We start from the raw sequence: 48887 nt of genomic DNA on the forward strand, positions 1-48887 counted from the left end.
CGCTGGCCGTTCACCGTCAGCGACACCTTCGCCAGAACGGGCTTGTCGGCGCCAGCGGGTGCGGCGCCCGCCGTAGAGGGAACGGCCGCCAGGGCCGCCGTGGCGGATGCTCCCACCATCAAGTCTCTCCGATTCACTTCGAGGGCTCCAACTGGTCCCGTTGCGGCGCCGCCCCGTCGCCGGCGAACGGCCGGGCGAGGTCCGGCGCGCCGGACGGGGTGCCGAGGGGAAACACGATCACCTTGGATAAGCTCCAAAGTGACGTGCGGATCCGCGACGGCCGGCGGGCAAAATCACGCATGGTCTCCTGATCCGCCTCGCGAGGCAGGGCCGTCGCGCACGGGCGATGGATTTGCCGATCGCGGTCCGCGTGCTTATGACCGAACGCCGCGATCATGCCGGCGCAGTCAGGGGGAGCGGGGCGAATGCGGGGAAACAGGCACGAACACGCGCGCCGTTTTCTACTCCCCTTCGGCGTGTGCGCCGCGCTCGCGCAGCAACCTGCACGTGCGCAGGAGACGGCGCAGCCGTTCACGCTGGCCTGCGTCAACACCGGTGGCAAGACGATCTACTTCAGCATCGATCTTCCCGCCCGGCGCTGGGCGCTGATGAAGGCGAACGGTGCGCTCGATTCGAAGCCGCAGGCCGTCGCCGCCGAATCCAGCGACATCATCAAGCTGAAGAACCCCGGGGGGTACTTCAACATCGACCGCAAGACCGGAGCCATGGAACTCATCAAGGGCGAGACCCGCCGGGTCGACCGGATTCCCTGCGCCAAGCACGAAACCCACCTGCCGATCCCGGCGGACGTGCCGGCGGCGAACAAGTTCTGATCGCGTCGCGTCCCGTCGGGGGGCTCCCCCTTTCGAAGCGAACGCCCGACGGCGATCGGCAGCGGCCCGGCGATGGGCCGGAGCCGCGTGCGGGCACCGGCATCCCCGAGAAACCGGTGTCCACCTTTCGGGCCGATGACCTGAGGAGGCCAGCATCTCCGATACGAAGACCCCGCGCGCGCCGTCGCGCCTGAATGCCCTCGCCCGCCTCGTGGCGGCGACCGTCCTGCTGCCCCTGGGCATCCTGCTCCTCGGCCTGTGGGAGCAGGAGCGGGCCGGCGCCGATTGGGCCGATCTCGCCGCCGAGCGGGAGCACCTGACCCGGATCGTCGCGGATCTGGAGGCGCGGGCGCCGCCGGACGGGCGCCCCGATTTCCGGATGCAGTTCCGCCGCAACGGCAAGGGTTACGGCGGTCCCCTCGCCCTGGTTCAGGCTCGGGCGGCCCGGGACGAGGCCGCGACCCTGACGACGATCATGGACTGGCGCCGCCTGCTCCCGCCCGTGGTCGTCGCGGCCGGGGGGGGCGCCGCCCTCCTGTCGGTCCTCGTGCTCCTGGCCGGCGCCGCCCTCGGGCGACTGGGGCGGGCCTCGCGCGACGCGCTGGTGGCCGGCTTCTCGTGGATGCGCCGCCTGCTGCCGCCGGTGCTCGCCCTCCAGGTGCTCCTCACCACGGCGGGCTTCGTCGCCGCCGTGGTCTTCGAGGCCGGGCTGCTGGCGCGGCCCGGGCTGGGCGGCGGCGAGATCAAGATGCTGTTCCTGGCCGCCGTCGCCGTCGGGGCGGTCCTGATCGCGGCGGGCGCCACGGTTCTGGGCCTGCGCCGGGCGCTGTCCGCCTTCGAGCCCGACCCCCTGTCGATCTTCGGCCGGGTCGTCTCGCCCGCCGAGGCGCCCGGCCTGTGGCGGCTCACCGAGGGGCTGGCCGACCGGCTCGGGGCGTTGAAGCCCGAGGCCGTGGTGGTCGGCCTCACGGGGGGCTTCTTCGTCAGCGCCGGCCCGGCCGTGGTCGAGCCCGGCGGCGCGCCGCTGACGGGCCGGATCCTCTACCTGCCGCTGCCCTACCTCGCCCTGCTGCGGGGCGACGAGGTGGCGGCGATCATCGGCCACGAACTCGCCCACTACGCCGGGGGCGACACCGTCTACAGCCAGCGCTTCCTGCCGATCTATGCCGGCGTCGGCCGCTCCCTCGACGCGGTGGCGGAGGGGCATGCCGGGTCCTTCGGGCTCCTCGGCCCGTCCTTGCGCCTCGGTGTCTTCGTCATGGAGAACTTCCACCTCGCCGTGCGCCACTGGAGCCGGACCCGCGAGTTCGCGGCCGATGCGGCGGGCGCCGGCCCGGCCTCCGTGGACGCCGCCGCGCGGGCGCTCCTGCGCACGGGGGCGGTGGCCCCCCGCATCGCCGAGACCTTGGACGCCGCCGCCGAGGCGCCCGGGTCCGCCCCGGCCGACCTCGTGGCGGCGAGCCTCGACCACGCCATCGCGCGCGGCCTCGACGATCCGGCGACGCATCTCGAGGCGGAGCAGGCCCACCCCACCGACACCCATCCGCCGACCCGCGAGCGCGTGGCGGCCCTCGGCCGGACCCTCGACGCCGAACTCCTGGCCGCCGCCGCCGCCGTTCCGCCCCCGCACGCGCTCGGCCAGCTCGCGGCCTACTTCGCCGATCCCGCCGGCCTCTGCCGCGCGGCGACGCACGATTTCCTCGACGCGGTGCGGGCCCACGATGCGGCCTTCCGCGCTCATCTCGAAGCGACGGCGGCGGAGATCGGCACCGAGGCGCGGGAGCTGCGCGAAAGCACCCGCCCGGGGGCCATCGCCCTCCTGGTGGCGGGCGGCTTCTTCATCGGGGTCGCCCTCCTGTGGCTCGCCGCCGGCCTGCCCGGCCTGTCCGCCAGCCAGGCGGGGGCCGTGGTGGGGGTAGCGCTGGCGTGCGGGGCGGTCCTGGGCGGCTTCGGCGGATTTCGGCTGTGGCGGGGCGAGCGCACGACGATGATCCTGACCCCCGAGGCCCTGGCAGTGCCCGGCCTCGACCGACCGATCCCCTGGGACAGCATTGCCGACCTCGACATGACGACCCGGCAGAACGGCGTCGTCACCCGCCTGCTGCTGCCGCCGGAGGCGCCGTTCCCGCAGGCGGTGCCGGGCGGCCGCAAGGTGAAGCTCGACGCAGGGCGCGGCATCGTCACCGTCACGGCCGGCCTGCCGTACCGGATGTCGGTACAGGACTTCGCCGACCTCATCGGCCGCTACCGGCAGGCGGCGCAGGCGCGCCGTGTCCTGGCCGAGACTGCGGCGCAGGCGCGCCGTGTCCTGGCCGAGACCGCGGCGGCTTCCGAATCCTCCCAGACCCCCGTGATCCCGTGAGGTTCCGACCATGAACACCGCCGCCAACCGCCCCGAGCCCTCGCGTACCGAATCCTTGCGCCTGCCGCCGCCCCGCCAGGGCTGGGGCAACATCTTCTGGACCCTGTTCGGCCTCGTGGCGCTGGGTGCCCTCCTCGTCGCCTGCGCCGTCTACACGGCCCCGCCGGTGGTGACGGATTGGCAGATCCGCGACACGGCGCGTCCCGTCGCCGCCGCGCGGGTGAGCGACGGCAAGTGCAGCACCAAGATCGTGCTCCACCTCTGCGACATGACCCTCACCCTGCCCACCCCGTCGGGCCCGGTGGTCCGCCGGATCAACACCGTGTTCACGGGCGTGCATGCGGGCGATTACAGCGTCCGGGTGATGGCCGATCCGGCCCGGCCCGACCTCGTCACCACCGATCTCGCCCTCGACCGCCTGTGGAACCGCACCGTCACGCTTCTGGTCATTGCGGGAGCGCTGGCGGCCATCATCGTCGCGGCCCTCGCCGCGATGGTGCGCAACCGGCGGGCCGGCGCGGGGGCCATGGGTTGATGCGATCTCGGCTTCGGCGGGACGGATCGCTCCACACACCGCGCGAGGGGGGCGCCGCATGATCGTGTTCTGGACCGGGCGGGGCTACTGGGTCGTCTTCTTCGTGGCGCTGGCGATGTTCCTGCCCCTGATCGTCCTGCGGCAGGTCGACGGGCCGGAAGTGGACCGGGCGGTCTGCCTCACCATGAGTCTCGCGGCGCTCGCCGTCCTCGGCCTCGGCCTGCGCTGGAACCGCGGCACGACCTTCGGGCCGGCCGGGCGCGACCACGCCTTCTGGGGGTTGCCGATGCAGGTCTGGGCCGTGCCGATGCTCGTGTTCGCGGCCCTGCTCGGGACCGGCACCATCACCACGGCGGAGGCTCCGCGCGCCCGCACTTCCTTCCAGGAATCCGGCTTCCAGGAATCCGGCTTCCAGAAATCCGGCGGCGTCGTCCGGTGAATCTCAGCCCCGCGTCACGAAGAACCAGTTCGGCGCGAGGCGGCGGTCGCTCTCGGCCCCGGAGCCGGCCGGAAACGCATCGTCCGGCCGGTACACGAACGACGTGCCCCAGGGCGTGCCCCCCGGGATCGGTTCGTCCAGGGCGATCTCGCCGCCGGGACCGCGGGTGAACCCCGCGAGCCCGAGGCGTTCGAGGGCGCCGCAGAGGGCGCGGTAGCGGGCGTAGGGAACCCCGAGGTCCCGCAGGACGTCGATCTCCCGCAGGCTGTCCGTGTCGCGCGCGCCTTGCGGACGGTACGGGGTGACGCGCCGGCCGTTGACGAGGCGGGTGCTCTCCCACCACGCCGTTCGCTCCGCCTCCGCCGGAGGATCGTCCCGCCCGCGTTCGAAGGACACCAGGGTGGGCATGGCCGCGATCTCGGCTACCACGGCGTCGAGCCGCGATCGGTTCAGGACGAAGTAGCCCGTCGTCGTTCCGAACGCCGCCCAGGTCATGCCGCCGCCGATGGCCGCCAGGGCGAGGAAGACCGCGACCCGGTGCGTCGCCGCGCGGGCGAACGCCGGCACCGCGGCGACGGCCGCGGCGATCCCCGGGACCGGCGCGTAGGCGACGAGGGCCCAGCCGAACACGACGACACCGCAGCCGCCGACGACGAGGGCCGCCCTTCGCGTCCCGTCGGACCGAGGGGCAATCATGGCGGGACGATCATCGCCGACAATCCCGGACCAGAATCCCCGACCGGCGCCGTCATCGAACGGCGGCCTGGCCGATGCGGGCGCGTCGCGCCGGGAGGTGCCGGCCCAGGAGCGCGAGGCCGAGCCAAGCCAAAACCCAAGCCAAAACCCAGGCCGAAAGCCACGCAGCGAGCCAGATCTCGTACAGGTGGGCGTCGAGGGCGGCTTCCCCGTCGAGGCCGAGCCAGCGCGCGAGCCCGTGCGGGACCGGAAGGTCGGTCCAGAGGAGGACGCGCAGGACCGGGATCGAGAGCAGGCCGACGGCGAGGACGAGGCCGGCTGCCCGGTAGAGGGGCCGCGCCGCGCCCTCCACGGTGCCGACGAGGCCGCCGACGAGGGCCGTGCCGAGCCAGAGTTCGACGGGCCGCAGGGTCGGATCGGTTCCGGGCTCCGCGGGCAGGAGGGGAAACAGCAGGAAGACCGGGGCGAGGCCGAGTGCCAGCAGCAGCCCGAGGAGCGGAACGTGCAGCAGGCGCAGGACGCGGCGGCGGACCGGATCGCCGGCGTCGGGCCCCCGCTCAACCGTCCGCATCGCGCGCGCCGTCGAGGGCCTTCAGGACGGCGGGGTCGCCCCGGTGGCGCCGTCGCAGGGTCCGCCCGTCCGCCTCGGCGGCGTCGCAGCGCAGACGCTTCACGGCCGCCGCGATGGCCCGGCCGCGCGCCGCGTCCGTGGCCTCCTCCCCGCCCCAATGGTTGCAGTCCCGCAGCCGCGTCACGTACGCCGTCACGTCGCCCGGCAGAGCGGGCTCGGCCCGGACGGCGAGCGGTCCGAGGAGCGGCGCGGCGAGAAGCGTTGCGAGCGGCCCGGCAAAACCCTTGGCGACCTTGGCGAGAACGGTCCGCATGGCACTCCATCCTGCCTTTCCTCGGGGCTCCCGCGCCGTATACAGGGAACCCGCATGAGACGCAGCCTTCTCCCCGCCGCCCGCTTCGCGCTCCTCGCAGCGTGCCTCCCCGCCCCGTCAGTGGCGGCGGGATGGGAGGCGGCGCGGTTCGAGCCGCCCGCGAAGACCGAGACCGCGACGTCTGGAGAGGGCAAGATGTCGGGGGAGGGCAAGCAGATCACCTGCACCACCTACCGCGATCTCATGGTGCGCGAGAGCGACACCGACACGCCGGACCCCGAGGACGCGAGCCTCGTGCCGCTCGTGAACGGCGCCGCCCCCGCCTGCGCCGCCGCGCCGGGGCCGGGTGCGCGCATCCTGGCGACCGCCGGCCAGCGCTTCCTCGGCCGCACGGGCGGGTTCCTCGTCTTCGAGCAAGCGAGCACCAACGGCACCGTCCCGTTCGCGGTGCTCGACGCGGGCACGGGCCGCACCCTGATCCGGGACACGACCGCCGAGGCCGGCATCGACACCTTCGCGGTCGCGGACGGGACCCTGCGGCTCGGGTTCCTCCGCGGCGTGCAGGGGGCCTGCTCGATCCCGAAGCACGGCGCCGGGTGCTGGGCGCGGATCGCCCGCGACGGGCCGCTTCCACCCGCCGTCGCGGCCCTGCCGGCACCCGTGAAGGCCTGCGCCGGGAGCTATCGGGCCGGAAAGGCCCCGAATGACACGCCCAGCATCGTCTCGTTTCCCGTACGCCTCACGGGGACCGCCCCGCCCACCGTCGAGGCCGGCGGCCCGGTGCGCTGCGCCCCGACACCGTGAAGGCGATCTCCCCGTGAGGGCGGCTCTCACTTTGACAGCGTGCCCGCCCCGTCATCGAACCGTCACGCCAAGCCCGCATCCGGGGCCGTCCTACCGAGGAACCACCGCATGATCTCACGCCGCCACGCCCTCGCCGCCGCGCTCGCCCTGTCGGTCCTGTCCGCCCCCTCGGCCATGGCCGAGCCGACCATCGGCCTCGCCGAGCGCCGAGCGATCGCGGCCTACCGCCAGGACCGCTACCCCGCGCAGGAAAAGGCGATCCAGGAGGCGGCGGGCTTCGCCGTGCCGGTGGAGGTGGCGTGGGACGACCTCACGCTCCCGGGCGACGCCAAGTACTATTCCGACCCGGACTATTTCGAGAAGACGATCTTCGAGCCCCTCGCCGCCGGGCTGAAGGAGGTGGCCAAGGACAAGATGGGCCGCGACGCCCTGGCCGCGAAGCTCAAGACCATCCGCGTCCGCTTCGACGAGAACACCGCGCCCGCCTCGAACTACGCCAAGCGCCTCACGTTCGACGGCGGGGTCCTCGACGTGAACTGGCGGCCGTTCACCAACGTCGCCGACTCGAAGGACCGGGTCGAGGCCGTGGTGAAGCTGCTGGAGAAGGGCCTCTGACGGTGCGTAATACCGCCCTGGGCCTCGCCGCCCTGCTCGCCGCCTGCGGCGCGGCGGCGGCCGAGCCGGCCGCCCGGTCCGGCACCTACGACAGCCTGACCCTGGCGGTCTCCGGCGATGCGGTGGCGGGGGTCTTCGCCGAGCAACGGGGGGCGGCCGAAGCCGGGAGCCCGCAATTCGCCTGCGTGTTCCTCCTGCGCGGGACCCTCGCGGGCGACCGGGCCAAGGTCGAGACGTGGTTTCCCGACGAGCCGGAACGCATCCCGGGGGACCTCGCCTTCACCCCGGACGGCGCCGCCCTGACCCTCGCGGAGGATCACGGCGGGTGTTCGATGACCACGGGCACCATGGTGGGGACCCCCTACGCGCTCTCGCGGCGTGCGGCGTCGACCCCGGACGGATGGATCGGCGTCGGCCTCGTGACGGCCGAGCGCACGGCCTTCCGGCCGGAACCCGGCCCGGCTCCGGCCCGGGCGCCCTACCTCGTGCGGCTCGATCCCGTCGCGGTGCTGGAGCGGCGGGACGCCTGGGTGCGCGTGCGCTACCGGGGCGAGAAGGCCCCGGTCATCGGCTGGCTGCCTGCGGCCGACCTCGCCGTGGTGACGCCCTGATCCCCTCGCCGCCCGAACGGGCCGAAGGCCCGCCCCCGACCCCAGGACGATCCCATGCGCCGAACGCTGTCCCACACCCTCGTCCCGCTGATCCTCGTGGCCGGCCCGGCCGTCGCCCAGGCCCCCGCCGTGCCGCCGCGCCCGGCCACGACCTGGGTGCCGGTTGAGGAGCCCATGAGCGCGCTCCTCAACGGCGGCCACCGCATCGTCTCCGCCTCCGGTCCGAGCTTCACCCTCGAGCGGGGCGGCAAGTACGTGGTCTGCGAGGTGCGGCCGGCGGGCGGGATGCGCGGGGCTGCCGAGACCACCTCGACCTGCCACCGCGTGAACTGAGGCCGGCAGGATGGAAGCCACGGACGCGTCCCTTCGCGCGCGGTTCGACGCCCTGTGGGCGCGGACCGTCGGCACGCCCGGCGCGGCGGCGTGGCGGGCCCTCGATGCGGGCTACGGCGCGGCGGACCGGCACTATCACGGCTGGCCCCACGTCGCGGCGCTGCTCGCGGGGCACGATTCCGCGCGGGCGCATCCCGATTTCGCGGGCGTCGACGGCGACGCCGTCGACCTCGCCATCGCCTTCCACGACGCCGTCTACGACACCGCCCGCGCCGACAACGAGGCCCGCAGCGCCGACCTTCTGCGTGCCGAGGCGGGGCCGGCGTCCGAGGATGCGCGCGTCCGGGCCGCGATCGCGATGATCCACGCGACGGCGGCGCACGGCCCGAGCGCGGACCCGGCGACACGGCTCCTCCTCGACCTCGATCTCGCCGTGCTCGGTGCGCCGCGCGCCGTCTACGCGGCCTACGCGGCGGCGATCCGCCGGGAATACGCCGCCGTTCCCGAGGCGGCGTGGCGGCTCGGGCGCGCCCAGGTCCTCGACCGCTTCCTCGCCCGGCCGCGCCTCTACCAGACCGACCTCTTCCACGACCGCTTGGAGGCGGCCGCCCGCGCCAACCTCGCGGCGGAAGCGGCCGGGCTCCGCGCCGGGCCCACGGAATAGGCGGACCCACGAAATAGGCAGACTCACGGAATAGGAACGTCCCGCATGCGTCCCTCGCGTCGCGTCGCGCGCCTCGTCGCGCTCCTCGGCCTGCCCCTCGTGCTCGCGGCCTTCGCGGCGGAAGGCCGGTTCGGCATCACGCGGTACCGCCTCGCCGGGACCGCGTACGCCGTGCCGCACACCTACGAGTTTTCCCGAAATTTCCGCCTGCCCTGGCTCGACGCGCTCCCGGGGCTCGGCCGGGAACCGGCGGATTCGCTCTGGCTGATGCTGCCCGCCGCCGAGGTCGCGGCGGGCCTCCCCGGCTACAGCCCCCTCAGCCACGGCCATGCCGGCCCGTTCGCCACCGACCTCGTGGTCCACGTCGTCGGCGACCCGGACGGGCGCCGCTTCGCACCCCTCCATGCCCGGCAATGGGGCATTTTCGATGCGCGGCTCGCCCAGGGCGCGCCGTGGCGGCCCGACCCGTCCGGCGGCGAGCGCCTCGTCCATTCCGAGGGCGTCGACCACCGGCGCTTCTACCGCCTCCCGTCCCGGAACGCGGCGCGGCCGGCCGACCAGGCCCCGCCCGGCTGCCTCGCCTCGGACACTTCGGACAAGCGCGAGGTCTCCACCTGCACCTACCTCGTCCACCGCGACGGCCTCACCTACGATTTCTCCCTGCGCCCGGAGAATCTGGCCGTGGCCGACCGCGTGCCGGCCTACGTCCTGGCCCGCCTCGCGGCCTGGAAGCGTCCGGCGCCGGCCCGGGAGGAAGCCCCCTGATCCGCCGCGACCCGGCCTACTGGCAGCGCCTGCGCAAGGACCGTCCCTCGAACGTGGCGGCCGGGCTCGCCGTCGTGGCGGGCCTCGCCGCCACCGTCTCGGTCACCGCCTGCCTCGTGCCGGGACCGCACGGCGCCGCCCGGGCCCAACCCCTCTATTGGCTGTCGATGCTGCCCCTGGTCTGGTGGGCGAACGCCCTGGTGCGGTTCGAGCCGCGTGCGGTGCGGTGCTGGCGGGCCGCCCTGGCCCTGGCCTGCCTCGGCGCCGGCGCGGGCCTCGCGGCGGCCCTGTGGCGGGCGGAGGATTGGACGCTGCCCGCCCTCGGCTTCGCCGTCACCCTCGCGAGCGCCGGAGCGAGCCTCGCGGTCCACCGCGACAGTCTGGTCGCCCGCGAGGGGCCGGCGCGCTGAGCGCCACGGACCCGTCAGCGCTGGCGGATCGGCCGCAGGGGGCCGTGGAAGAAGCCGGGCTCCATCCCGATGGCGGCGGCGCGCTCACCGATCACGGCGAGGCCGCTCAGCAGCCCGGCGACAGGGGAATCCAGCAGGCCCGGATGGTTCAGGGCCTTGCCGATCTGGCGGCCCTCCCACCAGAATTCCGCGAACAGCAGGGCGAGGAGGCCGAGCAGCCCCCAGGTCTCCAGGCCCTGCCCGAGGAGATAGACGCCGTAGGGCGGCGACAGGATCGTGCTGAGCTTGGCCAGACCGATCACCCCGGCAAAGCCCAGGACGAGGATCAGGAGCAGGCGGACCAGCAGGCGCCGATACAGGCGCAGGGCCAGGTTGAGTTCCTCCACGGAGGAGTGGTCGAGCGTCAGGGACATCCGGGTTCCTCCCATGCGGTTCTTCCCGCCTGATACGGTCCGGGATGTGTGACCGACGGACGCCCGCCCCGCAACCGGCGCCGGGGCGGGTGACATCCCGGGGCCGGACGCCCATGCTCGCCCGTCGATGCGAGGAGCCCGAGCCGTGCTGGTGATCCTGGACCGCCTGTTCTCCCGATCCGGCGCGCAAGCACCCGCGACGGGCCGCCTCACGCCCGAGCGGGCGGCGGCAATCGCGGCGCGCGCCGCGGCGGGAACGGGCCTCGCCACCACCGGCACGGCCGTGCCGACCCGGACGGACACCGGCCTCGTCTGGGACGTCCGCGAGGTCGCCTACGGCAGCGGCTGGCGTGTGTGTGTCGACGACGCCACGGGCGCGCCCGGCCCGGTCGGGCGCTGGGGCCTCCGGTGAGCCGGGCGGTACGGGGACGAGCGCTCGCCGCGCTCGCCCTCCTGGGGCTCGCGGCCGGCCTCGCGCCGCAGGCCGTGCGGGCGCGCGACGGGGGCGCCTACCCGCTCGCCTGCCGCGACGTCCACGCGGATTTCGCCCGCACGGAGCACTGCGCCCGCCGCGCGGGGGACTTCGTCCGCATCGATCCCGCCCGCCTCGCGCGCATGCCGTTCCGGGGCGGGGTGACGGAGATCGTCGTCGACGAAATCGGCTGGCTCTGGGCGCGCCGCGACGGGCTGGCGCTGGCGGTGTTCCCCCTCGACAACGGGCCGGACCCCTTCGCGCAGGGGTTGGTGCGCGCGCGTCACGCCGGCAAGGTCGCGTTCCACGACCGGCGCCTGCGCCGGGTCCTGGCCACGGATTTCGACTGGTCGTTCCCGTTCAACGCCCGCGGGGAGGCCCTGGTCTGCCAAGGCTGCCGCTCGGATGGGCGCCAGCCGTCCGCCATGGTCGGGGGCCGTTGGGGGCTGATCGACCGGCACGGCCGGCTGACGCGGCCGCTGGCGGAAGGCGGAGGCGCCGCCACGCGTTACTTCGGCTGGCCCCGATGAACGCGCCCGCCGACGCGAAGGCCGGTTGAGGACGCCGTCACGCGGTTGTGATCGCGCGGGGCCGCATGGTACGCCGTGTGGACGGGCTCAGACGGGAGACGGTGCCATGGACGAATCGCCTACGGCAGCGCCGCGCCCCGGCTCGGGGATGCCGGCGTGACCTCGATCTCGGGGCTGCCCGCCTTCCTGCTCTACCTCGCCACCGCCGGGGGGCTCATCGGGACGTATCTCCTCGTCTACACCCTCGCCACCGCCCACAACGAGGTCGCCCTGATCCGCCAGGACGTGGCGGCGGCGGCGGTGGCCCTCGGCTTCAGCCTCGTCGGCTTCGCCCTGCCGCTCTCGGTGGCGATCTACAACGCGCAATCCCTCCTCGACTGCATCGTCTGGGGCCTCGTCGCCCTCGTGGTGCAGATCGCGATCTACTGGCTCGTGCGCCTCGCCGTGCCCGACCTCTCCCGGCGCATCGAGGCGGGCAGCATGGCCGCCGCGACGCTCCTCGGTGCCGCGTCCTTCGCGGGCGGCATCGTCAACGCCGCCTCGATGACCGCCTGAGATGGTGGCGCCGCCCCCGGGGACACCGGACGCCGCCGCCGAGGCGCGCCGCCGCAAGCGCTCCGTCGCCATCTCCCTCGTCCTCGTCGCCGGGGCGGGCACCGCCGCCCTGGTGCTGGCCGGGCTCGATCCCTCCCAGAAGGAGGAGGACGCCCTCGTGTACGAGAACCCCGCCGCCTGCGCCGCGCAGGGCCTGCGCAGCGCCGAGGCCTGCACGACCGACCACGCGGCGGCTCTGGCCGCCTACGCGTCGAGCGCGCCGCGCTACCGCACCCTGGACGAGTGCCGGGGGCATCACGGCCCGGACGGCTGCGTCGCGGGTGAGACCGTCGTGGCGGACGCGGCCGGGTTCTTCGTGCCCGTGATGGCGGCCTACCTCCTCGGCCGCACGGTGGAGCAGGCTCTGCCGCCCCAGCCCCTCTACCGGCACGCGGACGAGGCGACGGGCGGGGGCGGGGGCTACTGCACCGGCGCGGGCGGACGGGTTTTCGCCGCCCGCGGCGGCGGGGCGACCCATGTGGCGTCGCGGGTGGCGCGCGCGGCGCCATCGTCACCCCGCACGGTGACATCCGGCGGCTTCGGCGCCACCGGGCGGGCGTTCTCCTCCGCCTCGGGCAGCCGCTCGGGCGGGTTCGGGGGCGGCTGATGCGCCGGGTGACGCTGCCCGAGCGGCCGCACTGGCGCGCGCACGCGGCCCGGGCGGGCTTCACCTTCCATACCTTCGACGACGCGCCCTACTGGGACGAGGGCGCCTACTACGCTTTCACCCTGGCGGAGATCGAGGACGACCTCGAGGCGCCGACCCGCGAGATCCACGCCCTCTGCCTCGCCTTCGCCGAGCGGGCGGTGGCGGATGCGGCGATCCTCGCCTCCCTGGCGATCCCCGAACATGCCTGGGACGCCATTGCGGACAGCTTCCGGCGGCGCGACCCGTCCCTCTACGGGCGCCTCGACTTCCGCTACGGCGGGGCCGGCACGGGGCCGGCGAAGCTCCTCGAATACAACGCCGACACGCCGACGGCCCTCTACGAGAGCGCGGTGTTCCAGTGGCTCTGGCTGGAGGACGGCCTCGCGACGGGGCGCCTGCCCGCGGGGGCCGACCAGTTCAACGCGCTGCACGAGCGCCTCATCGCCCGGCTTGCCGGGATGGGGCTGCCGGGCCGGTTGGCGTTCACGTGTTTTCCCGACGCATTGGAGGACCGGGGCACGGTGGCCTACCTGCAGGATTGCGCGGTGCAGGCCGGGCTCACCGCCCCCTTCGTGCCCATCGAGGCCATCGGCCTCGCCGAGGACGGGCGTTTCGTCGAGGCCGGGGGCGGGCCCCTCGACGCCCTGTTCAAGCTCTACCCGTGGGAGTGGATGTTCGCCGACGCCTTCGGCGCCGCCATCGGCGCGTCGCCCACCCGCTTCCTCGAACCGCCCTGGAAGGCCGTGCTCTCGAACAAGGGGCTCCTCGCCCATCTCTGGGCCCTGGCGCCCGGCCACCCGAACCTGCTGCCGGCCTATTTCGAGTCCGACCCCGCCAAGGCGGCCCTCGGCACTTCGTTCGTGAAGAAGCCGCTCTACTCCCGCGAGGGCGCCAACATCCTCCTCGTGCGCGACGGCGTGCTGCTGGAGCGGGACGAGGGGCCCTACGGCGGCGAGGGCTACGTGCGCCAGGCGCTCGCCGAACTCCCGGTCTTCGACGGCCGCCACGCCTTGGTCGGCAGCTGGATCGTCGGCGACGAACCCGCCGGTCTGTGCCTGCGCGAGGGCGCGTCGCGCATCACCACCGACCGGGCCCGGTTCGTGCCGCACCTCATCGACGGGTGAGGCCTGGTCCGCGATGCTCCGCGACGGGGCGTCGTGCCATCGACCGTGACCGGCACGGGCACTTCGCGTCGCGGCCAAGGAACCCTCGGGCGTTCGCCGTCTTGATGGAGGTATGTGCGTGACGCACGGGGCGATCGCCTCGGGCCGTGCATCACGTGGCGGAGGAATGGGATTTCATTCCTCAAAACGCAAAGGATTGATCATGGCGAACACGAATTCCACCTCGGGCCAGCGGCTCCACGAGACCCAGAACGGCACGAAGTCCAACGCCAAGCAGGTCTCGACCGACGCCCTCAACGCCCGTCTGGCCGACGGCATCGACTTGGCGCTGGCGGTGAAGCAGGCGCACTGGAACCTGAAGGGTCCGCAGTTCATCGGCATCCACGAGATGCTGGATGGTTTCCGCGCCGAGCTCGACGATTACAACGACAAGGTCGCCGAGCGCGTCACCCAGCTCGGCGGGACCGCCCGGGGCACGGCGGCGGCCGTCGCGGGTTCGTCGCAGCTCGCCCCCTATCCCCTCGACGCCTACGCCATCGCCGACCACGTCGCGGCGCTGATCGACCGCTACGCCGTCTACGCCAACGCCGTGCGCCAGAACATCGACGACACCGACGAGGCCGGGGATGCCGGCACGGCGGATCTCTTCACCGAGGTGTCGCGCGGCGTCGACAAGCAACTCTGGTTCCTCGAGGCCCATGTCCAGGAGCCCACCGGCCAGCTGCGCGACGGCGACCACGCCGGCAAGCGCTGACAGGCGACGAGCGCCGAACCGTTTCGCCGGTTCGCTGAAACGAAAAAGGGCGCCGGTCTCCGGCGCCCTTTTTCGTGGAACTCCGCCCAGGGCGCGCGTCCCCTACAGGAACGGCGCCGGGTCCCGTTCCGGCTTGGGCGGCCGGACGTCGTTGCGGTTCCACCAGCCGCCGCCGAGCGCCTGGAACAGGGCCGCGGTGTCGGCGTACTGGTTGGCGCGGGCCCCCGCCGAGGTGACGATGGCCGACAGGTAGGATTGCTGGGCGATGAGCACCTGGGTGCTGTTGATGGCGCCTGCGGTGTACTGCTTGCGGATGAGGTCGAGGCTCTGGCTCGTCGCCTTCTCGGCCGCGGCCGCCGCCGCCACGGCCTGAGCGTCGGATTGCAGCGCCCGCAGGGCGTCGGCGACGTTCTGGAACGCGCCGATGACCACGGCGCGGTACTGGGCCTGGGCCTGGTCCAGGGTCTCCTCCGCGGCGCGCTGGCGGCGGAACAGGGTGCCGGCGTCGAAGATCGGCTGGGCCACGGTGCCGACGATGCCGTAGAAGCTCGCCGCCGAACTCGCGAGCTGCGCGATCCGCACGGCGCTCGACCCGCCATTGGCCGTGATGTTGAACTGCGGCAGGCGGTTGGCGACGGCGACCCCCACGAGCGCGCTCGCCTGCTGCACGTTGGCCTCCGCCGCCTTCACGTCGGGGCGCTGCTGCACGAGGTGCGAGGGCAGGCTGACGGGGAGCCGGGTCGGCAGGCGAAGCGACGCGAGGGTGAAGGTCTGGGTGACTTCCTCGCTGGGCAGGCGCCCGACGAGGGCGGTGAGCAGGTTGCGCTGGAGCGCGAGCTGCTTTTCCAGCGGCGGCAGCAGCTGCATCGACACCGAGAGGGCGGCCTGCTGCACCACCACGTCGGCCCCGGCGATCTGCCCGAGGGAAAGCTGCTTGTTGTAGAGGGTCAGCACCTCGGTCTGGGCCTGGATCACCCGCTTCGTCGCGTCGATCTGGGCGCGCAGGGACGCCTCCTGGATCGCCGCCAGCACCACGTTGGCGGTCAGCGACAGGTAGGCGGCCTCGAGCTGGAAGCGCTGGTTCTCGGCCTGGGCCTCCAGCGATTCGATCTGGCGCCGGTTGCCGCCGAACACGTCGGGGGTGAACGAGACCGTCACCTGCGGGGTATAGAGGCTGTAGAACAGCTGGCGCTGGTCGTTGAGCGGGCTCTGGAGTTCGCCGCCCGGCACCTTCTGGCGCGAGCCGAGGCCGTTGAACCCCACCTGCGGGAACAGGGTGCCGCGCTGGGCCTCGACGTTCTGCTGGGCGATGCGCAGGGCCGCCTGGGCGGCGTCGAGGTTGGGGTTGTTGGCGAGCGCCTCCTCCACGAGGCGGTTGAGCGCCTTGGAGTGGAACAGGGTCCACCACTGGCCCGGCACGTCGGCCCCGGCGATGAAGTTCTGGTCGGCCGAGCCGCCCTGGCGGGTCACCACCTTGTCGGTGGCCGTCGGGTTGCCGAGGGGCTCGCGGGTGTAACGGGTCACCGGCGGATCGGCGGGGGGCACGAAATCCGGGCCGACCATGCAGCCGCCGAGGCCCGCCGCCAAGACCGTCGCCAGGCCCGCCACGAGGGCGGCGGCGCGGGCCGTACGCAGGAGCGCCATCCCGGATCCGTTCGTGGTGCGTCGCATGATGTGGCCGATCCCGCCGGACGTCCGACGCCCGTAGAGGCGACGCAGACCCGCGCGAGTCAACGCGACGGTTCGTGCGGGATCGACGCTTTCACGCCCCTGTGTCGCGCGCATCACGCGTACGCCTCCCGGGCCGCCGCGTGCGCGGCCTCCGGCGGGCGCATTCCCGGGGCCGGCTTGCGCCGCGAGAACAGCCCGATGAGGATCGGCACGATCACCAGGATGAGGTTGGGCGCGAGCATGATGCCGCCCACCACCACCAGCGCCAGGGGCTTCTGCACCTGCGAGCCGATGCCCGTGGAGACCGCCGCCGGCAGGAGGCCGACGCAGGCGGCGACACAGGTCATCATCACCGGACGCATGCGGACGTTGGCGGCGTGCCACACGGCGGCGCCCCGCTCCCAGCCCTCGTCGAGGAGCTGGTTGTAATAGGAGAGCAGGATCACGCCCTCCATGGTCGAGATGCCGAACAGCGCGATGAAGCCGATGGCCGCCGAGATGGAGAACGGCGTCAGCGTCAGGGCCAGGGCGAAGATGCCGCCGATCATCGCCATGGGAATCACGCTGAGCGTCAGCAGCATGTCGGTGAGGGAGGCGAAGTTGACGTAGAGCAGGAGCGCGATGAGCGCGATGGTGATGGGCACCACGACACTGAGGCGCGCCACGGCGTCCTGCAGGTTGGTGAACTGGCCGACCCATTCGAGGTGGAAGCCCGCCGGCAGGGGCACCTCCTGGGCGATCCGGCTCTGGGCCTCCAGCACGGCGCCGCCGAGATCGCGCCCGCGCACGGAAAACTTCACCGGGATGTAGCGCTCCTGGTTCTCGCGGTAGATGAACGCCGCGCCCGAGGTCAGCTCCACGGTGGCGATCTCGGAGAGCGGCACGGGGATCACGCCGCCGGCGGGATTCGGCGCCCCGATGGTGATGTTGCGGATGGTGGCGAGGCTGCTTCGGTATTCGGATGCGAGGCGCACCCGCATGGGGAAATGCCGGTCCGAGCCGTACTCGTAGAGGTCGCCCGCCGTCTGGCCGCCGATGGCCGCCTGGACGGTGGTGTTCACGTCGCCGGGCGTCAGGCCGAAGCGGGCGGCTTTCCGCCGGTCGATGTCGATGCGCACCGTGGGTTGGCCGAGGGAGGCGAAGACCGAGAGGTCGGCGATGCCGGGAATCTTGGCGAGCGACGCCTTCACGGCCTCGGCGGTGCGGGTGAGTTCGGTGAGGTCGCTGCCGTAGATCTTGACGGAGTTCTCGCCCTTCACGCCCGAGGCCGCCTCCTGCACGTTGTCCTCGATGTACTGGGAGAAGTTGAACTCGATGCCGGGGAACGCGTCGTCGAGCTGCTTCGACAGGGTGCGCACCAGGGTCTCCTTGTCGAGGCCGGCGCGCCACTGGTCGATGGGCTTCAACGGCGCCAGGATCTCGACGTTGAAGAAGCCGGTGGCGTCGGTGCCGTCGTCGGGGCGGCCCTGGTGGGACAGGACGGTGACCACCTCCGGCACGTCGGACACCATCTTGCGCAGGCGCTCGACGTAGGCGTTGCCGGCCTCCAGCGAGATCGAGGCCGGCATGGTGCCGCGGATGTAGAGGTTGCCCTCCTCGAGCTTGGGCAGGAATTCGAGGCCGAGGGTTCTGGCCGCGATGGCGGAGGCCCCGAGCATGGCCGCCACCACGAGGAGCGACAGCACCTTGTTGCGCAGGCCGAAGCGCAGGATGATCACGTGGCCGAAGCGCAGAAGGCGCACCACCAGGGTGTCGCGCTCCTCCACGTGTTTCGGCAGGATCAGGGCCGAGAGGGCGGGCGAGACCGTGAAAGTGGCGAGCAGGCCGCCGATGAGCGCGTAGGCGTAGGTCTTGGCCATGGGGCCGAAGATGTGGCCCTCGACGCCCGTCAGGGTGAAGAGCGGCAGGAAGCCGACGATGATGATGGTGGCCGAGAAGAAGATCGCCCGGTTCACCTCCGCGCCCGCGATGGCGATGGTGCCGAGCCGCCCGGTGAGGCCGCCCGGCGCCTCCTGGCCCTCGCTGTGCTCGGGTTCGGCCACGTGCCGGAACACGTTCTCGACCATGATCACGGTGGCATCGACGATGAGGCCGAAATCGATGGCGCCCAGCGACAGGAGGTTGGCCGAATCGCCGCGCAGGACGAGGATGAGGATGGCGAACCCGAGGGCGAAGGGAATCGTCGCCGCCACGATGATGGCGCTGCGCAAACTGCCCAGGAACACCCACTGCACCACGAAGACCAGGATCACGCCGAAGACGAGGTTGTGCATCACCGTGTGGGTGGTGGTGTGGATGAGCCCGCTGCGGTCATAGATCCGCTCGACCTTCACGTCGGGGGGCAGCAGGCCGCTGGCGTTGATCTTGTCGATCTCGGCTTCCACCAGTTTCAGGGTCGGCAGGCTCTTGCCGCCCCGGCTCATGAGCACGATGCCCTCGACGATGTCGTTCTGGCCGTCATGGCCGACGATGCCGAGACGGGGCGCGTTGGAGACGCGGATGTCGGCGACATCGCGCACGAGGACCGGCACGCCGGCCACCTGCGTCAGCATGGTGTCGCGGATGTCGTCCATGTCGCGGATGAGGCCGATGCCCCGCACCACCGCCGATTGCTCGCCGACGTTGAGGGTCTGGCCGCCGACGTTGATGCTCGAATTGTTGAGCGCGGTGACGAGCTGGACCAGGGTCAGGCCCTGCGCCTGCAGGCGGTTGAGATCGACGGCGATCTCGTATTCCTTGGTCTTGCCGCCGAACGCCGTGACGTCGACCACGCCCGGAATCGCCTTGAACCGGCGCTGCAGCACCCAATCCTGCAGGGTCTTCAGCTCCGTGGACGAGTAGCCCGCCGGCCCCGTCACCTTGTAGCGCATGATCTCGCCCACGGGGGAGGTCGGCGAGATCTGCGGCTGGGCCCCGCCCGGCAGGGGCGGCAGCTGCGACAGGCGGTTGAGCACCCGCTGCAGGGCTTCCTGGTAGGTGAAGTTGTAGTTGAACTGCACCTTCACGTCGGACAGGCCGAACAGCGAGATGGTCCGCACCACCGTGGCGTTGGGAATGCCGGCGAGCTGCACCTCCAGGGGAATGGTGATGTAGCGCTCGATCTCGTCGGCCGATTGCCCGGGATTCTGCGTGATCACGTCGACGAGCGGCGGCACCGGATCGGGATAGGCCTCGATGTTCAGCTGCGTGTAGCTGGCGTAGCCCAGCCCCAGCATCGCGAGGAACATGAGGAACACCAGCACGCGCTGGCGCAGGGCGAAGACGATCAGGCTGTTCATCGCGCGCGGGTCATGGTCGGCCGATCGGGGCTGGGAATTTCTTGGGGGACGGTAAGGGTCGTGCGGTCCGGCTCAGGACGCCTTGTCGCCGCTGACGGCGCGATCCATGAACAGGGCGCCGCGGGTGACGATCTCCTCGCCCGCCTTGAGCCCCTCCACCACCTGCACCATGCCCTGGCCGGCGAGGCCGAGGGTGACGGCGCGGGCCTCGATGGCGCCGTCGGGCCGGGCGACCCAGACCTGGGCGCGGCGGCCCTCGTAGACGATGGCGGAGGGCGGGATCGCCGGCGCGGTCTGGCCGGGGCCGGTGAAGATCGTGAAGGCGGCGAACATCTCGGGCTTGAGCACCCGGTCGGGGTTCTCGACCTCGCTGCGCACGGCGAGGCGCCGGGTCGCCGGATCGAGGGAGGCCGCCATGTAGTCGACCTTGCCCTTGAAGGCCCGCTGGCCGAAGCCCGCCACCCGGGCCTCAATGTCCTGGCCGAGGCGGATCTTCGGGATCTCGCTCTCGCGCACGTTGGCGACGAGCCAGACCGTCGAGAGGTCGCCGATGACGAAGACCGGCTCGGCCGAGGTGCTGAGATACTGGCCGATGCCGACCTTGCGCTGGACGATGGTGCCGGCGATGGGCGCGCGCAGCTGCGTCTCGGCGCTCAGGGTGCCCTTCTTCTCGTAGGCGGCGATGTCGGCATCCGACTTGCCGAGGATGCGCAGGCGGTTCTTCACCGCCTCCAGGCTCGCCTCGGCGGTCTTGAGGTCGCTCTGGGCGCCGATCACGTCGTTCTGGGCCGACTGGTAGTCCTTCAGAGCCACGGCTTTGGCCTGGAACAGCTCCTGCTGGCGGGCCGCGATGGTCACGTCGAGCTTCAGCAGGGCGGTGGTCTTGGCGATGGTGTTCAGCGCCGCCTGGTAGTCGCTCTGGGCCTGGACCATGTCGGTGGCCTCCATGGTCAGGAGCACGTCGCCGGCCTTCACCTCGTCGCCCGCCCGCACCAGCACCTTGGTGACCCGGCCCGCATAGGGCGAGGTGACCGGCACGTTGTCGTCGTCGTTGAGGGCGATGCGCCCCTCGGCCGTGCCCTCGGGCCGGAACGTCACGGCCCGGACGGGGGCGATCTCCAGGGCGGTGCGCTGGGCCGGGTTCGGGCGGAACACCCGCGCGACGGTGTCGGCGCGGCCGCCGACGGTGTCGGCCGCCTCCTCGGACGGGCCGGAGATCTGGGCCATGCGCTCGCGCACCGTGGTGAGCACCCATCCGGCGAAGGCCGAGTCGCGCTCCGACCAAGCGACGGCGCCGAGACCGGCGCAGATCACCAGCCCGAGCAGGACGATGAGTTTGGAGATGCCCTTCCGGGGACCTGTGGACATGGCGGCACTTTCCGGCGGTCGGCGCGAAGGCGTTCTCGAGGGGGGCTCGTCCCGTTGTCGGGTCGTATCCCAAGGACGGGATTCATGACGGCGCAATGACGCCGGAATGGGGGCACGGACAAAAGCCCGTGATCGCCGGCGGCTAACCCATGTTAGCCTCCGGGCCGGCGCCGACCGTGTCTTCGGCCGTGTCTTGCCGGTTCCGGCCGGGCGTCGTGCGGGCCACGTCTAGAAATCCGCGTGCAGGCGGGTGCCGAAGAAGTGCGCCGGGCCGCGGTCCCGGTTGTAGGCGGGGTTCGCCACGAACTGGTAGTCGGCCGTCAGCACCAGGGCCTTGCCGAGGCTCAGCGCGTAGTAGGCCTCCACCGCCCGCTCGGGCGCGTAGGTGAGCCGCCCGTCGCCGATGAGCAGGCCCAGCCCCCCGTTGGCGAAGTAGTCGCGGTGGGACGGCGAGAGCTGGTTCATGGACGTGCCGAGGCCGACGGTGTCGCTCGGGCGGCCCCATTGGCTGCCCTTGAGGGAGACGCCGCCGGAAAAACTCCGGTCGATGTCGGTGAAGGACAGGTTCTCGTTGCGCCCGTCGGCGGCGCTGGCGCGGGCGAACACGCCGAGATCGTCGGTGACCGCCTGTTCGAGGTTGACGTAGACGCCGCTCTTGCGGCGCGGGCGCCGGGTCGCCGCCACGGCGTCGTTGATGTCGTCGAAGGTGCCCGCCTGGGCGAGGCCGACCACCTCGCGGTAGCGCGCGCTGTTGCCGACGTTGGAGAAGGCACCGAGGCGCAGCTTGCCCGGCCGGTCGAGGAACGGCAGCACGTGGCGCTCCTCCAACTCGATGGTGAAGCCGCCGCGCTCGAACACCCGCGGGTCGAGCACGTCGCTGGACGGCTCCTTCGGCACCTGGGTGTAGGCGGCCCGCAACGCGAATTCGGCACGGTTGTACTCGACCAGAATCCCCTGCGTGTAGCCGGGCAGGTTGGCGGGGAAGTCCCAGGCCGCCGAGCTCCACAGGCCCCAATTGGCGAAATCCACGCGCGGGTCGTGGGCGTAGCGGTTGCCGTCGAAATAGTCGCCCATGGCGAACTTGCCGGCGATGAATGTGATCCGCTCGACGTCGTAGGTGTTGGCGATCTGGTTTGGGCCGTCGGGCAGGGTCTCGGTCTCGCCACCGAGACCGAAGGTCTGGCGCACGAAGTAGCGGGCGGAGCGCAGCTTCGGGAACGGCGCCCCGGCCTTCTGCGCCTCGCCGTTGGTGAAGCCGGCGACCCCGAGGGTGCGGCTGAGGCCGAAGCCCTGGGAGAATTCCGGGTTGTAGTAGAGCTCGGTGCTGTCCGTGAGCTTCAGGCCGAGGAACAGCGTCGCCGTGGTCGTCGCCTGCGCCTGGTGCGGCACGAGGCTGTTGGGGCCGCTGTAGGGCGCACGGAACCCCGCCACGGCCTGGTTGAAGAACGTGGTCTGGCCGTGGAGCGAGAAGCGCTCGCCGAGCACCGGGCCGGATTCTTCCGCCTCGTCGGGCAGGCGCAGGCCGCCCGGATGCCAGCTCAGGCGCGCCATCACCTCGTTGGCGATGAAACCGGCCCGGGTCGAGACCGGGCCGCCCGCCGCCCCCGGCACCGTGCCGAGGTCGAACCGGCCGCTGCCGCCGAGATCGTTGTAGCGGTAGTCGATCCCGAGGCTGAAATGCTCGGAGACGGCGAACTGCACGCCGGCCCCGAGGGTGAAGCCGAGATAGGTGCGGTCGCGCCGCGCGGTGCCGACCGCGCCCGTCGCGGGGTCGGGATAGGTCGCGAGGAACCGCGCCTCGGCCCCCGTGAGCCCGAAGGTGGCGTAGATCAGCGACCGCTCGAAGGCGACGCCGAGGCGCCCGCGCACGGCACCCAGCACGTCGGACTTGACCCGAATGAGGCTGAAGGCCGGATCGACGGCCTCGGTGCCGAAGCCCGGCGCCGTCGAGGCCACGGGTCGCTTGAGGTTGCTCCCGAAGAGGTCGGCCTCCACGCCCGCGAGCCACGGGCCGGTCTGCCAGTTGTAGCCCGCGAAGGCGCCGCCGACGGCGGTGGTGGCCTCGCGGCTGCGGTCCGAGCGCCCCGTCGCGTCCCCGGTCCGGAAGGCCGGGACTGCCCGGCCCCCGACGGTGGTCCGGCCGAAATCGAAGGCGCCGAACGAGGCCCCGGCGCTGCCCTCGATCCCGAGATAGACGCCGCTCCAATCGACGAAGGCGGGCGCGACGCGGGGTGCGGCGGCCAGATCGGCGGCTCCGGCCGCCGGGGCGAAGCTCAGGCCGACCGCCAGCGTGGTCGCCCCCGGGAGCCTGCGGAACGAACGGGGAAGGAACGGCATCGGTGGCGTCTCGGACGGGCTGGATCGCAGGCCCCGCCGCATTACCCCGGCCGAATGACCCCCACATGTCGGGCGGGGACGCGGAATCGGACCGGTGTGGAAGGGTGTCGGGGAAGGGTGTCGGGATTGTATCGGCCGGCCACGCTTTTTCACATGTCTTAATCCCTCGCCCGGTCGAAGCCGCGTCGGTGGCGCCGGATTGTTGCCTTCGCGCCACGGTCGCGCCGGGAGGCCGCACCTGCGGCAGGACGCCATGCGGCGCGCGCGTTCGCCCGATGCCATGTCGCCAGATGCCATTTCGCCCGCGAGGGGCGCGGCTGCGGCGGACGATCGGGAGCACGATGGGACGAACGAGTGGGGTGAGGGCCGGGGCCATGGCGGCGCTCGCCCTGGGCGGTGCCGGCATGGCGGCGCCGGTGCAGGCCGGGTCGTCGGCGCAGCCGGGCCAGACCGTGGGCCTGCCGGCCGGCGCGCCGTTCGCGGTCGGCCTGTACTTCGTCAACACGTCGAGCTTCGGCATCCGCAGCACCGAGCCGCGCGGCACCGAACTCAACATCAACCTGCCGAGCTTCATCTGGGCGACGCCCTGGACCGTGGCGGGCGGGCGCCTGCAATTCGTCGTGCTCCAGCCCATCGCGGCCTCGAGCACCCGGGGCGCGGCCTACCAGAGCGGCTTCGGCCAGACCCTGCTGGCCGGCCAGATCGCCTGGACCCTCGGCGAACACGTCCATGCGAGCTACCTGCTCGGCGCCTACCTGCCGAGCGACACCCGGATCGTGATCCAGAACGCGGTGCTGCACCAGCGCTTCGCCGTGACCTACAACGGCGACGGCCTCAACCTCACGGCGCACGCCCTCTACGGCACCGTGCTGGAGACGGTCTCGCCGCTGGGCACCGCGTATTACCCCGACTTCCTCAACCTCGACCTCACGGCGACGAAGAAGTTCGGGAAGTGGGAGGTCGGCCCCGTCGCCTTCGGCTCGACGGATCTGCCGACGCGCAACCCCGCCTACAAGCGCCAGGGCCAGGTCGCCGTGGGCGGCCTCATTGGCTACGATTTCGGCCCCGTGAACCTCCAGGCCTATGTCACCCGCGACGTGGTCCAGAGCAATTACGGCGGCCGCGACACCCGCGGCTGGCTGCGCGCCATCGTGCCGATCTACAAGGACGCCGAGGCCGCCCCGTTGCGACCCGTCTTCGGGCGCTGATCCGCGTCTACGCCAGAAGACGTGCCCGTCGCCCGACCCACAGGGTGCCGGCCGCACCCGCAAATAGGGCGAGGCCGAACACCCAGCCGGAGACGGCGCCGGCCATGATCCCCGACAGCAGGGTGCCGACGCTGCAGCCGAGCCCGGTCATGGCGCCCCAGCCGAGGAGGAGCCCGCCGATGAGGCCGCGCCCGATCTGGCTCGGCGTCGGCATGGCCGGGCGGAACTGGCCCGCCGCGAGGGCCGCCGCGAGGGAGGCCAGCACGAGGCCGCCGATGAACAGGCCGTTGGGCGTCAGCACCGCGTCCCGCACGGCCGTGGCGCAGCCCCGGAACGTATCGAGCCCCTCCAGGCGCTCGGGCAGCAGCCCGAAGGCCCCCGCCGCCTGCCGGCTGCGTCCGCCGATCTCGGCCGTGACCCCGAGGGGGCCGACCCGCAGGTAGGCGAGGGTCGCCAGCGCCCCCACCGCCAACCCGCCGAGCCAGACCGGCCAGCGGACGACGAACACCGCGTGCCAGGGGCTCGTTGGCGGCAGGTGGCTCTGCGGCAGGTGGCTCTGCGGCAGGTGGCTCTGCGGCAGGTGGCTCTGCGACAGGTGGCTCTGCGACAGGTGGCCCGGCGGCGCCACGGCTTCGGGCGCCGGCAGGCGGCGCAGCAGGAGCAGGGCGAGGGCGCCGAGCACCGCCAGGGCGGCGACGAGGCTCCCGGCGTAGCCGAGGTGGCGCGGCAGCCACAGGACCGGCGCCTCTGAGACGCTGGCGAGGTAGAGCGGATTCCAGGTGGCGAACCCGAGGGCGAAGCCGAGGCCGGTGCCCAGCAGCGCGAACGGCGCCGTCGGCGAGCCTTCGCCCAGGCGGTAGAGATGCGCGCCGATGCAGGAGCCCGAGATCGCCATGCCGGCCCCGAACACCGCGCCGGCAAGCACGAGCACCGGTCCCACCGGGCCGATATGGGCGTCGGGCGGCAGGCGCGCGCCGGACGGGTCCGGCATCCAGGCGCCCAGCACCACGGTATAACCGGCGATTCCCGCCGCGAGGGCGGCCAGGATGCCGAGCATCCCGCGCGGATCGCCCGTGACGAGGAGGTCGCGCCACTGGCAGTAGAAGCAGAAGCGGCTGCGCTGGAGCACGAAGCCGAACAGGGCGCCGAAGGTCAGGGACAGGGCGAGCCGCCCGCCCCCCGGTTCGCCCGCGAGGGTGTGGGCCGCAAGGGCGAGGCCGCCCGCGATGGCGAGCGCCCCGGCGACCCGCAGGGGGGCGCCCCCGTCCGTCCGGACGGAGGCGTTCGATGGGGCGGGCGGCGCAAGGGGGCGCGCCGCGACGCCGTCGCTCACTTGCCGCCCCAGACGGTCCCGGCGAGGTTCACCACGGGCACGCCGACGGTGTTGCCGTACTCGGTCCACGAGCCGTCGTAGTTGCGGGTCGGGTAGCCGAGGATGCGGCTGAGGACGAACCATGAGTGGCTGGAGCGCTCGCCGATGCGGCAGGAGGTGATGATCGGCTTGGTGCCGTCGATGCCGGCCGCCGCGTAGAGGGCCTTGAGTTCCGCCGGAGACTTGATCGTCCCGTCGGCGTTCACCGCTTTGGCCCAGGGCACGTTCACCGAACCGGGGATGTGGCCGGCGCGGATGGCGAGTTCCTGCACCCCGGCCGGGGCGATCACCTTGCCGCTGAACTCGTCGGGCGAGCGGATGTCGAGGATCTGTTCGTTGCGCTCGCGTTTGGCCACCGCCAGCACGTCGGCGAGGCGGGCGCGCAGGGCCGGCGAAGCCGGCGTGACGGCGAAGGCCGAGGCCGCGACCTCGGGGTTGCGGGTGTCGAGGGGGCGCTTCTCGGCCTCCCACTTCTTGCGTCCGCCATCGAGCAGCTTGACGTTGTCGGTCAGGCCGTACTGGGCGAACACCCAGGCGCCCCAGGCGGCGAACCAGTTGTTGTTGTCGCCGTAGAGCACCACGGTGGTGTCGCGGTCGATGCCCAGCCGCCGCACCAGGGCGGCGAACTTGTCCGGCCCGGCGATGTCGCGGCTCACGGTCTCGACGAGGTCCGTGTGCCAGGCGACGTTCTGGGCGCCGGGGATGTGTCCGCGCTCGAACACGCCCGGATCGACGCTGACCTCGACGATGCGGAGCTTCTTCGCCTCGAGGTTCTTCTCCAGCCATTCCGTGGAGACCAGGGGGCTCGCCGTAGACTGTGCGGCGTTCGGTTGGGTCGCGGCCACGGGCTCCTGCGCGGCGACCCCGAACGCGGGTGTGAGCACGGTCAGGGCGAACGCGAACAGGCAGGCGGATTTTCGCAGCACGGGAGACACTCCGGGATCGCACACAGTCTCCCGAACCCCCCGGTGCGACCGGGAGATTCGAGACCTGCAAGGTCAGGATCGGCCTCGCCGCCGGACGCCTGATTTCGCGATGGAGGATCACTGATCGGACCAGCAGTGCGGCGGCGAACCATCGACAATGTCGCCTTGCCGCATGCATCAAGTCAAAGGAATGCTGTTCTGTATTACGTTCGGGTGCAGCAAGTCTATCGCCCCGAAACCCTTGGTTTCATGAAGGATTATCTTGGCGGCTCGAACGTGCGGCCGTTCGGGGAGCCAATCGCCCTCAGCGCTCGACCCGGAGGCTCCCGACGAAGCGCCGCGCGACCTCGCGCACGGCCTCGTCGTCGCGCTCGTCCGCCGGACCCTTGTCCCAGAGATGATCGAGGCTGCCTTCGAGATCGTCGAGCAGTTCGGGATGACGCTGGGCGAGGAACCGGATGGTTCCGAACAACAGGTGTTCGACGGCCATCTCGCGGCGTCGGGCGTCGATGATCTGCTGGGCGGGGTCGGTGCTGTGCTGGCTCATGGCGTTCCAACCGGCGGACCGCCCTCGGGTTCGACGGGCGGCCTCCCCCATGATGCCGCATGGCGTCCCGGGCGGTCAGGCCGTCATCTGGGGGGCCGGCTGGGATCGGCGTGAAGCCCCCCGTGGGAGCGCATCCCCGTGCGGGGGCACGAACGGCTGCACGAGGACGCGCCGGCCGCTGAGGTCGTGGACGCTGACGTACCAGGTGGACCAGTCCGTCTCCCCGTCGAGGCGGCCCATCAGGTCCTGCGCCACGCTTTCCGCCCAGCGGGTCACGCGGCCGGGTGCGCGGATGTCCTTGCCGACGGCGTCGAACACGAAGTCCGAGCCGTTCATCGCATGGAAGCGGTAGCGGGCCATGGAGGTCCCTCCCTGTCGTGATCGCGTCGGACAACGCACGAGTTCATGATATGTTCTTGTTATATGACGGGATTCGCCGCAGGCAAGCGGCGGCCTCCCGCAAAGCCGCGCGTTCCGGAAGAAAAGCCCGGGTCACGTCCAGTACAGCACCCGCGCCATGGGCAGGTGGCGCCCCAGCATCTCCGTAAGGGACGCGCGCAGGGTCCGCATGGTCTCGGCGGGGTAGACGTACTTGGTCGAGCTGAACTTCGTCAGCTTGCGGGTGCGCGCCGCCTCGTCGAGGTCGAGGTCGCTGCCCGGATACCAGTCGCGCAGGACGGTCTTCGAGCCGGGCGTGAACCGGTGGGTGATGAGTTCCGCCGTGAGATCGAGGTCGGGGATTCCGGCCAGCGCCGCGGCGATGCGGGCGAACAGATCGTCGTAGCCCGCCGGCCAGTCGGCGAAGGGCTGGATCGGCGCCACCGTGAGCCCGACGCGGTAGCCGTCGCGGGCGAGGCGCGCGAGCCCGTCGAGGCGGGCCTGGAGCGGGCTGGTGCCGCCCTCGAAGCGGATCAGCCCTTGGGCGTTCACCGACATGCGGACCCGCACCCGCCGTCCGTGCGGCAGGCCGATGAGGGGCGAGACGTCGCCGAACTTGCTGGTGAAGCGCAGCTGCACCGGCGCGTCCCAGCGCCCGAAGAACCGCACGGCCTCCGACAGGCTGCCGGTGAGGTGCTCGATGCCGAGGGGATCGGCGTAGCAGGAGCCCTCGAAGGTGGTGCCCTCGTGCGCGCGCTCGGACGACACGGAGGTGACGCCGCCGCTGCCGAGATGCGCCGGCAGCACGGCGAGGATCTCGTCGACGTTCGCGTAGACGCGGGTGATCGGCGGGCCGCTGAGCGAGCCGGCGAGGTAGCAGTACTGGCAATGGGCGTGGCAGCCCTCGGCGAGGTCGAAGCGCCAGTCGGCCGAGGGCGGGATCGGCTGCAGCCGGCGCTTGCTCGGGGGCGCCACCACCACCGCGAGGGTACCCTTGGCGGCGCGGTAGGCCGCGCGCGGGTCGTCGTGCTTCGGGGCGACCAGGCGATCGCCGGCGAGTTCGACCACCTCGGCGCCGAGGGCGGCGGCGCGCTCGGCGATGGCCCGGCCATGGGCGAACCCGCGGGCCGCGCGGGTGACGAGGACGCGCTGGGGCCGCCACAGGCGGGGCGGGGATGCGGCGGCGGGGGACGGCGAGGGGAGGGGCATGGTCGCGGCGCCTGCTGGGCGACCGCGCCCGCCCGCCGGCCGGGGCCGGCTCGGTCGAACGACGGTTCGTCCGGTACGGTGATGAGTCCCTTTAGGAAATAGGGATCGGCGACCGGATGGCGATGCCCCGCGCGTGCGACAGCTTGCGCAAGCGGGTCCGGGTCCGCATGACAGGCGAAGCCGCCCACCCCGGGCCCCCCGACCCCGGGCCCCCCAATCCAAGGACCACGCATGCACGGACCCGGACGGACAAGTAGCCGCGTGGCCCGAACCGTGGCGGGCGCGCTGGCGATCCTGGCCGGCTTCGCGGCCCGGCCTGCGGCGGCCATCACGCCGGTCGACGTCGTGGGCGTGGAGAGCTGCGACGCCTTCCTCGACGCGTATGCGCGATGCGCCGCGAGCCCGGGCGTGCCCGAGGCGGCCCGGCCCGGCATTCGCCAAGGCATCAACACCCTGCGGGAGAGCTTCCGGAGTGCCGTGGCGCGCGATGCGTCCGCCCGCCCGACGGTGGCGTATCAATGCGCCCAGGCCCACGAGGCCGTACGCCGGAGCCTGACCGAGGCGTTCCGGTGCGACTTCCCGGCCCTGGCCCCGGCCGCGCAGGCCCTGCTGCAGACCCCGAACGCGCCGCCCTCCGGACGGGCGCCGGCCCGTGCGCCCGCGCCCCCGAACCCTGAAGCTCAAGTCCTGGCCCAAGTCCTGGCCAAGGCCAATGCCTACACGGAGGTGCAGAACCACCTCGTCCGCTCCCACCCCCTGGAGCGGCAGCTCGCGGACTACCGCCGCGACAACGAGCGGGTCCTGAAGCTCGGGACCAAGCTCGGCACCAACGCCTGGTACCATTTCGGCATCGTCGATTTCGACGGGGTCCTGGACGAACTGGACACGGCGATCGCGCTGCCCGGGACCGTGCCGGAGATCGACGCCGAGGCCGCGCGCCTGCGCGACGCCCTGCGCGCCCTCAACCCGACCCTGAAGGCCCTGACCCGCTACCAGACCACCCGCGAGTTCAAGGAGGACGGCTACCGCTTCGCCCGCGAGCAGCATCCGATCCTCGTGCCCCGCGTCGAGGCCGCCGCCAAGGCCATGGACGCCTACGGCACCGCCCTGTTCGAGCGCGAGATCGCCCGGGACGAGGCGCGCCTCGCCGCGCTGCCCGAGGACGCGCCCGCCCGCCGGCTCCTGTCCACCAGCCTCGCCCTGCGCCGGGCGGTGCGGCGGTTCGAGGCCCTGGGGCCGAAGGCCGACGTGGGGCCCTTCCTCGCCGCCCTCGCGGCGGTGTCGACGGCCAACGCGCAGCTCGGCGCGACCCTCGACGCCCTGAGCCCGAAGGCGAATTCGTCCTGCACCGGCTACACCGACACCGTCGCCCGCGTGATCGGGCACGGCCGCGACGTCGCCCGCGACATCCGCGCCAAGGGCGATCCGAGCCAGCCGGCCCAGCTCTTCGGCGAGACCTACAACCGCTCGGTCCGCGACCTCGAATCCTGCCACCGCAACGAGGCGCGCGTCCGGCCGGGTTAGAAACCCGGCCGGACGCGCATCCCCCACCAAACCCGCGAGGTCTCCCCATGCGTTCCGGTCGTCGCTTGTCCGAACGGTGGTTCAATTTCGTGCTGTGGCTCGTGGCCCTCGCCTTCGCGGTGTTCCTCATCGGCCTCGGCGCCCTCGTGGTCGGCGACCTGCCGCAGGTCGAGCACCGCTTCACCCTCGAACAGTTCCTCGACCGGGAGCAGGCCCGAGCCTCGACGGACGCCCTCAAGGCGATCCGCCGCGCGCAGGACGACGCCCGGCGGCAGGCCGAGCAGGCGCAGCTCGCCCTCGACGCCGCGCGCTCGGCCTCGGAGGCCGCCCGCGAGACCTTCGCCAACTGGCTGAAGACCCGCGACGCCACCCGGCGCGTCGACCAGGACCCGGCCCTCATCGCCCGCACGGAGGGGCTCGACGCCCTGAAGGCGGCCGAGCGCGCCGTGGAGGAGCGCCTGGAGGCCCTGAACCGCACCGCCCTCGACCTCTCCGAGCGCGAATCCGCGCAGGACGCCGTCGAGGCCGAGCTGCGGGGCGCGGCCCAAACAAAGCTCGACGCGGCCGAGCACGGCCAGGAGCTGCGGGTGTTCGGCTACCGCCTCGCCCTCACCCTGCCCCTGCTGGCACTCGCCGGATGGCTGCTCGCCCGCCGCCGCCACACCCGCAACTGGCCCTACGTCTGGGGCTTCGCCCTCGCCGCCGCCTTCGCGTTCTTCGTGGAGCTGGTGCCCTACCTGCCGAGCTACGGCGGCTACGTGCATTACGGCGTCGGGGTGATCGTGACGTTCCTCGTCGGCCGCACGGCGATCAACGCGCTCCACGCCTACAACGAGCGCCAGAAGGCGGCGGAAGCCCGCCCCGACGCCGAGCGCCGCACGGAGATCGCCACCGACCAGGCCCAACTCCGCCTCGCCAAGAAGGTCTGCCCCGGCTGCGAACGGCCCATCGACCTCGCCAACCCGGCCGCCAATTTCTGCCCGCATTGCGGCATCGGCGTCTTCGAACGCTGCCCGGCCTGCGACCACCGCAAGAGCACCTTCGACCGGTTCTGTTATTCGTGTGGGACGGTGGGTACGCCTGGACCGGCGCCGGTGTGATGTTTGGGGTGGAGGCGGGGGATTGCTTTGGATCACCCGGCCGCGAGGGAGGCCGTCTCGGTCCAGCCTCGCGGCTTTATGCGGTATTGTGCAGCGAACTCACCCAAAAGCGTGGAGGTGAGGGCTTTGGTGCCTGCTCTCGACCGAGATCGGTGTGGACAAGTGCCCAGCGACACATCATGACGTCTTGTCGCAGGCGACAGGTCCTCTCTGTTAAGGAGTGTGGATAAAATTTATGTTCCGTATATGTTCTTTAGGCGCTAGGGTGACGTTTCGTTTCGTGTTCAGGGGAGATCGGTGAAAACGGCGGATCCAATTCCGACGCGCCTACTAAAGGCGAAAGTTCACTCCATTGCCGAGAATGCGGCCGCACGCCTTAAGTTTAAGCCCGGCGATGCTATGGAGCCCCTTGTTGTAAGGCTGGGGGGGCGGATTGAGTATAAAACTGCCGAGGTAACTGCTACCAAGTTACCCGAGTCCATTGTTGTTCGTTCGATGAATGATTTTACTATATTTTTACCTAGCGTAACCTCCGTAGTGCGCGATAGATTTACGATTGCGCACGAATTAGGTCATCTTTTCTTGCACTACCCGATAGTAGCCGCTGCGGGCGCAGGAGTAGTAATGACTGCAACTCGTTGGGTTAAAGAGGATAATGAGGCTCTGAAGCGCGCAGAATGGGAGGCTAATTGGTTTGCTGCTGCCTTTCTAATGCCTTCGGAAGAATTCTCTCGCATTTACCAGTCTATGGACCGGTCTAGCGACTTAACGGCGGCGCATTTTGGTGTAAGTCCTAAGGCAGCAGAGATACGCGCTCAGTCGCTACGGATCTAGTTAAATGGGTGAATGCCCCGAGTATCGTGTCCGTTTGTTTATGTCCGTGGATTTAGTCGGGTCGACAGCTTTTAAAGCAAAGCATGGCGATAGACGTGACCCTGGCGAGCCATATCCAGTTTGGCTAAACCGCACAAAAAGCTTTTATCGCCAATTCCCCAATTTGATGAATGGTCACTACAAAGACTATTTGCCAACTTATGATGGGAGCGAAAATTTTTCGGATAGAGTGCCAAAGGTTTGGAAGACGGTTGGGGATGAAATAATATTTTGCATTCGCATTGTGTGCCTTGAGCATCTTGCCTGCTGCGTCCGATCTTTCACCAAAGCTCTTTCGGAGTATGGTAGTCTAATCAATGAACAAGAACCCGAATTAGATGTGAAAGGTTGCACTTGGATAGCATCCTTTCCAGCGCCAAATGCAACTGTGACATCTGCAAGCCGTTTTTCTCTTGACCCCAAACAAGGCATCATTGGGGACCAATTGAATGAGGAAGACGAAAAAAATGCCGACATAAATCCCAGTGAGTACGATTTTCTGGGAAAGCAAATCGATACAGGATTTAGAGTATCAAAATTTGCACAAGCCCATGAGCTGGGGCTTTCGATTGATTTAGCGTGGCTCTTGACCATGCTAAGGCACATGGATTTAGTCGATTATCAGTTTACGTATAGGGGCAAGGAACAACTAAAGGGCGTTATTGGTGGGGCTCCGTATCCAGTAATCACCGTACAAACCGAACGGTCGCCTGAAAAACGAGAGCTTGATTCGCTCGAACGGTCCGTTTCTGGACTCTCTTTTGCTGAACCCATTAGTCTCAGAAACTATATACATCAATTTATGCACCAGCATAAAGTAGAAATTCCCATCATTCCCTCGGCTCGTGATAAATTTGACATTGAAAAGCTTCCCCAGTGCTACAAAGACCTAACCGCCGCGTGGGAAGTTGGAATTATCGAAGAAGGCAAGCGCACTCAATCAAACGAAGAGGCTGAGGCATTTGTGGAGCCAAGCCAATTTGTGCCTGCGCCGCCAGAGACGCCATCGAATATTGATGAGATAAATATGGCGATTGATAAGCTGGTTGAGGTATACTGGTCAAAAGGACAGACTTAGAATATTGCGGAAGGTTTATATGTGTATACCCTTGTGCTCACCAAAACTTTTAATCCGTCCTTGCACTGCTGCTTTGTAAGAGCCTGAATAAGGCGGTAGGCTATGGACGGGACTCGGTTGAGGACGGCGCCCGTGATGAGAGTGTATTGCTTCCTGCTGCTCACTCGGAGATGGCTCTCGCGCCAAGCCATTTCAGCAGCGTAGGCGTCGAGGTAGAGGGCGGCAACGAGGTGATGCACGTCTATCTCAGCGCCTGCGCAGGCGGGAGGGGACCCGCGCTATCCGCGAGATATGAGAATTCGATTTCTTAGTCGGCACGAGGGTGGGGCGAGCCGCATCAGGCTGAGCAGAATCATTCATCGGATAAGGCCCCCACCCTTGACCCCCGCCCCCCAATCCACAACAAGAGAACAAACACCGAACAGTTCGCCGCGCCCGAGACGCGAGGGCCGATGTCGCGCGAGACCGAAGCCACGACCGACGCCAGCACCGCGCTCACCCGGAAGATCATCCACATCGACATGGATGCGTTCTACGCCTCCGTGGAGCAGCGCGATGATCCGGCTCTGCGGGGGCGGCCCCTGGCGGTGGGCGGGTCGCGGGAGCGCGGCGTCGTCGCGGCGGCGAGCTACGAGGCGCGGGTGTTCGGCGTGCGCTCGGCGATGCCCTCGGTGACGGCCCGGCGGCTCTGCCCCGACCTCGTCTTCGTCAAGCCGCGCTTCGACGTCTACAAGGCGGTGTCGGCCGAGATCCAGGCGGTGTTCTCCGAGCACACGGCGATCATCGAGCCGGTCTCCCTCGACGAGGCCTATCTCGACGTGACCGAGAACCTCCGGGGGCTGCCCACCGCGACCGCGGTCGCCCGGGCCATCCGGGCCGAGATCCTGGCCCGCACCGGCCTCGTCGCCTCGGCGGGGGTCTCGTACAACAAGTTCCTGGCCAAGGTCGCGTCCGACTACCGCAAGCCCGACGCCCTGTTCGTCATCACCCCCGCCATGGGCCCGGCCTTCGTCGAGGCCCTGCCCATCGGGCGCTTCCACGGGGTCGGCCCGGTGACGGAGGCCAAGATGAAGCGCCTCGGCATCCTCACGGGCGGCGACCTCCGGGCGCGCTCGCTCGCCGAACTCCAGGCCGTGTTCGGCAGCGCGAGCGGGTATTACCACGGCGTCGCCCGGGGCATCGACGAGCGCCCCGTGCGGGCGCACCGCATCCGCAAGTCGGTGGGGGCCGAGACCACGTTTTCGGAGGACACCACCGCGTTCGACGTGCTGGCCGAGCGGCTTCAGCCGCTCCTCGACAAGGTCTGGACCACCTGCGCGGGCAAGGGCGTCGCCGGCCGCACCGTGACCCTGAAGCTGAAGTTCTCGGATTTCGAACAGATCACCCGGGCGCGCTCCCTCGGCGCGCCGGTCGCCAGCCGCGAGGCGATGGCGCAGGTCAGCCTCGGGCTCCTGCGCGATGTGTTCCCCCTGCGCCGCAGCGTGCGGCTGATCGGCGTGTCGCTCTCGGGCCTCGACACCGGCGCGGGCGAGGCCCCGCGCCAGCTCGGCCTCGCCGTATGAGGCCCCCCGCCTACCGGGCCGGCGGCTGCCAGGTGGCGAGGGCGGAGGCGTCGACGGGGCGGGGCAGCAGGCCCTCGGCCCGGAAGGCGTCGGCGATCTTTTGCTGCTCCCCCAGGGCCGCCCGGGTGACGGGTTCGACCCGGTAGCTGCGGCGGGCGTTGGCGCGCACGATCACGTCGGCGTCGATCTTCCACAGGGGCGCCAGGCGGGCGGCGGCGGCCTCCGGCTCGGCCTTCACGAAGGTGCCGGTCTCGGCGAGCTTGGCGAACAGGATGCCGAGGACGTCGCCGGATTTGGCCACATAATCGTCGGCCGCGAGGTAGTAGCGCGTGTAGAGCGACAGGCCGGCGCCGTCGCGCAGGACCCGCGCGCCCGATTGCTGGCGGGCCGCCGACAGGAACGGGTCCCACGCCACCCAGGCCTCGACGCCGCCGCTCGCCAGGGCCGCGCGGCCGTCGGCGGGGGTGAGGTAGGCGGGGGTGATGGCCTTGAACGAGAGGCCGGCTTCGGCGAGCGCCGCCAGCAGCAGGTAGTGGCTGCCCGAGCCCTTGGTCACGGCGACCCGCCGGCCCTTGAGGTCGGCCACGGATGTGAGCGGCGAATCTCCCGGCACCAGGATCGCCTGGGCCTCGGGCGAGGGCGCCTCCTGGGCGATGTAGGTGATCTTGGCCCCCGCCGCCTGGGCGAAGAGCGGCACCGTGTCGGCGACATCCGCCGAGACGTCGATCTGCCCGGCGTTGAGGGCCTCCATGATCGGCAGGCCGCTGGTGAACTCGTGCCAGGACACCGTGACGCCCGCCGGCTTGAGGGCGGTCTCCAGGCCGGCATCCTGGCGCAGCAGGGCGATGAGGGTCGAGGAGCGCTGGTAGCCGATGCGCAGGGTCCGGTCGGCGGCCTCGGCGGGCCCGAGGCCGAGGGAGGCGATGCCGAGGGAGAGGAGGGCGGCCCCGGTCATCACGGCGGCCCGCAGGGCGGATTTCAGGGAACGATGCATGGGTGCCTCGCAAGGGGGGGAAGGGGTGAGGAGGGTGGGGCTCAGCGCAGCGGGATGTCGCGCGGCGGGCGCAGGCCTTCGCCGCCCCGGTCCCGGCGCGGGCGCGGCCGGGCCGCCTCGGGCGGCCGCGAGGGGTAGTTCGACGCGAACGGGTTCGGCGGCACGGTGTCGGGGGCCGGCGCGTGCCCGCGGCCCTGCGCTCCGGCGGGTCCACTCGCGGGTCCGCACACCGAGCCGCAGGCCAGCCCTGCGAGGATCAGGGCACGAAAGGCGGACAGGCGCATGGGCGGACCTCGGGGGCGAACGGCGACGACGGCTTGGACCCCATACCCCGGCCGCCCATATGGGGCGAGGCCCCGCGGGACGTCGCACGCGCGACAGCGAGGATCCGGGACAGGAGACGCCGCATGGAGCCCCACACCTTCGAGCAGGACGGCGTGACCTACGAGGTCCGCTTCACCCGCGAGGCCGAGGCCTGGATCGCCCGGATCCGCCGGGCCGGCGAGGCGACGGCGCAGATCGTCGCCTTCCCGCACGGGCGCGGCTACGATTCCGACGACGTCCGCGCCTCCCTCATCGCCGGCTGCGAGGCGGCGGTGCCGAACCTCCCCTGGGCGGCCGTCACCCGGCATTAGGGGGCGGCGATGGGCTCAGGCCCGGTGGGCCAGCAGCCAGACCACCGCGACGGCCAGGGCCAGGGCGACGAGCTTCCAGAACAGGACGGGGTCGCGCTCCAGCAGGGCCGCCGGCCGCAGGCCCGGCAGGGCGGCGTTCGGGGCACGCAGGTCCGCCACGAAGGCCGAGGCGGCGTCGTAGCGCAGCGCCGGGTTCGGATGCACGGCCTTGCGCAGGGCGGCGTCGACGAAGGGCGGCAGCCCGGCGCGGGCGGCGGCGACGGAGACGTAGTTCAGCCGCCGCCCGCGCGCCTCCGTGACGGCCTGCGCCGCCTTGGCGCCGTAGGGCAGGCGCCCGGTGAGCATCTGGTAGGCGATGACGCCCACGGAGAACAGGTCCGAGGCCGGCGTCGCCGGGTGGCCCGCGAGGCACTCGGGCGCCGTGTACTGGATCGTGCCGAGGGCCGGTTCGCCCGCTTCCGAATCCTCGGCGATGCCAGCGACCCGCGTCGAGCCGAAATCGATGAGGCGCACGGTGCCGGCCGCGTCGAGGAGGATGTTGGCGGGGCGCAGGTCCCCGTGCACCATCTCGCGCCGGTGGAACGCCTGCACCCCGCGGGCGATCTGCTCGAGGAGGCCGCGCACGGTTTCGAGGCCCGGCGCGGGGTTGTCCCGCAGCCATTGGGCCAGTGTCTGGCCTTCGACGTAGTCCATCACCGTGTAGAGGTGGCTGCGGGGGCGGGTCTGCACGGGGGCCGTCAGCACGTGCGGGCTGTCGATGCGCCGGGCGATCCACTCTTCCATCACCATCCGGCGCAAACCCGCGGGATCGCCCTGCAGGTCCGTCGAGGGCATCTTGAGGGCGACCTGCGCGCCGGTCTCCCCGTCGAGGGCGAGGTAGACGTGGCTGCGGTGGCTCGCGTGCAGAGTACGCAGCACCTGGTAGCCGTCGAACAGGGCCGGCGGGTCGAGGAGCGGGGCCGGGGGCAGGTCCGCGCTCCGGCCGAGATGCTCGGCCGGAGCGCCGTCGGGCAGGGCGTCGATGCGCACGATCTGGACGGTGAGGTTGTCGCCGCTGCCGTTCTCGTAGGCACGCCTGACGATCGCTTGGGCGGCCCGGTCGAGATCGTCGCCGTGCCGGGCCACCTCCGCCGCCATGGCCTCGGGCCGCACGTGCTCGTGCACGCCGTCGGTGGTCAGGAGGAAGACGTCGCCGCGCTCGAGGCCGACCCGGCGATGGTCGATCTCCACGTGGGCGGCGGCGCCCAGCGCCCGGCCGAGATAGGATTCGGTGGCCGACAGGACCACGCGGTGGTCCTCGGTGAGGTCTTCGAGGGAGCGCCCCGACACCCGCGACACGCGGGCATCGCCGACGTGGAAGATGTGGGCCGTGCGCGACCGGAGCACGAGGGCGCTGAAGGTGGTGACGTAGCCCCGATCCCGGCCGCCCTCGGGGTCGTGCAGGTGGCGGTTGCGCCGGGTCTCGGCGTGGAGCCACGAATTGGTGGCCGCGATGACGCGCTGCGCCGAGGTCTTCACCGACCAGGTTTCGGGGGTGTCGTAATAGTCCGACAGGAAGCTCTTGACCGCCGTCTCGCTGGCGATGTGGCTGACGGGGCTGCTGCCGATCCCGTCCGCGATGGCGATGGCGGCGCCCTTGAGGGCGAGGGCGGGGCGCCCGGGGAGGGCGGCCCCGTGGAAATCCTGGTTGGTCTCCTTGCGGCCGCGTTCGCTGTGCTGGCCGAGGGAGAGCGTCAGGTCCTGGGGCATCGTCCGGGAATCATCGAGGAACGGTGGGCCGGGCCCCGCGCTGCGAGGCCCGGACGGTCGTGCCGGATTCGGTGTCTCTCACAAAACGCCCGCTGCACCGAAGGGCTCGGCGTGAGAACCGGTCGTGACCGGGAGTATTGTGAGGCACGCTCAGGCCGCGTGGCGGCGCTCGATCCCGACCACGTTCCGCTTCGGGGCGGTGCGGACGTGGGTGGTGTAGAGGGTGAGGCCCGTGAAGGCGAGGCCGCCGACGAGGTTGCCCAGGACCGTCGGGATCTCGTTCCAGACGAGGTAGTCCATGATCGAGAAGTGGCCGCCCATGAGCAGGCCGAACGGGAACAGGAACATGTTCACCACGGAATGCTCGAAGGTCATGTAGAAGAACAACATGATCGGCATCCACATGGCGATCACCTTGCCGCTGACCGTGGTCGAGATCATCGCGCCGACGACGCCCGTCGAGACCATCCAGTTGCACAGCATCCCGCGGATGAAGATCGTGAACCAGCCCCCCGTGCCGTGCGCGGCGTAGCCGACGGTGCGGCGCTCGCCGATGCCCGCGATGAAGGTGCCGACCTGATCGGGCGGCGCGGTGAAGCCGAAGGTGAACACGAAGCCCATCATCAGGGCGACGGTGAGCGCACCGAGGAAGTTGCCGACGAACACGAGGCCCCAGTTGCGCAGCACGCCGCGCCAAGTGACGCCCGGGCGGCGGTCCAGCAGGGCCAGGGGCGCGAGCACGAACACGCCCGTGAGCAGGTCGAAGCCGAGCAGGTAGAGCATGCAGAAGCCGACGGGGAACAGGGCCGCGCCGAGGATGGGGATGCCGGTCTGCTGGGTGATGGTGACGGCGAAGACGGCGGCCAGCGCCAGGATCGCCCCGGCCATGTAGGCGCGGATCACGGTGTCGCGGGTCGACATGAAGACTTTGGATTCGCCGGCGTCCACCATCTTGGTGACGAACTCCGCGGGCGCGAGATAGGCCATTGCTTGTCCTTCTTCTAGTTCGAGGCTCCTGCGGGGCCGCCGGATTCGTCGCGAACGATCCGGCCCGCCACCACGCGTCGTTGCGCGGCTCGCAGAGGGCACCGGGCGGTCCATGGGACGCGCCCGACGCCTGTCGAAATTCGACGAGGCAAGATTCGCGCCTTTTGAATACACGCTCCGATGGGGCAGCTTCGACGGCTCCGCCGGTGGGGTTGGGCTCCGTGACTCCGACGGAGTTCGCGAATCCGCCGTGTGAATCCGGCCACCCGGACGGCGAAGGCCCTCACCGAAACCCGAAGCGCCGGCTACCCGCCGGGAAAGGCCCGACCGGGAACCACCCGCGGCCCGCATCGGTTCGCCCCCGACAACACGAGGACCAACCCCATGACGGACGTCACCTATCGCATCGTCGAGCACGACGGCGGCTACGCCTACAAGGTCGGCGACGTGTTCTCCGAGACCTTCCCGAGCCACGACGAGGCGCTCCAGGCGGCCCAGGCCGCGGCGGCCGAGCAGCAGGTGCCGGGCTCGACCGAAGGCATCCGCTATCAGGACGGCGCGGGCGCCTGGCACGACGAGACGGCGCAGGGCAACGACCGCCCCGTCGCGAAGGTCGTCGAATAGGCCGCTCCTCGATCGGACTCTCCGCGGAGTCCTTGGACCAAAGGCCACGGGGCCGGGGTTTGCACCCGGCCCCCATCCGGTGCAAAGGCGAAACGGCGCTCCCCGCGCCCCGGAGTTTTGCCGTGAATCCGCGCCAGCCCGACCATGCCATCGATCCCCTGTTCACCGAGCGCTGGTCGCCGCGCGCCTTCACCGGCGAGGCGGTGCCGGAATCCGAATTGCTGCGGATGTTCGAGGCCGCGCGCTGGGCGCCGTCCTCCTACAATTCCCAGCCTTGGCGCTTCCTCTATGCCCTGCGCGACACGCCCCATTGGGCGCCGTTCCTCGACCTTCTCGTGCCGGGCAACCAGAAATGGGCGAAGGATGCGGGGGCGCTGGTCATCCTCGTGTCGAACACGCACATGAAGGTCGGCGATGTCCTGAAGCCCACGCCGAGCCATTCCCTGGACACCGGCGCGGCCTCGGCCAACTTCCAGCTCCAGGCCATCCGCCAGGGCTGGCACGTCCACGGCATGGGCGGGTTCGACAAGCCCCGCACCGCGACCCTGCTCGCCGTGCCGGAGGGCAACCACGTCGAGGCGGCCTACGCGGTCGGCCGCGCCAAGCCCCGCGAAGACCTCACCGAGGAGGAGCGCGAGAAGGAGGTGCCGAACGGGCGCCGCCCCATCGGCGACTTCATCCATGCGGGCGGCTTCCCCGGCCACAAGCTCTGAACCCAGCCATGCTGGCGCCCGCCTCCGACTATGCCGGCCTCGTCGCGGGCTTTTCCTGGGACATTCCCGCCCGGTACAACATGGGCGTGGAGGTCTGCGACGTCTGGGGGACGCGCGAGCCGGACCGGCCCGCCATCCTGGCGGTCACGGCGGCGGGCGTCGCCACCACCACGTTCGGCACCCTGAAGGCGGAGTCCGACCGCCTCGCCGCGGCCCTGCGCCGACGCGGCGTCGGGCCGGGCGACCGGGTGGCGGTGCTCCTGCCGCAATCGGCCGCCGTGGTGGTGGCGCATGCCGCCGCCTACAAGCTCGGCGCCATCGCGCTGCCGCTGGCTGGCCTGTTCGGCCCCGACGCGCTCGCCTACCGCCTCGCCGATTCCGGCGCCCGGGCGCTGATCACCGACGCGGCGGGCCTCGCCAAGGTCGCGCCCCTGCGCGCCGGATTGCCGGGCCTCGACCTCGTCCTCAGCCTCGACGGCGCCGGCGAGGGGGCGCTCGCCTATGCCGACCTGCTCGCCGACGCATCGGACGCGACATTCACCCCCGTGGACACCGGGCCCGACGATCCGGCCCTGATGATCTACACCTCCGGCACCACGGGGCAGGCCAAGGGCGCCCTCCACGGCCACCGGGTGCTGCTCGGCCACATGCCGGGCTTCCTGATGATGCACGACTTCCCGCCGCGCCCCGGCGACCGCCTGTGGACGCCGTCCGACTGGGCCTGGGCCGGCGGCCTCCTCAACGCCACCCTGCCGGCCCTGCGCCTCGGCGTGCCCGTGGTGGCGCAGCCGGCGGCGCGGTTCGAGCCCGAGGCGGCGCTGCGGCTCATCGCCGAGCACGCCGTCACCACCGCGTTCCTGCCGCCCACCGCCCTGAAGATGCTGCGCACGGTGCCGGACCCGCGCGGCCGCTTCGACCTGTCGAAGCTCCGCAACATCGCCTCGGCCGGCGAGGCGCTGGGCCCCGAGACCTACGCTTGGGCGCAAGCCGCCCTCGGCCTCACCATCGGCGAGGCCTACGGCCAGACCGAGTGCAACCTCGTGCTCGCCGCCTGCCCCTCGGCCGGCGTGGCGCGGCCCGGCTCCACCGGGCGGCCCGTGCCCGGCCACCGGGTGACGATCCGGCGCCCCGACGGCACCGAGTGCGACGCCGACGAGCCCGGCGAGATCTGCATCGCGCGGCCCGACCCGGTGATGTTCCTGCGGTACTGGAACCAGCCCGAGGCGACGGCGAGCAAGTTTCGCGGCGATTGGATGCTGACCGGCGACACGGCGCGGCGGGATGCAGACGGCTATGTCCACTTCGTCGGGCGCGAGGACGACCTCATCACGTCCGCCGCCTACCGCATCGGCCCGACCGAGATCGAGGATTGCCTGAGCCGCCACCCCGCCGTGGCGATGGCGGCGGCGGTGGGCCGGCCCGATCCCCTGCGCACGGAGATCGTGAAGGCCTACGTGGTGCTGCGCGAAGGCTTTTCCCCCTCCGAGGCCCTGGCGACCGAGATCCAGGCCTTCGTCCGCACCCGGCTCTCGGCCCACGAGTATCCGCGCCTGCTCGAATTCCGCGATCACCTGCCGATGACCACCACGGGCAAGATCATCCGCCGGCAGCTGCGCGACGAAGCGTAAGGCGGCCCACGCGAAGACGGCCGCGGGTTCTCCCACGGCCGTCCGGTCCTAGCGCTCTCGTCCTATCGCTCTCGTCCTATCGCTCTTGCGCGATCAAGCGGGGTCCGCGTACGGCAACCCGTTCATTCAGCAGGACGAGCCGCCCGCGGTCTGGCCGTACTGCATCACCGGGCGGGTCTGCTGGTTGGCGTTGCCGTCGGCGGCCGAGCTCACGGGGCAGCCGAGGAAGGTCGGGCCGCGCTCGTCGACGTACAGGGAGCCGGTGGTCTCGGGTGCGTAGGGCGAATACGACATGAAGCGCGACTGTCCGTCATGGGCCAGCGCCGGCGACATCGCGGCGGCACCCAGAGCAACGGCGGCGACGAGGGCGGAAAGACGCGTCTTCATTTGAGTTCCAGGCTCCCGGTCAAGAACAGACCCGATGTCCGTCTCGATTGTGCTTGCTCAACAAGCAGAGGGGTGCCCGGTTCCGGCAGCGTGTGCTGGACCGCACATGGACAAGACTGGCCTGCGGGACGCGCCCCGGAACTCCCGCCTCATACCAAATCCGGTTGATCGCTTCGCAATGCGGATTTGGGCTTCGCTCAGGCGCCGCGCGGGCTGCCTGATACTGTCCCCGAATGGATCATCCGGAGACAGTATCAGAAGTCCCGCTGCACCCGGGCCCGGACCTGGACGGCGTCGACGCTGGAGATGGTCGCGACGGGGTTGGCCGGGTTGTCGACGAAGGCGGCGTTCTGGGCCGGGAACCGGCTGAGGTCGAGGACGCGCCCGGATTGCATGCCGTAGCGGGTGTAGATCGCCTCGACGCCGATATCGAATTCCTTGACGGGGGACCAGATCAGGTTGGCGCCGACGACGAAGCGGTAGGAATCCCGCAGCACCTGGTTCAGCGCGAAGAACCGCGTGCCGGGCAGGCCCGGCCCGGTGCCGGTCACGCCCGAGGCGAGGCCTTGCGCGGCGCGCGCGCCCGGCGCGAACGTCATGGTGCCGTAGGAGCCGAAGGCCGCCGAGCGCACGGACGGCGTCCAGTAATGCAGCAGGGCCGCCGTCACCGAGACGCTCGTGGAGAGTTCGAGGCGATTGGTGAGCGGGTTTAGCACCGCGTCGTTGAGGAACTGGGTGAACGGCGCGCCCTGGATCGCCGTCGCCGATTGGGCGTAGGGGCCGACATAGGCCGGCAGGCCGGTGTAGAGGGCCGTGCCCTCGCCGTAGGCGGCCTGGAGATAGACCGTGTCGCCGGGGGCGAGTGCGGCCAGGTTGACCTTCACGCCGCCCTGCACGGCCCAGCCATAGGCCGAGGGCGCGCGGCCGGCGTCGCGGCTGTTGAGGGCGGTGGCGGGCGCGCCCAGATGGGTGCCGAGATAGGCGTCGCGGGCGAGCACGCCGGGGCTGACCTCGTGCAGGGCGGCGGAGCCCTGCAGCGTTCCCCAGGTGTCGTCGTAGCGCAGCACGCCGACGAGGTCGGGCACGCGGCTGCGCTGGGCCGACTCGACGAAGCCGATGCCCGTGGGCGTGCCGTCCGGGTTCGCCCCGACGAAGACCGGCGACACGGCCCGGGGCGCGAACCCGCCGTCGAGGCCCGGCACCAGGGGCCGGGCGTTCTGGGTCGAATAGACCGCCGTCTGGCGGAAATGCGGATCCTCCACCGACAGGGTGGTGGAGAAGCCCCGGCCGAGCTTCGCCGTGTAGGCCGCGAGGTTGGTCGACGGGATGTTCGAGCCCATGGACGCGACGATGAACTCGAAATCGTGGGCGTAGAAGTCGAAGAACGACGAGGCCCGCCCGGCGGTGAGGCCGGAGAACTGCACGAAGGCCTTGTCCAGGGCCACCTGCTGCTGGACCCGGCCGGCGGTGTCGACGCCGGTGGCCGGGAACGCGTTGCCGATCCGGTTGAACGCCCCGGCATGCATGGTGGCGAACCCGGTCCGGCTCCCGACATCGATGCGGGTGAAGCCGCGCAGGGCCCCGTAATCGGTCTGGGTCCGGGCGTCGAAGTTGATGCGGGCGCGGGCTTGGTAGCCGCTGATGTCGCCGGCCGAATTGCGGCTGTAGGCGTTCTGGAAGGCATACTCGAACCGCGCCCGGCCGGAGACCCGCAGGCAGGTGTCCGTGCCCGGAATGACGAAGAACCCCGTCCCGGGGGTCGGGCAGATCCGGACATGCGCGTCCGTGCCCGTCCTGCCCTCGTCCGTTTCCCGGCCCGGCCGCTCCGCCGCCGCCGCCGGGACCCCGATCATCCCCACCACGCCCGCGAGCAGGCTCGTTCGTACGCGTGTCATGCCCTGTCCCGTGCGGTCCAACCCAAGACGGTCTGCAACCCAAGACGGTCTGCAATCCAAGACGGGTCATAGGATCGTCGCGCGCCCCGGCCTCGTGAAGGCCGATTCCACGATCTGGCCATGCGACGGCAAAGGAGTTAGATGCGTTGCGAGGCTAAATCAATCCGATCGATGCCCTATCGATTTGCAAAGAATCGGCTTAATGGGGAAGAATATTTCTTATGATCGCGCTTCTGTCGTGCGGGATTAATTCGATGCGTGAGACGTGAACTATTGTAGCCTCGACGCAGTGTGGCTGTGCTTGTGGGGTGGTGTCGCGTACGGGGTCGCCTGGCCTCGGCTCCACCGGCCTCGGATCGATCGGAGACCTGCCGCGCGGCTGTCCCGGCGCGGGCGTGCGTGGCTTCGGGCCGGCCCGGGGCCGGTCCTCCCGGCGGGTTCGCGGGCTGCTTCTCCGGTCTCCGGCCCGGGAAGGATCGCCCCTGTGCAGGTGCGGATCGATTTTTATGATGCGGGGAAGATCACGATCCCCTAGTGATCAGCTTCCGCATGAATCTGGACTCAATTTATGATACATAAGTTCGATGACGCGCAACTTTCGCCGCGATGATGATTTAACGAGATCCGGTCCGATAGCGGCGAGCGATCCGTGTGTCCTTCGGTCGTGGGCCGGAGGAACGTCTTGTCCGTGCCGCAATCATCGGCCGGGCGTCCGCCAGTGGTTTGGGGGCGGTCGGTGCTATCGTCGGCTGGCCGCTCGATTGGATATCGTCCGCGCGGCGAAGGATTCTCAGCACCGTGTTCGGGAATTTTCCGGAATGACGTGTTGATGCGGACGGTGCTCACGACGGAAACCATCGCGCCGCATCTGAGGTTTCGGCTGTGGCAGGAGATGCTCCTCGACCGCATCGGTCCGGTCGAGCAGAAACAGATCGACGATCGGCCGTTCCAGGGACGGATCGAGACCGCCGATGTCGGGGACATTCGGATCACCCGGGTCGCCGAGAGCGGGCTGCGGACCGAGGTGACGCCGGCGACGCTGCGACGGCGGGACGACGCCGGGACGGTGTTCGTCCTGATCCAGCTCGCGGGCCGGTCGAAGAGTTCGCAGGATGGCCGCGACGCGGTGCAGGGGCCCGGCGACATCATGGTGCTCGGCGGGCGACCCAACGTCCACCTGTCGAGCCACACGGATCGGTCGCTCGTCCTGGAGTTGCCGCGGGAGCGCCTCGAAGACTTTCTCGGCCCGACGAAGGTCTACACGGCTTTTCCGGTCGGGCCGACATCGCCGGGCGCCCTGCTGGCTGCGAATTTCTTCCAAGGCCTGTCGGAGATGACCGACGATCTCGCCCCCGAGACGGCCGGTCGCCTCTCCAAGATCGGCGTCGATCTCATCGTGGCGAGCCTGGCCGAACGTCTCGCACAGGAATTGCCGCAGGATCTCTACGGCACCGTCATCATCCAGCGCGCCAAGGCCTACGTGGAGGAGAATCTCGCGGATCCGACCCTCGACCCCCGCCAGCTCGCCGCCGCGATGGGCCTCTCCCTGCGCCGGCTGCAGGAGCTGTTCCACAAGCAGGGGCAGCACATCTCGGACTGGATCTGGGAGCGCCGGCTCAGGGCCGCCGGACAGCGCCTGAGCGATTCCGCCTGCGGCCACCTCGCCATCGCGGTGATCGCGTATGGCTGCGGTTTCTCCAATTCCGCCCATTTCAGCCGTCGCTTCAAGGACCGCTTCGGCCTGACGCCGCGCGAGTATCGCTCCGCCGCCCTGGGGGGCCCGACCCCGTGAGGCCCCGGCGCGGCCCGCAAGGCCCGTCGCGTACTAGGACGGGGGCTGCCGTCGCGCCGCCGCGCGCCTGTACGCGCTCGGGGACAGGTCGTAGCGCTCTTTGAAGCGACGCGAGAAATGGGCCTGGTCCGCAAAACCGCAACCGTAGGCGATGGCCCCGATCGACACCGGAAGGCCGCCCGGATCGCTCAAGCGGGCCGCGGCCACCTCCAGGCGGCGTTGCCAGATCCAGTCGGAGATGTTGCGGCCGCGCTCGTGAAACAACTCCTGGAGTCGCCGGAGGGATACGCCCATGGCCAGCGCCAACTCCGCCGGCGTCAAGGTCTGCTCTCCGAGATGCGCCTCGACATACGCCTTCGCGCGTTGAACCAGGACCGTTCCGTAGAGGGGCTTCGGCGTTTCGAGGGCCATGCGTTCGGCGATGCTGGCCACCAGGAGATCGACACCGATGGAGGACATCCGCGCCGCCGTATCGGGCGTGAGCGTGTGTTGCAGGGTGATCAATTGCTTGAAGAAGCTGACCGCGAGGGTCGTGCTGGCCAAGCCGGCATCGATCCTGAGGGCGCTGTAGAGGATCGCGGGTCCGAGCAGGTTCTCGATGCGATCGCGATTGATCTCGACCACGAGCGACTGGGTCGGCGCTTTGAAATCCAGGCGAACCGGCTGCGATCGGTCGACGATGACGATGTCGCCCGGGTTGTGGATCAGGGACCGGTCGTTCTGCGCGCTCGCCGCTGTCCCGGACAAGCGTATCGTCGCCGAGAGGGTATGCTGCTTGCCGTGCCGCCTGATGTTCGTCGGCGTCACGTCCGTCGTCAGGGCTCCGAACGTCGATCGGGTGATGAGGACACCCCCCATGTCCGCCGCTTCGAGCGTGCCCTCGAACGGACCGTCCCCACTCTTCCGGGCCTCGCTCGGGATCAGGCGCTCGTAGGAAACGTCGCGCCAGAGGTCGAATTTGCGATGGAGCGGGACGTTCTTCGTCGTGACCAAGAGCTTCATGCCCGGGCTCCACAGCCGTTTTCCGATCCAAGACTATCCCGTGTCCCGCGCCGGGAAAACGCGGGTCGGTCGATGCTCGTGCGCCGACTGCGACGGCCTTGTTGAGCTACGAGATCGATTCGATGGAACGACGGCGGTCGGATGGATCCGCTCCCACCGTCGAGTCCCTCCGAGATCGGCAGGCTTTTTCGGGATCGGCAGGCTTTTTCGGGATCGGGATGCCCCTCGGGGATCGGAGCGGCTCCCGGCCGAGAGGAGCGCGCACGGAGGCTGGTCCACGCGCGTCCGGACGATGACCGTATGTCCGACCTCGCGCACCGGCAGCGTTGGTCCATCCGCTCGTGGACCGAACCGTCGGTTCTCGCCCCTGGCTGTGTCAAAACGCCGATGATGGTAGCTTTCTGCTGGTCGACCGGAGGCTGGCATGGGACGGTTTGTTGTCGGTGCCGAGCGCGATCAGACGACGCTGTTTCCGCCGTGTCTTGAAGACTGGATCGCCGAGAACAACCCTGTCCGCGTGGTCGATGCCTTCGTGGATGCGCTGGGTCTTGGTGCGCTCGGCTTCGCGGGCGTCGATGCGGCACGGACGGGACGACCGGGCTACCATCCCGCAGCCCTCCTGAAGCTCTATGTCTACGGCTATCTCAACCGGGTCCCGTCGAGCCGGCGTCCGGAGCGCGAAGCGGGCCGCAACGTCGAGGTCATGTGGCTGACGGGTCAGCTGTCGCCCGATCACAAGACCATTGCCGAGTGCCGCCGTCAGAACGGACCGGCCATCGGGCGTGCCTGTGCCCGTTTCGTCGCCTTGTGCCGCGAGATGGGCCTTCTGACGGGGACGCGCGTCGCGATCGACGGCTCGAAGTTCAAGGCGGTCAACAACCGCGACCGCAATTTCACACAAGGCAAGCTCGACCGGCGTCGCAGCAGATCGAGGAGAGCGTGTCGCGCTACCTCTCGCAGCTCGACACGGCCGATCGTCAGGATCCCACACCTGAACTGGCCGCCAAGGTGGTGCGGCTGAAGGAGAAGATCGCCCGCCTCGGGCAGGAGATGAAGCGGTTGGCCGGCCTGGAGGAGCAGGTGAAGGCGGCGCCCGACCGGCAGATCTCTCTGACCGATCCCGACGCGCGATCGATGGCAACCAGCGGGCGCGGGTCGGGCATGCCCACCGTTGCACCACGGTGGAGAAGGGTCTGACGCTGCATCGTCACTGGACGAATGCTTGCTCGGCCTGCCCGATGAAGACGGACTGTACGAATGGCAATGAGCGCCGGGTGACGCGCTGGGAGCACGAGGACGTGCTGGAGACGGTGCAGCGCCGCTTGGACGGCGACCCGCTGGCCATGCGGGTCCGGCGCGAGACGGTCGAGCATCCCTTCGGCGCGCTCAAAGCGCGAATGGGGGCCACGCACTTCCTGACCAAGACGCTGCCGCGCGTCTCGACCGAGATGGCGCTCTGAACCGCCCCGGGATTTCCGGAGGCTCCAACTCTTGAGAGACTGGAGCCATGACAAAGCATATCCCACCCTTCTCCCCTGAGGTCCGCGAGCGGGCGGTCAGGAT

The 48887-nt window shown here is 70.6% G+C and carries 49 protein-coding genes and 2 pseudogenes; 29 read left to right on the top strand and 22 right to left on the bottom strand.

Translation table 11 applies throughout. The features are described from left to right. Window positions 1-133 precede the first annotated feature (133 nt). On the bottom strand, window positions 134-397 hold the full coding sequence (locus ASF27_RS10125; protein ID WP_056264720.1) for a hypothetical protein: 264 nt from the start codon (window positions 395-397) through the stop codon (window positions 134-136). Here ASF27_RS10125 and ASF27_RS10130 point away from each other — a divergent pair. From ASF27_RS10130 to ASF27_RS10145, 4 genes are all read left to right on the top strand, one after another. Beyond that, window positions 396-833 (top strand): hypothetical protein, encoded by a 438-nt coding sequence (locus tag ASF27_RS10130; protein WP_156369077.1) that lies wholly within the window; start codon window positions 396-398, stop codon window positions 831-833. The genes ASF27_RS10125 and ASF27_RS10130 overlap by 2 nt on opposite strands. Before the next feature lie 211 nt (window positions 834-1044). Continuing rightward, a complete protein-coding gene (locus tag ASF27_RS10135) occupies window positions 1045-3195 on the top strand; it encodes a M48 family metalloprotease (protein ID WP_056359777.1) in 2151 nt (716 codons plus the stop codon). 10 nt (window positions 3196-3205) lie between these two features. After that, a complete protein-coding gene (locus ASF27_RS10140; protein WP_018042907.1) occupies window positions 3206-3730 on the top strand; it encodes a hypothetical protein in 525 nt (174 codons plus the stop codon). Window positions 3731-3788: 58 nt separating this feature from the next. Continuing rightward, window positions 3789-4169 (top strand): hypothetical protein, encoded by a 381-nt coding sequence (locus tag ASF27_RS10145; protein ID WP_056359780.1) that lies wholly within the window; start codon window positions 3789-3791, stop codon window positions 4167-4169. 3 nt (window positions 4170-4172) lie between these two features. Here ASF27_RS10145 and ASF27_RS10150 read toward each other — a convergent pair whose 3' ends face one another. From ASF27_RS10150 to ASF27_RS10160, 3 genes are read right to left on the bottom strand one after another with little or no spacing between them, the layout of a single operon-like run. Beyond that, window positions 4173-4865 carry a hypothetical protein gene (locus tag ASF27_RS10150; RefSeq protein WP_056359783.1) on the bottom strand — a complete coding sequence of 231 codons (693 nt, stop codon included), beginning with the start codon at window positions 4863-4865 and terminating at the stop codon, window positions 4173-4175. 52 nt (window positions 4866-4917) lie between these two features. Beyond that, window positions 4918-5436, bottom strand: a complete 519-nt coding sequence (locus ASF27_RS10155; RefSeq protein WP_056359786.1) for a hypothetical protein — start codon at window positions 5434-5436, stop codon at window positions 4918-4920. Then, window positions 5423-5749 (bottom strand): hypothetical protein, encoded by a 327-nt coding sequence (locus tag ASF27_RS10160; RefSeq protein ID WP_018042903.1) that lies wholly within the window; start codon window positions 5747-5749, stop codon window positions 5423-5425. Before ASF27_RS10160 ends, ASF27_RS10155 begins: the two co-directional genes overlap by 14 nt. 54 nt (window positions 5750-5803) lie before the next feature. Here ASF27_RS10160 and ASF27_RS10165 point away from each other — a divergent pair, with 54 nt between their 5' ends. From ASF27_RS10165 to ASF27_RS10195, 7 genes are all read left to right on the top strand, one after another. Continuing rightward, complete coding sequence (locus tag ASF27_RS10165; RefSeq protein ID WP_244480969.1) at window positions 5804-6553, top strand: hypothetical protein; 750 nt, start codon at window positions 5804-5806, stop codon at window positions 6551-6553. 108 nt (window positions 6554-6661) lie between these two features. Continuing rightward, a complete protein-coding gene (locus tag ASF27_RS10170) occupies window positions 6662-7168 on the top strand; it encodes a hypothetical protein (protein WP_056088179.1) in 507 nt (168 codons plus the stop codon). A 2-nt stretch (window positions 7169-7170) separates the two neighbouring features. Continuing rightward, entirely contained in the window at window positions 7171-7779 is a 609-nt protein-coding gene (locus ASF27_RS22700; RefSeq protein ID WP_200918781.1) for a hypothetical protein, read from the top strand. A gap of 54 nt (window positions 7780-7833) precedes the next feature. Next, entirely contained in the window at window positions 7834-8112 is a 279-nt protein-coding gene (locus tag ASF27_RS10180) for a hypothetical protein (protein WP_056088182.1), read from the top strand. 10 nt (window positions 8113-8122) lie between these two features. Next, window positions 8123-8776, top strand: a complete 654-nt coding sequence (locus tag ASF27_RS10185; RefSeq protein ID WP_056359788.1) for a hypothetical protein — start codon at window positions 8123-8125, stop codon at window positions 8774-8776. 45 nt (window positions 8777-8821) lie between these two features. Next, a complete protein-coding gene (locus ASF27_RS22180) occupies window positions 8822-9541 on the top strand; it encodes a hypothetical protein (protein WP_056359790.1) in 720 nt (239 codons plus the stop codon). A gap of 53 nt (window positions 9542-9594) precedes the next feature. Then, entirely contained in the window at window positions 9595-9951 is a 357-nt protein-coding gene (locus tag ASF27_RS10195) for a hypothetical protein (protein ID WP_056359793.1), read from the top strand. A 14-nt stretch (window positions 9952-9965) separates the two neighbouring features. Here ASF27_RS10195 and ASF27_RS10200 read toward each other — a convergent pair whose 3' ends face one another. Further along, window positions 9966-10364, bottom strand: a complete 399-nt coding sequence (locus ASF27_RS10200; protein WP_018042895.1) for a hypothetical protein — start codon at window positions 10362-10364, stop codon at window positions 9966-9968. A 145-nt stretch (window positions 10365-10509) separates the two neighbouring features. On the opposite strand from ASF27_RS10200, the gene ASF27_RS10205 reads away from it, so the two are divergent. The 6 genes from ASF27_RS10205 (at window position 10510) to dps (ending at window position 14487) form a co-directional block, all read left to right on the top strand. Beyond that, a complete protein-coding gene (locus ASF27_RS10205; RefSeq protein WP_018042894.1) occupies window positions 10510-10776 on the top strand; it encodes a hypothetical protein in 267 nt (88 codons plus the stop codon). Next, on the top strand, window positions 10773-11366 hold the full coding sequence (locus ASF27_RS10210) for a hypothetical protein (protein WP_056359796.1): 594 nt from the start codon (window positions 10773-10775) through the stop codon (window positions 11364-11366). The genes ASF27_RS10205 and ASF27_RS10210 overlap by 4 nt, the downstream gene beginning before the upstream one ends. Before the next feature lie 156 nt (window positions 11367-11522). Beyond that, a complete protein-coding gene (locus tag ASF27_RS10215) occupies window positions 11523-11921 on the top strand; it encodes a DUF350 domain-containing protein (protein ID WP_056170978.1) in 399 nt (132 codons plus the stop codon). A gap of 4 nt (window positions 11922-11925) precedes the next feature. Next, window positions 11926-12567, top strand: coding sequence for a DUF1190 domain-containing protein (locus tag ASF27_RS10220; protein ID WP_244480970.1), 642 nt, complete (start codon window positions 11926-11928; stop codon window positions 12565-12567). Further along, entirely contained in the window at window positions 12567-13733 is a 1167-nt protein-coding gene (locus tag ASF27_RS10225) for a glutathionylspermidine synthase family protein (protein ID WP_056359803.1), read from the top strand. The genes ASF27_RS10220 and ASF27_RS10225 overlap by 1 nt, the downstream gene beginning before the upstream one ends. Before the next feature lie 202 nt (window positions 13734-13935). Next, window positions 13936-14487, top strand: a complete 552-nt coding sequence (gene dps, locus ASF27_RS10230; protein WP_056265194.1) for a DNA starvation/stationary phase protection protein Dps — start codon at window positions 13936-13938, stop codon at window positions 14485-14487. Between the two features lie 102 nt (window positions 14488-14589). Here the strand turns inward: dps and ASF27_RS10235 are convergent, their stop codons facing one another. The 4 genes from ASF27_RS10235 to ASF27_RS10250 all read right to left on the bottom strand — a co-directional run bounded on the left by ASF27_RS10235 (window position 14590) and on the right by ASF27_RS10250 (window position 23141). After that, complete coding sequence (locus ASF27_RS10235) at window positions 14590-16158, bottom strand: efflux transporter outer membrane subunit (RefSeq protein ID WP_244474274.1); 1569 nt, start codon at window positions 16156-16158, stop codon at window positions 14590-14592. A gap of 113 nt (window positions 16159-16271) precedes the next feature. After that, window positions 16272-19436, bottom strand: coding sequence for a CusA/CzcA family heavy metal efflux RND transporter (locus ASF27_RS10240; RefSeq protein WP_056170989.1), 3165 nt, complete (start codon window positions 19434-19436; stop codon window positions 16272-16274). A gap of 72 nt (window positions 19437-19508) precedes the next feature. Then, on the bottom strand, window positions 19509-20804 hold the full coding sequence (locus tag ASF27_RS10245) for an efflux RND transporter periplasmic adaptor subunit (protein ID WP_056170991.1): 1296 nt from the start codon (window positions 20802-20804) through the stop codon (window positions 19509-19511). A 228-nt stretch (window positions 20805-21032) separates the two neighbouring features. Further along, window positions 21033-23141, bottom strand: coding sequence for a carbohydrate porin (locus ASF27_RS10250; RefSeq protein WP_082478961.1), 2109 nt, complete (start codon window positions 23139-23141; stop codon window positions 21033-21035). Window positions 23142-23515: 374 nt separating this feature from the next. Between ASF27_RS10250 and ASF27_RS10255 the strand changes: the two genes are divergently transcribed. Then, window positions 23516-24349, top strand: coding sequence for a transporter (locus tag ASF27_RS10255; RefSeq protein WP_244480973.1), 834 nt, complete (start codon window positions 23516-23518; stop codon window positions 24347-24349). Window positions 24350-24356: 7 nt separating this feature from the next. On the opposite strand, the gene ASF27_RS10260 is transcribed toward ASF27_RS10255, so the two are convergent. From ASF27_RS10260 to ASF27_RS10280, 5 genes are all read right to left on the bottom strand, one after another. Beyond that, the gene (locus ASF27_RS10260) at window positions 24357-25682 is read right to left on the bottom strand and encodes a YeeE/YedE thiosulfate transporter family protein (RefSeq protein WP_082478963.1); all 1326 of its coding nucleotides are present in this window, start codon (window positions 25680-25682) and stop codon (window positions 24357-24359) included. After that, a complete protein-coding gene (locus ASF27_RS10265; RefSeq protein ID WP_244480974.1) occupies window positions 25679-26566 on the bottom strand; it encodes a sulfurtransferase in 888 nt (295 codons plus the stop codon). Before ASF27_RS10265 ends, ASF27_RS10260 begins: the two co-directional genes overlap by 4 nt. Window positions 26567-26951: 385 nt before the next feature. Next, window positions 26952-27194, bottom strand: a complete 243-nt coding sequence (locus ASF27_RS10270; protein ID WP_200918754.1) for a hypothetical protein — start codon at window positions 27192-27194, stop codon at window positions 26952-26954. 75 nt (window positions 27195-27269) lie between these two features. Then, entirely contained in the window at window positions 27270-27554 is a 285-nt protein-coding gene (locus ASF27_RS10275; protein WP_244480971.1) for a hypothetical protein, read from the bottom strand. A 132-nt stretch (window positions 27555-27686) separates the two neighbouring features. Next, window positions 27687-28781: a spore photoproduct lyase family protein gene (locus ASF27_RS10280; RefSeq protein ID WP_056359809.1), complete on the bottom strand. Its 1095-nt coding sequence runs from the start codon at window positions 28779-28781 to the stop codon at window positions 27687-27689. A gap of 261 nt (window positions 28782-29042) precedes the next feature. On the opposite strand from ASF27_RS10280, the gene ASF27_RS10285 reads away from it, so the two are divergent. The 4 genes from ASF27_RS10285 to ASF27_RS22185 all read left to right on the top strand — a co-directional run bounded on the left by ASF27_RS10285 (window position 29043) and on the right by ASF27_RS22185 (window position 33356). Next, on the top strand, window positions 29043-30305 hold the full coding sequence (locus tag ASF27_RS10285) for a DUF3829 domain-containing protein (protein ID WP_056359812.1): 1263 nt from the start codon (window positions 29043-29045) through the stop codon (window positions 30303-30305). Between the two features lie 47 nt (window positions 30306-30352). After that, window positions 30353-31405 (top strand): zinc ribbon domain-containing protein, encoded by a 1053-nt coding sequence (locus ASF27_RS10290; RefSeq protein WP_056171004.1) that lies wholly within the window; start codon window positions 30353-30355, stop codon window positions 31403-31405. Window positions 31406-31702: 297 nt separating this feature from the next. Then, window positions 31703-32239, top strand: coding sequence for an ImmA/IrrE family metallo-endopeptidase (locus ASF27_RS21530; RefSeq protein ID WP_156467496.1), 537 nt, complete (start codon window positions 31703-31705; stop codon window positions 32237-32239). Between the two features lie 4 nt (window positions 32240-32243). Continuing rightward, on the top strand, window positions 32244-33356 hold the full coding sequence (locus ASF27_RS22185; RefSeq protein WP_156467497.1) for a hypothetical protein: 1113 nt from the start codon (window positions 32244-32246) through the stop codon (window positions 33354-33356). A 155-nt stretch (window positions 33357-33511) separates the two neighbouring features. Here the strand turns inward: ASF27_RS22185 and ASF27_RS23085 are convergent. Continuing rightward, window positions 33512-33607: pseudogene (locus tag ASF27_RS23085) on the bottom strand (IS1595 family transposase); the annotation flags it as partial. A gap of 201 nt (window positions 33608-33808) precedes the next feature. On the opposite strand from ASF27_RS23085, the gene dinB reads away from it, so the two are divergent. Beyond that, the gene (gene dinB, locus ASF27_RS10295) at window positions 33809-34918 is read left to right on the top strand and encodes a DNA polymerase IV (protein ID WP_056359814.1); all 1110 of its coding nucleotides are present in this window, start codon (window positions 33809-33811) and stop codon (window positions 34916-34918) included. Window positions 34919-34928: 10 nt separating this feature from the next. On the opposite strand, the gene ASF27_RS10300 is transcribed toward dinB, so the two are convergent. Further along, window positions 34929-35912: an aliphatic sulfonate ABC transporter substrate-binding protein gene (locus ASF27_RS10300; protein ID WP_056359818.1), complete on the bottom strand. Its 984-nt coding sequence runs from the start codon at window positions 35910-35912 to the stop codon at window positions 34929-34931. Between the two features lie 41 nt (window positions 35913-35953). Continuing rightward, window positions 35954-36196, bottom strand: coding sequence for a hypothetical protein (locus ASF27_RS10305; RefSeq protein ID WP_056359821.1), 243 nt, complete (start codon window positions 36194-36196; stop codon window positions 35954-35956). A 123-nt stretch (window positions 36197-36319) separates the two neighbouring features. Between ASF27_RS10305 and ASF27_RS10310 the strand changes: the two genes are divergently transcribed. Next, entirely contained in the window at window positions 36320-36547 is a 228-nt protein-coding gene (locus ASF27_RS10310) for a hypothetical protein (protein WP_056171013.1), read from the top strand. A gap of 15 nt (window positions 36548-36562) precedes the next feature. Here the strand turns inward: ASF27_RS10310 and ASF27_RS10315 are convergent, their stop codons facing one another. Together ASF27_RS10315 and ASF27_RS10320 are read right to left on the bottom strand one after the other, a co-directional pair. Next, entirely contained in the window at window positions 36563-38296 is a 1734-nt protein-coding gene (locus tag ASF27_RS10315) for a bifunctional protein-serine/threonine kinase/phosphatase (protein WP_056359823.1), read from the bottom strand. A gap of 150 nt (window positions 38297-38446) precedes the next feature. Next, on the bottom strand, window positions 38447-39283 hold the full coding sequence (locus ASF27_RS10320; protein ID WP_056171018.1) for a formate/nitrite transporter family protein: 837 nt from the start codon (window positions 39281-39283) through the stop codon (window positions 38447-38449). Window positions 39284-39667: 384 nt separating this feature from the next. Here ASF27_RS10320 and ASF27_RS10325 point away from each other — a divergent pair, with 384 nt between their 5' ends. The 3 genes from ASF27_RS10325 (at window position 39668) to ASF27_RS10335 (ending at window position 42248) form a co-directional block, all read left to right on the top strand. Then, entirely contained in the window at window positions 39668-39907 is a 240-nt protein-coding gene (locus ASF27_RS10325; protein ID WP_056171051.1) for a hypothetical protein, read from the top strand. Between the two features lie 122 nt (window positions 39908-40029). Then, the gene (locus ASF27_RS10330; protein WP_056171021.1) at window positions 40030-40620 is read left to right on the top strand and encodes a nitroreductase family protein; all 591 of its coding nucleotides are present in this window, start codon (window positions 40030-40032) and stop codon (window positions 40618-40620) included. An 8-nt stretch (window positions 40621-40628) separates the two neighbouring features. After that, window positions 40629-42248: an AMP-binding protein gene (locus tag ASF27_RS10335; protein WP_056359826.1), complete on the top strand. Its 1620-nt coding sequence runs from the start codon at window positions 40629-40631 to the stop codon at window positions 42246-42248. 126 nt (window positions 42249-42374) lie between these two features. Here ASF27_RS10335 and ASF27_RS10340 read toward each other — a convergent pair whose 3' ends face one another. Together ASF27_RS10340 and ASF27_RS10345 are read right to left on the bottom strand one after the other, a co-directional pair. After that, a complete protein-coding gene (locus ASF27_RS10340; RefSeq protein WP_056264797.1) occupies window positions 42375-42635 on the bottom strand; it encodes a hypothetical protein in 261 nt (86 codons plus the stop codon). A 254-nt stretch (window positions 42636-42889) separates the two neighbouring features. Then, window positions 42890-44530: a porin gene (locus ASF27_RS10345; RefSeq protein ID WP_244480972.1), complete on the bottom strand. Its 1641-nt coding sequence runs from the start codon at window positions 44528-44530 to the stop codon at window positions 42890-42892. A gap of 829 nt (window positions 44531-45359) precedes the next feature. Here ASF27_RS10345 and ASF27_RS10350 point away from each other — a divergent pair. Then, window positions 45360-46322: a helix-turn-helix domain-containing protein gene (locus tag ASF27_RS10350; protein ID WP_056359832.1), complete on the top strand. Its 963-nt coding sequence runs from the start codon at window positions 45360-45362 to the stop codon at window positions 46320-46322. 33 nt (window positions 46323-46355) lie between these two features. On the opposite strand, the gene ASF27_RS10355 is transcribed toward ASF27_RS10350, so the two are convergent. After that, window positions 46356-47324, bottom strand: a complete 969-nt coding sequence (locus ASF27_RS10355) for a helix-turn-helix domain-containing protein (RefSeq protein ID WP_056359835.1) — start codon at window positions 47322-47324, stop codon at window positions 46356-46358. A gap of 424 nt (window positions 47325-47748) precedes the next feature. On the opposite strand from ASF27_RS10355, the pseudogene ASF27_RS23090 reads away from it, so the two are divergent. Further along, window positions 47749-48781, top strand: a pseudogene (locus ASF27_RS23090) (transposase); the annotation flags it as partial. Window positions 48782-48887 lie beyond the last annotated feature (106 nt).

This window comes from Methylobacterium sp. Leaf102 (assembly GCF_001422425.1).
Lineage (GTDB): Bacteria > Pseudomonadota > Alphaproteobacteria > Rhizobiales > Beijerinckiaceae > Methylobacterium.

Bases quoted from the DNA above. Each gene is read 5' to 3' on its own strand.
- ASF27_RS10130 (WP_156369077.1), top strand. From the start codon at position 396: ATGCCGGCGCAGTCAGGGGGAGCGGGGCGAATGCGGGGAAACAGGCAC.
- ASF27_RS10125 (WP_056264720.1), bottom strand. From the start codon at position 397: ATGATCGCGGCGTTCGGTCATAAGCACGCGGACCGCGATCGGCAAATC.
- ASF27_RS10140 (WP_018042907.1), top strand. From the start codon at position 3,206: ATGAACACCGCCGCCAACCGCCCCGAGCCCTCGCGTACCGAATCCTTG.
- ASF27_RS10145 (WP_056359780.1), top strand. From the start codon at position 3,789: ATGATCGTGTTCTGGACCGGGCGGGGCTACTGGGTCGTCTTCTTCGTG.
- ASF27_RS10150 (WP_056359783.1), bottom strand. From the start codon at position 4,865: ATGATTGCCCCTCGGTCCGACGGGACGCGAAGGGCGGCCCTCGTCGTC.
- ASF27_RS10155 (WP_056359786.1), bottom strand. From the start codon at position 5,436: ATGCGGACGGTTGAGCGGGGGCCCGACGCCGGCGATCCGGTCCGCCGC.
- ASF27_RS10160 (WP_018042903.1), bottom strand. From the start codon at position 5,749: ATGCGGACCGTTCTCGCCAAGGTCGCCAAGGGTTTTGCCGGGCCGCTC.
- ASF27_RS10165 (WP_244480969.1), top strand. From the start codon at position 5,804: ATGAGACGCAGCCTTCTCCCCGCCGCCCGCTTCGCGCTCCTCGCAGCG.
- ASF27_RS10170 (WP_056088179.1), top strand. From the start codon at position 6,662: ATGATCTCACGCCGCCACGCCCTCGCCGCCGCGCTCGCCCTGTCGGTC.
- ASF27_RS10180 (WP_056088182.1), top strand. From the start codon at position 7,834: ATGCGCCGAACGCTGTCCCACACCCTCGTCCCGCTGATCCTCGTGGCC.
- ASF27_RS10185 (WP_056359788.1), top strand. From the start codon at position 8,123: ATGGAAGCCACGGACGCGTCCCTTCGCGCGCGGTTCGACGCCCTGTGG.
- ASF27_RS22180 (WP_056359790.1), top strand. From the start codon at position 8,822: ATGCGTCCCTCGCGTCGCGTCGCGCGCCTCGTCGCGCTCCTCGGCCTG.
- ASF27_RS10200 (WP_018042895.1), bottom strand. From the start codon at position 10,364: ATGTCCCTGACGCTCGACCACTCCTCCGTGGAGGAACTCAACCTGGCC.
- ASF27_RS10225 (WP_056359803.1), top strand. From the start codon at position 12,567: ATGCGCCGGGTGACGCTGCCCGAGCGGCCGCACTGGCGCGCGCACGCG.
- dps (WP_056265194.1), top strand. From the start codon at position 13,936: ATGGCGAACACGAATTCCACCTCGGGCCAGCGGCTCCACGAGACCCAG.
- ASF27_RS10235 (WP_244474274.1), bottom strand. From the start codon at position 16,158: ATGCGACGCACCACGAACGGATCCGGGATGGCGCTCCTGCGTACGGCC.
- ASF27_RS10240 (WP_056170989.1), bottom strand. From the start codon at position 19,436: ATGAACAGCCTGATCGTCTTCGCCCTGCGCCAGCGCGTGCTGGTGTTC.
- ASF27_RS10245 (WP_056170991.1), bottom strand. From the start codon at position 20,804: ATGTCCACAGGTCCCCGGAAGGGCATCTCCAAACTCATCGTCCTGCTC.
- ASF27_RS10250 (WP_082478961.1), bottom strand. From the start codon at position 23,141: ATGCCGTTCCTTCCCCGTTCGTTCCGCAGGCTCCCGGGGGCGACCACG.
- ASF27_RS10255 (WP_244480973.1), top strand. From the start codon at position 23,516: ATGGCGGCGCTCGCCCTGGGCGGTGCCGGCATGGCGGCGCCGGTGCAG.
- ASF27_RS10270 (WP_200918754.1), bottom strand. From the start codon at position 27,194: ATGAGCCAGCACAGCACCGACCCCGCCCAGCAGATCATCGACGCCCGA.
- ASF27_RS10275 (WP_244480971.1), bottom strand. From the start codon at position 27,554: ATGGCCCGCTACCGCTTCCATGCGATGAACGGCTCGGACTTCGTGTTC.
- ASF27_RS10280 (WP_056359809.1), bottom strand. From the start codon at position 28,781: ATGCCCCTCCCCTCGCCGTCCCCCGCCGCCGCATCCCCGCCCCGCCTG.
- ASF27_RS10290 (WP_056171004.1), top strand. From the start codon at position 30,353: ATGCGTTCCGGTCGTCGCTTGTCCGAACGGTGGTTCAATTTCGTGCTG.
- ASF27_RS22185 (WP_156467497.1), top strand. From the start codon at position 32,244: ATGGGTGAATGCCCCGAGTATCGTGTCCGTTTGTTTATGTCCGTGGAT.
- dinB (WP_056359814.1), top strand. From the start codon at position 33,809: ATGTCGCGCGAGACCGAAGCCACGACCGACGCCAGCACCGCGCTCACC.
- ASF27_RS10300 (WP_056359818.1), bottom strand. From the start codon at position 35,912: ATGCATCGTTCCCTGAAATCCGCCCTGCGGGCCGCCGTGATGACCGGG.
- ASF27_RS10305 (WP_056359821.1), bottom strand. From the start codon at position 36,196: ATGCGCCTGTCCGCCTTTCGTGCCCTGATCCTCGCAGGGCTGGCCTGC.
- ASF27_RS10310 (WP_056171013.1), top strand. From the start codon at position 36,320: ATGGAGCCCCACACCTTCGAGCAGGACGGCGTGACCTACGAGGTCCGC.
- ASF27_RS10315 (WP_056359823.1), bottom strand. From the start codon at position 38,296: ATGCCCCAGGACCTGACGCTCTCCCTCGGCCAGCACAGCGAACGCGGC.
- ASF27_RS10320 (WP_056171018.1), bottom strand. From the start codon at position 39,283: ATGGCCTATCTCGCGCCCGCGGAGTTCGTCACCAAGATGGTGGACGCC.
- ASF27_RS10325 (WP_056171051.1), top strand. From the start codon at position 39,668: ATGACGGACGTCACCTATCGCATCGTCGAGCACGACGGCGGCTACGCC.
- ASF27_RS10335 (WP_056359826.1), top strand. From the start codon at position 40,629: ATGCTGGCGCCCGCCTCCGACTATGCCGGCCTCGTCGCGGGCTTTTCC.
- ASF27_RS10340 (WP_056264797.1), bottom strand. From the start codon at position 42,635: ATGAAGACGCGTCTTTCCGCCCTCGTCGCCGCCGTTGCTCTGGGTGCC.
- ASF27_RS10345 (WP_244480972.1), bottom strand. From the start codon at position 44,530: ATGACACGCGTACGAACGAGCCTGCTCGCGGGCGTGGTGGGGATGATC.
- ASF27_RS10350 (WP_056359832.1), top strand. From the start codon at position 45,360: ATGCGGACGGTGCTCACGACGGAAACCATCGCGCCGCATCTGAGGTTT.
- ASF27_RS10355 (WP_056359835.1), bottom strand. From the start codon at position 47,324: ATGAAGCTCTTGGTCACGACGAAGAACGTCCCGCTCCATCGCAAATTC.